This window comes from Priestia sp. FSL H7-0729, assembly GCF_038005685.1.
GTDB lineage: Bacteria > Bacillota > Bacilli > Paenibacillales > Paenibacillaceae > Paenibacillus.
The window spans coordinates 1,384,116-1,441,461 of the sequence record NZ_JBBOTQ010000001.1 but is presented as its reverse complement, the minus strand read 5'-3'; the positions used below and the strand labels follow the sequence as shown (position 1 = coordinate 1,441,461).

Below are 57,346 nucleotides of genomic sequence, written 5' to 3'. Positions count from 1 at the left end.
TAGTTCTTTCTTTTGGTGGCTTACCAATTGGGATGGGAATGAAGAGAATCTTAATGATATTCAAAAGAATGCTATTATTGAAACGGTAAAACGTATTGAAAGTGATAAACCTCTTGATGGATGTGATATTCAATTATAGGATAAGAGGCTAGTGTTAAAAAGGTGATGAGAGTCGGTCTAACAATAAATTAACGAATTGGACATACTTCTAAGGCCGAAGACGAGACCAATGCCATCGAATTTGAACTGAAATTCGAACGTTAGTTATCTGATGAAAAGGCTAAAGATTAAGTTATGAGAGAAGTTTAATAGAAGGAGCAGCCTGAGAATAAAGGGTGCTTCTTTTTTTGCTTTTACACTTCGCAAATGGAACATTGTGGGTTATATTGGATATGATTTGGTTCTATAGTAGAAAAATGGAGGCACTCAACCTTGGATGAAAATATACGCTTTCCGATAGGGCACTTTGTGCCAAGTCTTAACTTCTCTAATGATAGGGTTTTATCATTTCAACCTTGGAGTTAACATATGGGAAATGGAAGGATTTTGGGTATTGCCTACAACGTGATACCAGTCAGAGATCTTGATGTGTCAGCCGCCTGGTTTGCAAAACATTTTGGATTTAACATTCGCCACCAACGCGAAGGATATTTGAGTTTATTTAGGGGGAATCGACCAATTTTGGACGTGATCCAAAGCGATCATGAAACACGAGCGACATTTGAAGTACATCAGAAAAAGAGATGGGTCATTACATTTTTCACCGATGACATTAGTTCTTTACATAACTATTTAACATCAGAGAATGTGAAAGTAGGGGTATGGGAAGTTTTTTGTGTTAGAAGATCTGGACGGCAATATATTTGATGTGTGGGAACACCATGATTGTGAATTGAATTTTTAATGAGGAGCTTTGGTCAGCTGCTATCAATCACTGAGGGGTTAGGGGGATACGAATGTTGATTGAAGACGAGAAAATATATCCTGACTGTTCATTTGAAATAAGAATAGTAGACGTTGGCGGCTTAACAAAGCCACAGCTTATTCAGAAACTGGACCAACACTCTATTTTATTGAATAAATATGGAGAACAGTTGTTACATGATGAAAGATTTATAGTTTCCAGTATGAAGCAAAGCTTGCAAACGATTGAGTTGACCGTCAGACAACTTGGATTTTCGGATGGTGCTACAACTCTCCAGTTATTTCGAAGAGCAAATGAACTTGGGTTGGATTGTTGTCCGGTTGAGTTAGGACCTTATCTAAGACTGCAATATTTGGAACAGCCCGAGATAGTTTCTACCCATATTTCAGAGGAGAGGAAAGCTCCGTCCGGCTCCATTACTATAGCATCTGAAGTCCTTACGGAGGATATTGATTTTCCAAAAGGTTTTTATCTCAGACGAATAAACGACAAGTTATGGTTACGAGGATATCTTGCGGACCATTTACATATTTGGAGTCCTCATGATCACTTTATCTTCTGTCGCGCTTAGCTACTATTGTATGAAGATCGAAAGGTATTTTGGTATTTGAGAAAGGGAAGGAGTTCAACATTAATGGATATCAAAAACAAAAGCGGAGATGTGCTTGGAAAAATTCAAATTGAATCCTTGCGTAATGATCATGCGATTGACCGGATCGTCATTGATTTAAAGCCTGGTGAGGGGAAGGCGATTTATACCGCAGATGCTACAGAGAACCAATTCACGCAACAGACCAATTATGCAGCCATCCAATGGGAAGACGGGTTGGAACAATTGCAGAAACTTTACTCTCCATGGCAGCCTAAATTTCCGATTGATTCTGATATAGCTGCCATTCATGTATTTTATGGATTTGATAATCTAACTCCGCAAGAAATCGAAGAAATGGTTGAAGAAAGTAACAGGTCAGGCAGCAATGTAGTGATACGAGATTTGAAGCCAAATAAGAGAGTTGTGGGCATCAGCATCACGTATCAAGAATACGGTAGTTATAAACTTAATATTTTTGGAACAACAAAGAGCCGAATCACGTTGCCTGATCATGATGGTACTACGGTTAAGCAAGCAGCTATACGTGGCGTCCAAGCATTTTTTATTGTCAATAACGAAACTTCCCAATTGATATGGATTGAAGAGGATGTGCATGGGAAGGCACTACAATACGAGATCATTGGCAGAAACATGTCAGAAGATCTCGTGATGAAGATTGTGAATTCAATGAACGGATAAATTTTATATTAAAGCTGCTCTAAAAGGAGTTTTTATGAATCGGACGATAATGGTTAGCGATATTCATGGTTGTATTGATGAGTTTGAGCAGTTATTACATGGTGTCAATTACAATCCCACAAATGATCAATTGATTCTGCTTGGAGACTACGTAGATCGGGGCTCCAATAGCAAAGAGGTTGTTAATAAGGTGATTAAATTAGTGCATGAACATCATGCAATTGCATTAAGAGGAAATCACGATCAACGATTTGCTGATTTTATAAATGAGGGAAGTTCTGTAATTAAAGCGAAGTTTATCGAACACGGCGGTATTCAAACACTTCAGAGTTATTATCATATTGACGACGAATTGTCTGATGAAATGTTGGACATAGCCAGAGAGACAATAAAAATGGATTATGGTCATCATATTGATTTTTTGAGTAAATTACCTTTTTACCATGAAGATGAGGCTCATATTTACGTTCATGCGGGATTAAACCCAGATTACTTGGAATGGAGGAAACAACCAGATCATGATTTTATGTATATCAAAGATAAATTTATTGATCATACGTTCACAAATCTACACCAAAAGGTCGTCTTTGGACATACAAGGACGATAGACATTCATGGAACTTCGGATGTTTGGTTTGGTGAAGATAAAATAGGCATTGATGGTGGATGTGCCTATGGAATGCAATTAAATGCTTTAATTCTCGAAAATGGTTCTTATATAACTGCTGATTCAAAGTTTAATCTGAGTGAGGTGCAGCGATGAGTTACAAAGCTATTCTCATAGACCAAATGAACGCCTGTTATCATGACAAGAGCTGGTTTATACCGCTTCATGATATGTTGACAGACCTCAATGCTACCGAAGCCGCTTATGTAAAAAATGAGGGAGAGCATTCCATTTGGGCGATCGTCAATCATCTTATTTTCTGGAATGAGAGGTGGCTTGAGAGATATATTGCCGAACAGGTCGACGGGCAGCATTCAGTGAATAATGAGGATACATTTGACATAGATCCGTCTAACCTGAACGATGCGGAGTGGCGCAAGACATTACATAGACTGAAAACCGTCTTTAGTGATTGGAACAGGGCGCTCGAAGATAGCGAAGAACATAAACTGACCCGTGAAAGCCCTTCCTATTTTAACGCGCCATGGTGGGGAGTTGTATCGAATCTATGTATTCATAATGCCTATCATATTGGCCAGATCATGCTGCTCAAAAAATCAATGAAACACACGTAATACACGCTGTATTACATTTATAAAATTATACTTAAGCAAAGGAAGATGACTATCATGGAAAAAGGCAAAATTTATTTTTGAACGGTGTAACCAGCTCTGGTAAAACTTCAATTGTAGAGGCGATGCAATCATACGATGATCCGTTTTTCTATGTGGTCGCTAATGATCTTTTTGAAAATACGATCGGTGATAAACATCTTCAGACGGATTACTGGAAGTATCTGAGTGAAGCAATTTTAATGATGTATCATACGGCAAAAGTATTCTCAGACCATGGCAAGCATGTACTGATCGATGGCATACTTGTGGAAAGACCGGAGCTCGCGCCGCATTATGAACAAGTCAAGCAGATTTTTGAAGGGTATCCACTAGATATCGTTGAATTATATTGCCCTCTCGACATCTGTCGTCAGCGTAACATTGAGCGTGGTGATCGCAGAGAAGAGCAATCGGATGAGCAGAATCAAATTATGGCCAAACACATCCACTATAGCTATTCGATTGATACAAGTATGAACACACAGGAAGAATGTGCAGAGAAGATAATTGCAGAGCTGTTCAAGCCCCATCATGAACCATTGAAAATATGTAAAGATGATATTACGAAGCTGTAGTGGAATCGATACGGGTGAAATGAGGAATCACATTGGAATTACAAACAAGAAAAAGTATAGTTAATGATTTAAAGGCAATGGGGATAAGGGAGGGCATGACGATAATCGTTCATTCCTCCTTCAAAGCAATAGGTAAGGTTATAGGCGGCCCGGTAAGTGTTATTTTAGCTCTGGAAGAAGCCGTTGGAACCAATGGAACCATTGTCATGCCCACTCAAACAGAACATCTTTGTGAACCTTCAGAGCATGACGCGAACCTGTCTTCAGAGGAAATTGAGTTCATCAAAGACAATATGCCTACTTATTATCCTGACTTAACACCTACCTCGTATATGGGCATCATTCCTGAGGTGTTTCGGAGGCAAGATGGTGTGTTTCGAAGCTCACATCCGCACATGTCTTTTGCTGCCTGGGGGAAAGAGGCAAAACGGATAACGGAAGATCACAACTTGAATTATGCATTAAATGAGAAATCTCCGTTAGGAAAAATCTATGATTTGAGTGGATACATTCTGTTACTTGGTGCACCTACAAATAGTAACACCTCCTTGCACCTGGCCGAATATAAACAGCAGAATACATTTGTTAAGTCAAAAGTCTGGGGAGTAAAAATGCTGGTGGATGGACTTGAACAATGGACTACATACGATGATATTAACAATGAATCGGATGATTTTGAATTAATTTTTAATGAGTTTAAGATCCAGACTAACGCTGTTACCGAAGGAATGGTAGGGAACGCTGTGAGTTATATGATACCCCAAAGAGAGATGGTTGATTATGCTTTGGGATGGATGAATCGGAACCGAAGAGAACTTATAGGGCAGTGAATCATCTCAAAAAGAAAGAAGGGGGAAATGTAATCATGACCAAAGAGATTGAAGATTTGCTTCAAACTTTTGAAGAATGGGCGTTGTTTGTCAAGACGATGACTCGTCTCGAAGAGAAGACCTGGAATTCCAGTATGGAAGAAGGGAAGTGGACGATAAAATCAATCGTAAGTCATATCATGTTGTGGGATCGATATTTTTACAAAGAAGCGATTGAGAAGGTTGCTCTGAAGCAGGAAGTTACGTTGAAACATATCAATTTTGAAGAGTTCAACCGCAAAGCTATTGAGTATGGTAACTGCACGGAGACGTCCGAAATCGTAAATAAAGCTATCACGTACCGCCATAAAATTATGAATGATATTCGAGGGTTAGCGGAAGAGCAACTTCATCAGACGTATTTGGACGCAGAGGGTAACGTATTTTATATTCCCCAATACCTTAAAGATTTTATATGGCATGACCAGCATCATATGAAACCATTGAAGAAATACCTTGCCAACCTCGAAGCATAAAGGATTTAGCATCTAGAAGGCGGCACGGAATGCAGCATGTGGCTTGCTTTGAATATAATACGTATCCCAAACCAAGGAGGGATTGTAGTGAGTACTCATACGATTGAATTAACTCAAGAAAGTCTGATTGGGTCATTTACCAATAAGGTAAATCCCATGTTGAGCGTGAAATCTGGTGACTCCATTCGTTTTCAGACGCTGGATGCGGGTTGGGGAACGGGTGTGAGTTATGCGGAACGGAAGAAACCTTTTGATCGAAAAGGTGAAAAAGATGGAGGCCATGCATTAATCGGTCCGATCTATATCGAAAAGGCGAAGAAAGGACAGACGTTGGAGATTGTTTTTAATGAAATCATACCCGGGAGTTATGGATTTACTTCCGCCGGCGGATATCCGAACTGGCAGAATCAGAAGTTACATCTAACAGAGGTTGAAGAACTGTCGCTGAACTGGACACTTGATCGCCACACGATGAGTGGAACCTGTGAAATAAACGGGAAACCCTTCACGGTATCTCTCTCGCCGTTCATGGGAGTAGTGGGAATGCCGCCTGAAGCTGGAGGAATTCATACGACTTGGCCGCCACGTTATTGTGGAGGGAACATCGACTGTAAGGAACTGGTGCAGGGAAGCAAATTATATTTACCTATCTCCGTAGACGGAGGTTACCTCTCAATTGGTGATGGTCATGCACGTCAGGGAGATGGTGAAGTCAGTTGTCAGGCGATTGAATGTCCAATGGAGGTGGTGGATATCACGATCAACGTAATTGATGATATGATTCTGACCAATCCTCGTGCACATACGCCATCCGGCTGGCTTACCTTCGGTTTTCATGAAGATCTGAATGAAGCTACTGTTCAAGCATTAGACGGGATGCTCCAACTGATGGGGGAGTTATACGGCTTGCAGCGTGTGGAAGCGATTGCAATTGGAAGCGCGGTAATCGACCTGCGTATCACCCAAATCGTGAATGGCGTGAAGGGTGTACACGCTGTACTTCCGCATGATGCTTTTAAGTAACTTGAGGCCTGTTATACGTCGCATTAGATGAACTTGGGGAGGCGATAGAATGAATGGCAGACCTCAGATCGTTTTAGATATCGCAGGTGTTTTGTTAAGTAATATGTCGTTGACGTGCTGGAAAAATATGATTCAGGAAACCAATCTATCGGCAGAATCTTTGAAAATGCATTTTGTCGAAATCAAGCGACAGCTCTGGACAGGAATGATGAGGGAAGAAGAGTTCTGGCAATCGTTGAAGGAGACGTATCCCGAATTATCAATAAGCCGAGCGAAGGACATCTTAACCAATTCAATTGTTCCCTTACCAGCCGCTCAATACCTTGAGCGATGGAGCGAGTCCGCAGATATCCATCTACTCAGCAACCATTGCAAGGAATGGATTGAGCCGAATCTGAGTCTTTTAAGCTCATTTACCAAAAGTGTAACCATTTCTAATCAAGTAGGTTTATGCAAACCGGAGATTGCAATATACCAACGGGTTGAAACCTTCCTGGCAGCAGGAGAAGAGGTTCTATTTATAGATGATCAATAGAAAAATTTACATTCTGCTAAGCTACTTGGTTGGAAGACTTTACTGGCTGACGAAGAAGGAGATTGGGTTAATGAAGTTGAGTCATTGCTAATTTAGACGGTACATAACCGCTAAACTCCAAATTGCTTGAGATGATGGTCTAAATGCTTGTATATGCCTTTACCCCATTGCTCGGCTGTTAATTTCCCGAAGAAGGGATGGGGGTGGCGGGAGAATTTTTCTGAAGCACCTTGTTGAAAGATATTAATCTGCTGCTCAAGCTTTTCTTTTTCTTCCATAAACTGTCGTTGGTCATCAATAATGATTGTCGGGATCGTAGACATATTATGGGGCAAGGGCTTGTCATTATAAAACATTGGTTTTGCGAACCGTCCGACAAGTCTCCCAAGTAATCCTCTAGGTGGAAATGCATTCCCTAAGGGGATATCATGAAATGCTGAACAGTGAGCCAGCATTTGAGAGACCTGCATCGTGCCCCATTCAGGGATGGATTTTTCACTAAGCTGATCCATGCGCTCTTTAATTTCGGCAGCATTCATCGTATCTAATATACTTTTCATAAGAACACCCCAGTCCTCTAGGATATAAAATTTGAACTTAAACTATCATCATTCTCTTATTGAAAGGTTTATCCTCTTACTATCAAGAATAATAAGATATGGTAAGTTTAGTCAATATATTTTGGAAAACTGAGAATCGGAGGATGCGAACTTGGAAAATAAGGAAACGTTTAATCTTGTAACAAATGAATATGAACAATATAGACCTGTCTATCCGAGTGGAATGTTTGATGATATTTTTACATATCTGAATCTTAATAAAGAGGATTTCATTCTTGAGATTGGCTGCGGAACGGGACAGGCCACAAGCGGATTGGTGAGCAAGGATTATACAAACATCACGTGTATTGAATTAGGCAGTAACTTGGCACAGTTCACCGCAGACAAATTCAAGTCATATCCATCGATTCAAGTAATCAACACTTCCTTTGAGGAATGGAATAACGAAGGAAAGCGATTTCAATTGATTGTGTCAGGAACGGCCTTTCACTTCATTGATCCAGAAGTAGGTTACAACCGGGCTTGGGAATTGCTAGAGAATACAGGCGGCATTGGACTTTTCTGGACGATTCATGTACCGGTCTATGACCCGCTGCACAATGAAATTCGTTCCCACTACACAGCATTAGCCCCTCATTTGGATGATTCTCAATATCCTTCGCCAGATGAAGTTATCCGGGAGCGTAAAGCAATAACAGAACAATCCGGCTTGTTCACGGATATTGAGGTGAGAGAGTATAACTGGATACAGACTTGTTCCAGCGAAGAATATGTCGCGTTGTTAAATACAAATTCAAAGCATCAACAGCTGGCTGAGAATATTCGGCTTTCACTTCTGGAACGAATCAAACACTCCATTGATGCTGCAGGTGGAACGATAGAAAAACAACATAAGGTTGCTCTTTATTTAGGGAAGAAAAAGGTCTAAGGATATATGTTTTATCATTCCATGGCAGACAGGAGGAATAAAATATGAGTGACTTGCGTTCAACATATAATATTCAAACGGCGGTGTTAAGTTTTCAAGAGGAGTTGGAGCGGTTAAGGGTTCAGGCGGTCATGGGGTGGAGCAAAGAGTTCCGCAATCTGGAATGGTATGGTTTGAAAAACGGAATGCGTGTATTGGAGGTCGGAAGCGGACCAGGGTACATTACAGAGCAGCTATTGAACAGTCTGCCTGACAGCGAGCTTACCTCGCTTGAGATTGATCGTTCACTGCAAGCACAAGCCAAAGAACGGCTGAAAGCTGTTCCTTCCAACCGATTAAAATTTGTAGAATCTTCCATCTACCAGATCGAACTGCCGGATGATTCTTTTGATTTTGTCGTGGCAAGACTTATCTTTCTTCACCTGAACAATCCAGATGAAGCTGCAAAAGAGATATATCGTGTGCTTAAGCCCGGCGGTCGTCTTGCCATTATTGATGTGGATGACGGCGTTTTTGGAGCTGTGAATCCTGACGTTCCTGCATTGCATACGGTATTAATGAAAATTTCGGACTATGTGGCACAACACGGCGGTAATCGTTTAATTGGCAGAAGTCTGCCACGTCTCCTTTCTGAGAGCGGATACATCGATGTTGACATTGATTCTGTCCTTCAACATAGTGATCTGCTAGGCATAGAAGGGTTTAAGCAGCAGTTTAATCTTAATCGCTTTGTACATTTTGCTGAAAAAGGTGTGATCAGTTCAGAGGAGTTTGCTCAGCTGCAACAAGCCTCTGATGCGATAAATCATTCGCCGGAAGCCTATGCCATGATGAATTTCATTACAGCTTGCGGTACGAAGCCCTTGTAAGAACTGTGTACGTTTGAATTAAGCTTTACTTACTCGGTGCTCGGACACTGTCTATGACAGACTAAGCTTCCTAAGAGACGGAGAATGGGAATGAATATGAATGGGGGGAAGAAAACCTTGCCCCCGAGCAGTTACACTGGATCGTTTCAGATTCGACACAAGCGTTATGTTTGTCCTTGGGAAACTATTTTGATCATTGGATCGATTGGTACCATTATGCTTGTGATCATGCACCCAAGCTGGATACCAACCGAGGTGTTCGATTCGAGAGCCATCGGGCTTTGGGCGGTTCGCTTTGGGTTCTGGAGAAGTACAGTGAAATGGACAGTGTGCTTGAAAATATGAACGAGCTCATACAAGAAGATGAGACATGGTCCAATACTCTTTTTGCCCGAATTACATATAACAAACAGCGTCTGACTAAGCTTTATCATGCTGGGGATGTTGTCGGAGTTCAAGCTCTTGTGAACGAAACAATGGATTCGATTGATGACATCAATGTTGGAGCACTGCCCATTTCAAGAAAAGACGAAGTGGTCGGTAGCTGGGAGGATATTAATGTCTCCAGAAATTCACAGAGAGATATCAACATTGCGTTGAACAATCTGGCCTGTATTTTAACGGATATTGAAATGTATGAGGAAAGTATGAAATTGTTCATGCAGATACAGGAACGTGATCACCGCATGAATGAATATGGTTTTTCCAAATGGATATATTCGATCTGGAAGACAAGAGGGACTGATGCAGTTAAGAAGGCTTTAGCAGATAATGCAGCTTCTGAAATAGCTGATCTTGTCAAACATACTCCTGAACTATCAGAGATCAAAGGTTTAGCATGAGGTGATTGAAGTGGTAAGAGGTTTGCATAACAATGTGAAAGGAGTGATGTGATATGAGAAAAAAAACGAATCTGAGTAGAAGAAATGGATTAGACGGAGGTGTTCTATTCTAGCACAGAGGAATCAAGGAAGCTTTCCGAGGGATTCCTCTGTGTAATTTTCACGAGGAGGAATTTCAAACTATGATTCATTTAAAACATGTCTCGTTGGATAATTGGTATGCATGTACTCAACTGAATGTAACGGAAGAACAGAAAAAAAGTTTTCCAGCGCCGGTTGTATATTGGATTGCTGAATCCAAGGTGGTGACCGACTTTCGACCCATGGCCATCTATTATGATTCGGATCTGGTTGGTTTTGCTGTGTACTCAGAGAAGCCGGATCATGAGGATAACTACTGGCTTCTTGCTCTAATGATAGATACCAAATATCAGGGCAGAGGTTATGGAAGAGAAGCGCTTAGGAAGCTAATTGATCTAATGCAAGAATCACTGAAATGCAAACGCATCATGATTGGACACAGGCCGGAAAATCGTACCGCCGGGAATCTGTATGAATCACTTGGTTTTCAGAGAGTAAGTGAGGGATTGATCGATGGCGAAGTCGTTCGGCTTCTAAGATGCAAGTAGTACCAGAATGCACGCGCTTTGGATTGTAAAGGAGGTAGCTTGTCTTTGAAGCATGTACACATTATTTTCTCATTACTCTTTATCATGTTAGGCATTGTGATTATTACAATCTCTAAAGTGATTGAAGAGGTGATTCCCAAGTTAGGGTATGCAGCATTCCAGTCAGCAGCAGCGGGTAGTTATACTCCGAGTGATTATCAAGTGAATTTTGAACTGAATTATTGGATAGGCTCGATGTGTATATTGGGTGGTGTTATCTGTTTGTTAGCTAGAATGAATTGGGTTCAGAACTCCATTCGTGAAATGAATATAAGAAACAGAGCTTTTGATGAGACTCATCATTATGATGACACAAGAGAACTGAAATAAGTTATGATATGACATAAAAAAAGAAAGGGCAGATCAACATGATTACATTCCAATACTTTGAACCGGAAGATTTTGATCAACTGATTGAATGGAGTGGGGATGAAGGATTTCTGCTCCAGTGGGCTGGCCCGCAGTTCCATTATCCACTTTCCAAGGAACAGCTATCTGATTATTTGCAAGATGCGAATGATAAGAACACTTCGAATAAGTTCATTTATAAAGTGCTGGATGAAACGACTCAGGAGATTGTGGGCCATATTGCTCTTGGCGGTATCGATCGATATAATCGTTCAGGGCGTATCGGTAAGGTACTTGTTGGCAAGCCATATCAGGGTAAAGGCTACGGGAAGCAAATGATCGATGAGGCGCTTCGAATTGGATTTGAAGAGGAGAAGTTACATCGGATCAGTCTGGGTGTATTTGATTTTAATGTCTCAGCCATCCGATGTTATGAAAAAGCGGGCTTTGTACGAGAAGGACTTATTCGTGATGCGAGAAGACATGAAGATACCTTCTGGAATCTTATCGAGATGAGCATATTAGAAAACGAATGGAAGAAATAGCTTCTCAAAAGGACTCATCAGCGTGTACGAATGGAAAGGTGCTGTCCTCCTGTCATTTTCATGACAAGAGGACAGCACCTTAATTACTATCTTCCTGATTGATTACAATGATCCCCGTATCAATAAATTCCTTCACAGGCACACCGTCGCTAGCGAGTAACAAGGTCTCCATCATTTTGGCGCCCCAGACTCCTTCATTCTGTGAAATAACGGCAGACAATTGACCGTTGAGCAACCCGTTTTCACTGGTCGGGCTGTCACCGAACGCGATCAAATGCCGGTTAAGGCCTTTCGCTTTCCAGATCAGGGTAGAGGCAGAGACGGATACAAAATCAAGCCCAATAATCGCATTGAAGTGAGGGTGAGCTTGAATCATGTTCTCCATATCGGACATGGCTTGATCTTCATTCCCTTGATGATAACGAACCTCCAAGATTTCGATGTCTGTTTCACTGCGGATGTAGTCAATGAATCCATTAAGCCGCTGCTCCAAACCTTGCATCTCCTCCAAGCCATTCTCCACAAGAATCATACCTTGATTATGCAGAAGACCTGTAGTCGTCATCGCGAACTGCTGGCCAGTGCGATAGTTATCAGCGCCCACATAAGCGATTCGATGACTGGATGGAACATCTGACTCAAATGTAATGACGGGAATACCCGCAGCTTGGGCTGCATTAATAACGGGGGTAAGTGCAGCAGCATCTACAGGCGATACAGCGATCCCGTCCACATGTTGTTTGATCATATTTTCCATGATACGTATCTGTTGTTCGGTATTGGCTTCATCAGGTGCGTTTACGATTAACGTGATATTGTGTTTCCCTGCATATTCTCTTGCATCCTTCGTGATCATCTCATAGGCTGGATACGTCATTGGATAGATAATACCGAAAGTTTTACTCGCGGCAGATTTCTCAACAGGTGAAGTTGCAGGAAGTGTTGCAGCCATTTGCTGTGGACGAAAGTGTGCCGAACCAGATGAAAGGATCATCGGGAACAGCAGTATTAGTGTGAGTAAAAGTGCATATCTGGCTTTATTCATATATGGGCTCTTCTCTTAAATCTGAGGGTCTGGTCTGCGATTCCTCGGTTCCTTGCGTTCGGTATTCTCTTGGGGTAAAACCTGTTGTTTTCTTAAATATATTAGAAAAATAGTGGGAGTCGTTGTAACCAACTTTGTAAGCAATCTCAAAGGTTTTGTTGCTGGTCGTTTTCAGCAGCTCCTTGGCTTTACCGATTCGAATCTGGGTTAGATACTCCGTTATCGTGTGACCGGTTTCCTGACTGAAAATCTTGCTTAGATGACTTGGACTGATTCGGACGTGTGCAGAAATCATCTTCAATGAAACCTGTTCGTTATTATATTCACGGGATACATAGGCTTTCACCTGATCAATGACATCACTGTATTTTCCGGAGCACGCTGCTCTTCTCTCCCATAACAGGTTAAGCAGGGAGCACAGATATTGGGTGCAATCCGCCCAGCAGGTAATCTTCCGAATTGTCTGTTGCAGGGAAGTAATGTTCTCATCCGAATGGTCACTCATGCGGAACAGCTGATTTGCGAGTCGAAAGGATTCCAGCGTAAGATCATTCAACAGGTAGAAGCCATACGATGAGGACTTCCAGTCGAAAGACTGTAATGGAGCGGCTAACTCCTGCACAAAAGAGTCACGCAGATTGGGGCTGCCTAGTTTGAGAAACTCAAGAAATGAATTCCTGTCGAGAAAAAGAGTCGTGTGCTCATCCAGGTTGATTTCACGTAGAGAAGCTCTGTTCTGAACAGTGAGCCGGGCAATATATTTATCCTCCTCCGCTTCCAGATACGAGATATGAATGCCTTGCAGACGCTCCTGTTGACTGCCAATGCCCAGAATCAGATTACATTTGAACGTATGCTCAAGTTCCGTACGAACTCTCCCGCGAAGCTGCTCCAGATATACGGATATGCTGTCATCGGAATTATATTTAAGCAAAAGCACGAGTTCCGTCCGGCTTCGAATATAAGGAAGAAGTTCTACGTGGGGATCACGAGTTTCCTCCAGTATAGGAAGAAGCTTCTTCATCAGGGATTCCGGTTCCGGGGAATGATCTGTTAATCGAACGTCGATTATGACAATGGTATAATATCTGGCTGAGAGAGGAAGTGAAAGTTGTTTGGCTGATTCAATCGCATCGGTTGTACCGATGAGTCCTCCGCACAGATCGGCCAGCAGTTTTTCTTTGGTGATCGTCCGGTTTGTCATGCGTTGTTGTTCTTCATCCATTTGTTTGCTGACCTTATGAAGCATCTGGATTAACTCTGCTGCGCTAATGGGCTTTAGACAGTACTCGGTCACACCGAGTCGGATGGCCTCCTGGGCATAGCTGAATTCATCATGACCACTCATGATAATGATTTTGATATCAGGTTGCTGAGTGCGAACGATGGAGGTCAGTTCCAATCCGTTCATAAATGGCATTTTGATATCTGTAATCAAAATATCCGGAGCCCATTCTTGAATTAAAGGTAACGCAAGCTCGCCGTCGGGTGCATCCCCACAGTAGTGAAAACCTTCCTTTTCCCAATCGATGCAGCTCCGTATATTCTCCCGAATTCCAATTTCGTCATCCACGATCATCACCTTTTTCAATGGTTAACCTCCTTGCTTTTGGGGATACGAATCATAAATGTACTTCCTTCCATATACGTACTTTCCATTTCAACACCATAAGATGGTCCAAAATAGAGTCGAATCCGGTGATGTACATTGAGCAGACCGAATCCGCCCTCCTGCTCGTCATCTTGAGGTGAACGGGAACCGGCCGGCTTCTCCAGCTCATCACGTAATTGTGCCAATCGATCCGCAGACATGCCAATTCCGTTGTCCTGTACGGTGAGAATGATGCTATTGTCCTCTACATATCCGTGTATGGATATCAGCCCTTGACCACGTTTGTTCTTGATCCCATGATAGAGCGCGTTTTCAATCAGGGGCTGCAGCGTCATTTTCAAAATGGGATAATCCTGAAGCTCATGATCAACGCTGATCTCGTATGTGAGAATATCGTGGTACCTCATCTGTTGAATGACCAAGTAACTGCGCGCATGCTCAAGCTCGGTTTGAATGGATACCCAGTCGAATCCTTTGTTCAGACTCAAACGAAAGAACTTCGAGAGGGCCTGAACAAGCTTGATTACATTTTCTTTTTTCTCTGCTTCAGCCATCCATAGAATAGATTCCAACGTGTTATAGAGGAAGTGAGGGTTGATCTGAGCTTGTAGCGTACGTAGTTCAGCTATTTTCACCTGTTCATTCTCTCGAATGCTCTTTTCGATTAGCATTTTGAGCTTATCCAGCATCACATTGAAGCTTTTGCCCAGATCAGCAATTTCGTCCGAGCCGTGTGGCGTGACTTTGGCCTCCAAGTAACCGTTTGCAGCTTTACGCATCTTGTTCATCAGAATCCGGATGGGAAGAATCAGTCGATTATTCAGGAAAAAATATAACGATATTGCAAACAAGGCGCTTAACAAAACCGTGATGATGATCAATTGGCGAATGCTATTGGCCTCTGCAATGATTTCCTGATAAGGAGCTACCCCGATCATTTTCCATCCGGTCTGTTTGGAGGTGCTGTATACAACAAACTGGGGCTTGGATCCTGCAGACAGGATAAAGCTGTCGTGCTGTAGATGTAAAGGGACGGAGCGGATCTGATCCATCATGGTTATGGATGCCGGGGTGGCATCCGGCCTGAAGAGTGTATTTCCGTGTTGATCACTAATATAGAAAAAACCAGAATCCTTAATGGGGGTATTCGTCAAAAAATCATCAATGAACGAATCATTCAAATCAATTACGATAAACCCGATGACCTCATGTGTAATTCGCTCTTTGACCGTGGTTATAATTGAAAGCGCATTCTGTTTAGGGTAAGCAAAACCATCCAGCCTGTTGTATTCGGCATAGGTTGCAGAATGAGGGATGCGCAGAATGGCATCCGGATACTGTATCAGATATTTGAAGTACGGGTTACGCAGCGGATTCCGTTCGAGTTTGAATACGCCTTTTCGTTCACTTATGCCTTTTCCATAGAAATTCACGAATGAGATATTAAGTACCTTGTCATACTTGTAGGTTTCCCGGTAAAGATTGTATGTCTGTAAGATGGATTTGGCTTCCGGATAGGACTCCGATTGAGAATAAAGGTATTGAAGCACTTGCGGGTTCTTGCCCAGTTCGAGCAGCCTTTCCGTATCCTCAAACAAGATGTCGATGTTCCTGGCAAGCTGGTCGGCGACCAGTTGTGTCGAGGCCTTGTTATGATTCGATACGACCGTATAGGATTTGTGGTAAGAAATCAATCCAACCACGATCAGTGGTACTGAACTGAGGATGATAAACATGCTGAGTAATTTAAGCCTGAGGCTTGAAGTAATCCACTGAATGAGTTTCAACGTATTCCACTCCATCTGAAGGGATCAAAAATGTATCATTAGTATAACATGATTTTCTAATATATAAGAGAATCGCTAAATACTACACGATTAAACAAAGAAATTACACTTTTTAGAACTCCGTTTTTGAAATTGCCAAATGATTACATAAAAAAAGCATGAGACTCCATATAAGCTTGGAATGAAAGCGTTCTATAATGTGGTCACACCTCAAGGTGAAATGAAAAAGGGAGGATCACAACATGCGAACCAAAAAAAAGTGGGGACTTGCCATAACATTGGCTATGGTGATGCTGGTCAGCACAGCATGTAACAGTACTAATGGAGGAGCAGGCTCAGATAATGCTACTTCAACGAGCGGAGAGGGCAGTACACCTGCCAGCACCAAAACAATTACGCTCGGTTTTTCGCAGGTTGGTGCAGAGAGTGGCTGGCGTTCGGCAAATACCAAGTCGATTCAGGATTCAGCCAAAGAAGCGGGTTATGATTTGAAATTCTCCGATGCACAGCAAAAGCAGGAAAATCAGATTAAAGCTTTGCGATCCTTCATTCAGCAGAAGGTGACAGTGATTGCCTTTTCCCCTGTAGTGGAATCCGGTTGGGATACCGTATTGAAGGAAGCGAAGGATGCAGGCATTCCCGTGATTTTGACGGACCGTGCTGTGGATTCGCCGGATAAAACCCTTTACAAAACCTTTATCGGGTCCGACTTTGTAGAAGAAGGGCGCAAAGCAGGTCAGTGGCTTACTGACCAATACAAGGACACACAAGATGAGATCAATATCGTGGAGCTTCAGGGCACAACAGGCTCCGCACCGGCAAATGACCGTCAAGAGGGCTTTATGGAATTGATTGCTTCCAATTCAAAGCTTAAAGTGATTGCTTCACAATCGGGTGACTTTACACGTGCCAAAGGCAAAGAAGTCATGCAAGCTTTCCTCAAAGCACATAAAAAAATCGATGTGCTCTACGCACATAATGACGATATGGCACTTGGTGCAATTCAGGCCATTGAAGCGGCAGGACTGAAACCAGGCGTAGATATCACCATTATCTCTGTTGATGCCGTGAAGGATGGGATGCAAGCTGCTGCTGATGGCAAAATCAACTTTATCGTCGAATGTAATCCGTTGTTGGGACCTCAATTAATGGAAGCGGTTCAAGCGGTAGTGGACGGAAAAGAGATCGAACCCCGAATCGTAACGGACGAGACAACGTTCACATCGGAACAAGCCAAAGAAGCATTACCAACACGCGAATATTAAAAGCAGATTCGTATAACACCGAAAAGTCATTTTTCGACCAGGTTGTCGCTAAATGACTTTTTTCCATAACAAAGGAGAGGGTTATATGGCCGAGCAAGCCCCCATTTTGCAAATGATAGGCATCACCAAACAATTTCCCGGGGTTAAAGCGCTGTCCAGCGTCAGCTTTCGCTTGTTTCCAGGCGAGATTCATGCCTTGATGGGTGAGAACGGAGCGGGAAAGTCGACGTTGATTAAAGTTCTGACTGGCGTTTATTCCATTGACGAAGGAACGGTAACGATGGATAACCGTGATCTTTCGATCTCCGGTCCGCTCGAAGCACAGAAGGCGGGAATCAGTACCGTTTACCAGGAGGTTAATCTCTGCCCGAACTTAACGGTTGCTGAGAATATTTATATCGGGCGGGAGCCGATGCGATTTGGCAAAATCAATTGGAAGCAAATGAACAAAGATGCAGAGAACCTGCTACGAGAAAGATTACATCTGTCCATCGACGTTAAGGCTCCTTTACAGAACTACTCGGTTGCGATTCAACAACTGATTGCGATTGCAAGAGCACTCAGCATCTCGGCAAAAGTGCTCATACTGGATGAACCCACATCCAGTCTGGACAAAAACGAGGTTCAGCAACTGTTTCGGATAATGCACAAATTAAAGAGTGAAGGTCTCGCCATTCTTTTTGTTACTCATTTTCTTGATCAGGTATACGAAATGTCGGATCGTCTAACGGTGCTCCGTAACGGGGAATTGGAAGGAGAGTACATAGCCGCAGAACTTCCACGCATGGAACTGGTGCTCAAGATGATCGGCAAGGAGCTTGAAGTGTTGGAGGAGCTTCCGAAGGAAACGGATGCTATCGAGGCCAAGTCGGGAGAACTGTTAATTACCGCGAAGGGAATTGGACGGAAAGGTGCGATTGAGCCATTCGATCTGGATATTTGCAAGGGAGAAGTCGTGGGCTTGGCTGGGCTATTGGGGTCTGGTCGTACCGAGATCGCTCGCCTTTTCTTTGGTGCAGATCGTTCGGACGAAGGCAAGCTTCTCGTTATGGATACAGGAAGTACGGTCAAGTCGCCGCGACATGCGATTGATCAAAATATTGCTTTTTGCTCCGAGAATCGTAAAACCGAAGGCATAATCGATGATCTGACCATCCGGGAGAACATTATTCTGGCTTTACAGGCGACACGCGGCTGGTCCAAACCAATCTCACGCAAGAAGCAGGATGAAATCGCCGAAAAGTATATCAACCTGTTAAATATCCATCCGAAAAACCCGGAGCATTTAATTAAAAATCTGAGCGGCGGCAATCAGCAAAAGGTGTTGCTTGCACGGTGGCTGCTGATGAACCCCGATTTGTTAATTCTCGATGAACCTACGCGTGGCATTGATATTGGTGCAAAGACCGAAATTCAGAAGCTGGTACTTTCTTTGTCAAAGCAGGGTATGGCTGTGATGTTCATTTCGTCCGAGCTGGAAGAAGTGATTCGTGTCAGCCAGCGGATTGCCGTACTTCGGGACCGCAAAAAAGTGAAAGAACTCAGCGGGGATCAGATCCACCAACAGCAAATTATGAAAGCAATGGCAGGAGGTTGAAGGGATGGCGGGCAAGATGCGTAAACATCATTTGTTTTGGCCGTTATGTACGCTCGGTTTACTTTTACTCTTTAATTTGCTGTACTCTCCGGATTTCTTCTCCCTCGTCATGCGTGAAGGAAATCTGTACGGCAGCTTGATTGATATTCTCAATTTTGGAGCACCTTTAATTCTGGTATCCATCGGCATGACGCTGGTCATTGCGACCGGAGGTATCGATTTGTCCGTGGGCTCCATTGTAGCGATTTCCGGTGCCGTGGCGTGTATGAGCATCAGCAGAGGAGTAGATCAGAGTTCCTTCGGGCTTGTGTTGGGTGCACTTGGATTATCTATAGGTCTCTCTCTGATCTTGGGCATATGGAACGGGGCTCTAGTTTCTGTTGCCCGAATCCAGCCCATTATTGCGACGCTTATTCTGATGGTAGCCGGACGTGGGATTGCGCAACTGATTACGAGTGGACAGATTATTACGGTATCCAATGCGAACTACGCCTATATCGGGGCCGGTTCGTTAGCAACATTACCTTTTTCCATCTTCATCGTATTGACTGTCTTGCTTGTTGCCTCTCTGTTAACGAGAAAAACGGCACTGGGACTGTTTATCGAATCGGTCGGAAGTAACGCGAGTGCGAGCCGACTGGCAGGTATTCGGTCAAGAACGGTAATTCTCACGGTGTATGTCTTCTGTGGTCTGTGTGCTGGCATTGCCGGGCTTATTCTCAGCTCGAATGTGTCCAGTGCGGATGGAAATAATGCCGGTCTTTGGTATGAACTCGATGCCATTCTTGCTGTCGTCATTGGGGGGACTTCGCTGAGTGGTGGTCGTTTCTATCTAATGGGTACCGTTGTTGGAGCGCTTATTATCCAAACCTTAACAACAACGATCTATATGATTGGTGTACCACCAGAAGTTACACTTGTTGTCAAAGCCTTTGTTGTACTGGCCGTATGTTTGATTCAATCCGATTCCTTCCGCAATTCCATGCTGATCCGTTGGAAAAAACGGAAGTTTCCAGCCGAACAGGGGGTTAACCGCCATGTTTCTTAATCGTAAGTATCTCCCGGTCCTTGTCACTTTCGGCTTGCTGGCTGTAATGTTTGCCATAGGCTCTTTCCGGTATACAGGGTTCTTTTCCACCCAAGTCTTGTTTAATCTTCTCATTGACAACGCATTTCTGATTATCACGGCGATTGGCATGACTTTTGTGATTGTATCGGGAGGGATCGACCTGTCGGTTGGTTCTGTCATTGCGCTGACAACCATTATTAGTGCAAGTCTGATCGAGAAACAGGGCTGGTCACCTGCCATCGTTATACCAATGGTGCTGGTCATGGGTGCGTTGTTTGGCACAGTCATGGGTGCGATCATCCATTATTTTAAAATTCAGCCCTTCATCGTGACCCTGGCAGGTATGTTTTTGGCGCGGGGGCTGTGTTATGTGATCAGTCTCGACACCATTACCATTACGAATCCATTTTACACGCAGGTTGCACAGGCGAAAATTTCCCTGCCAGGGGGCAGTTTTGTCTCCATTAATGTAATTATTGCTCTGGTCATTCTACTGCTAGCAATTTATCTGGCACATTATACCCGGTTCGGGCGCAACGTTTACGCCCTCGGTGGAAGTGAACAATCTGCGCTGCTCATGGGATTGCCGGTTGCACGTACCAAAATTCTGGTGTACACGTTCAGCGGATTGTGCTCTGCGCTTGCGGGTGTCGTCTTCACCTTCTACATGTTATCCGGTTATGGATTACACGCCATGGGTCTTGAACTCGATACCATCGCGGCTGTTGTGATCGGAGGCACTCTGCTGACAGGTGGTGTGGGATATGTGGCGGGAACCTTTATTGGCGTATTGATCCAGGGGGCTATCCAAACTATAATTAGCTTCGAAGGCACGCTCAGCTCATGGTGGACCAAGATTGTAATTGGTCTGATGCTGTTTGTCTTTATTTTGTTCCAACGACTTCTTAGCGGGCGGCGAGTATCCTCGAAATCCCTGCATTAAGTGGATCGGATGAAATGATACTGAACACAAATACCGAACAATGATATAACAATATGTTCTCTGCACCGGTAGTTGTAGAGACTAACATGGGGATGGGGGGAGCATGAGTGAGAAGATACGTGAACGGGTTGTGCTTGTTCATACTGCTGCTACTGCTTGTCGGTTGCACAACACAAGAGTCTGAATCTGTGCCTCCTCCTATCTCGTCTAACAACTTGGAAACTCTCCCATCCGTTGAGAAATGGATGGAATTAACAGTGGCAAGAGATATCTCTACGAAACCGATTGTCTTGGGTTTCTCACAACTCGGCAGAGAGAGTGCCTGGCGTCTGGCAAACTCCACATCTATTCGAAATGCTGCGGCAGAATCGGGAATCTCCCTTGTGATAAAAAATGCAGAACAGTCTCAGACGAAACAGTTCGAGGCCGTTCGGTCGTTCATCAGGCAAAAGGTGGACGTCATTGCCATTGCACCGGTCGTGGAATCAGGCTGGGATGGCATTCTTCAGGAAGCCAAGGATGCAGGCATACCCGTGATCATCGTAGACCGGTCAGTCGCTGTCAAAGACACTTCACTTTTTGTGACAACGATTGGATCAGACTTCTATGAGGAAGGTGTGAAGGCGGGGAAGTACATTCTGGATCGGATGCGAAATCATCCGGGTTCGATACGAATTGCCGAACTGCAAGGCACGAGTGGTTCTACGCCTTCCATCCAGCGTGGAGAGGGATTTAGAAGCATTTTGGACACCAGAGCAGATATCATCTTCTCACAAAGTGCTCCTGCCGATTTTACGGAGGCCAATGGGAAACAAGTGATGAAGGAGTTCCTTCAGGTTCCGGAAGAAGAAAGGCCACAGGTTCTTTTTGCCCATAATGATGAAATGGCTTTTGGCGCCATTCAAGCGATAGAAGAAGCTGGGCTGAAGCCGGGAGAGGACATCATCATTGTCTCGGTGGACGGCTCTCGCAAAGCACTTGAAATTCTGGCCAGTGGGAAAATCAATGCTGTGGTGGAATGTAACCCACTGCTTGGTCCACAGCTTATGCAGGCTACCAAAGAAATTATTGCAGGACGAACACTCCCGAAGCGCATGGTGCCCCCGGAGGACATTTTTACACAAGAGAGCGCTAGACGGGAGATGTATAATCGGCGATTTTAGAGCACGTAAAAAAATAGAACATTTTGGATAAAATAGAATTTACTTTAAATAACCTTATCGTTTATACTAAACTCACCTTGAACTAAAGTCTTATCTATGAGAAAGGAGGCCGTGGTTTACCTTTAATTGAAAGCGCTTTTTTTCGAGGGTTGAACGTTGATAAAGAGAGGGAGTGTAGTAAGGTATTATGCTGTGATTAAATATGAGGAGGGAATATTATGTTCAAAGGAAAGCTGGCAAAAGCGGTAATATCACTCGCACTCTTCAGTACATTGTTCTCCATTCCTGCAGTGCCTGATGCTCGTGCTGCGGATGCAGCCTGTCCAAATGGTTATGTAGGCTTGACGTTTGATGATGGCCCATTTGGAAATACAACAAATATGCTTAACGCATTGAAACAGGCCGGTTTGCGGGCAACGATGTTCAATGTTGGACAAAATGCGCAAAATAATCAATCTCTGGTTACTGCACAGGTGGCAGCTGGCATGTGGATCGGCAATCATTCCTATACACATCCGAATATGACTACGTTAAACAGCTCTCAGATGTCGTCAGAGATTACACGGACACAGCAGACGATTCAGTCCATTACTGGAAGTTCACCTAAATTGTTCAGACCTCCTTACGGTGCGACAAATGCGACCTTGAAATCCGTTGTGAGCCAAAGCGGGCTCACTGAAGTGCTGTGGAACGTAGATTCCCAAGACTGGAATGGCGCCAGTGCAACCCAAATTGTAGCGGCTGTGAACACCATGAAAAGTGGTGATGTCATTCTAATGCATGATCAGTACCAGACGACACTTCAGGCCATCCCGCAGATTGCACAAAATCTGAAGAATCGTGGCCTTTGCTCCGGCATGATCTCACCGGCGACAGGTCGGGCAGTCGCGCCTGATGGAGGCACCACCAATCCTCCAGGTACTTCAACAAAAGTGGAAGCTGAGAATATGACCAAAGGTGGTCAGTACACAGGGAATATAAGCTCTCCTTTCAATGGAGTAGTGCTTTATGCTAACAATGATTTGGTTAAATACACGCAGTATTTTGCAACGGGCACTCACAATTTTTCACTTCGTGGGGCTTCAAACAATGCCAATATGGCTAGAGTGGATTTGAAGATTGGCGGACTGACCAAGGGGACTTTTTACTTCGGAGGAAACAACCCTGCGGTGTATACGCTTAATAATGTTAGTCACGGCACTGGAAACCAGGAGATTCAGCTGGTTGTAACCGCAGATGACGGGACATGGGACGTGTACATTGATTACTTGGAAATCAATTAATTAACGCAGGTTAATTGAAAAATAATGTGCAGATATGAAATCCCATTTGAAGTCCAATGGGATTTTATCGTGTTTTTGGACATTTTGTAATACAAAAGTGGAAGGGAAACATTTATAATGAATGAAAATGTGGACAGGGAAAATTTGGTTGTATTGAAACCATTTGTTTATTAGGAGTGGATTGATCCAATGGCTTGTTACCGATCATCTGGAGACCAGTGAAATCATAAAACTCATTTTGAAGAAGGTCCTAAAATAAAAGCGGAAGTTATATAGGGATATCTGTATAACGAACAGCAGGGGATGGATGGTAATTGACGACAGTGACTTTTGAAGAGGTAGCAGAACAGCACCTTCCTGAGATTAGAGTGATCTATAACTATTATGTAAGGAATACAACGATTTCGTTTCATACGGAGGAGTTAAATCTTGAGCAGATTGAATCCTCTGTGATCAACAAGGATACGCGTTATAAAACTTACGTAATTCTTGAAAACAATCAAATGGTGGGTTATGTTCTGATCACCCAATATAAGAGTAAGCAGGCTTATGACATCTGTGGAGAAGTCACTATATATTTGAAGCCCGATATTTTGGGGAAAGGCTTAGGCAAACAAGCACTTCGTTTCATAGAGGAGGTTGCAAAAGAACAAGGATTCCATACCTTAATTGCGACGATTTGCATGGAAAATACCAGAAGTAAGTCATTATTCGAGAGAAATGGCTATGAACAATGTGCTCTATTTAAAGAGATCGGATATAAATTTGATCGAAAACTGGATATTGGAAGTTTCCAAAAGATATTGTAAGGGGAATACGAAATGAGTCAAAACCTATATATTGTATCTGGCCCCCCAGGAGTAGGGAAATCTACAACTTCCAAGCTGCTGGTTCAGACTTTAGATAAAAGTGCATACATCTCTGGAGATGCGGTTAGTCACTTTCCGGTTAAAGGGAGAGGTAAACCCTGGCTTGATAAGGCTACAAACGACTTAACGTGGAAAAATATATCTAGTCTGGTGAAAAACTTATTGGATTATAACTACGATGTAGTTTTGGACTATGTGTCCTTTCCGGAAGACATTGCTGGATTAATGACAGAATTGGCAGACTATCATGTTCGTGTAATCTATGTTGTATTGATGGTGGATCGTCCAACCATTATTCATAGGGACCTTCTAAGAGCAGAAGAATATCAAATGAAAGAAAGAAGTTTGCTTCTGCTGGATGTGTTTGAAAATCATCTGGATTTAAGAACAGATAACAAGCTGTATACTCATCATTTTACAGAAGATCAACTACCTGAAATCGTCAGTGAAATTATAAACAATGAGAAATATCGACTGAAATAAATGCACGGTACTATATTACGAATTGTAATAATGATAAGAGGGTGAACAGATGAACAGAGGAATACGCTTTGAAATACCAAATGCCTATGGTCGCTTTCTTGGGGAGATTTTAAAACCTATAGAAGTATCTAATTTCGATTGGTTTATTGGTGAAGAGGAGTCCTATTTCGTTGTTAATGATACGTTAGGGGATGATCTTTTTCCGGATATAATTATTGGTATGAATGGAGAAGAGTTACAAAAGATTATTGATAACAACGAGTATTATTTAATATTTGCAAATTTAAAAGCATTTCCAAAAGGTGCAAAAATAATGGATGTAATCACCTATGGAGATTATATGTTGAGTGACTGTCAGCTGGTTCTTCTTGTAATTGATAGTATCTACGTCACAGTTTATTGTAAAGACCCGGAAAAAATCGAGGAATTATATAATCACATAAATAGACAGGGATTCGAATCTCTTGAATATTTAACGGATGATAATGATATAAGGACAAAACTATCGGTCTGGTGACAAAGGTGCTTGAGATGAACTGCTAAGATTTGATAGGCCTTCCCCTACTGTCGAAAGTAACACTATGTAATTAATCTAACGAACCTGAGAGACGCTATATGGGGATAAATAGCTTTTTATAGCGTTTTTGTCAGATGACTTTGGGGTATAAGATGTTTCATGTTCCTTACAATTTTAAAAGAGGACATGAAGGCAGAATAAGCTTTCCTGTGTTCCTTAGAAAATCTCCTAAGTTTGAAAACACACTATAGTTCTTTTCTTCAATGATATTTGAATGTTTATGAATACGATTACATCTTGTGAAGGAGGGATTTCACGTGTCTGATTACTATTGGGATAACCAGCTTGAATATCTTAGCAGGCCAAAGAGATTTTCTCAAAAACTTCTTATCAAACGACTTTTATAGTAGATGACATTGAAACAGTAGAAGTGAAAAGGCAATACGATATAGCAATAAGTCATGCCTTCTTATTACATATGACAGAGCCGATCACCATTCTTCGGAAGATGATCGAAAGTGTAGTAGATGAGGGTAGAATCATATGTTTTGAACCCCATTGGATCGCTAATATGTCAAACTATGAATTACATGGACTTGAACAATCCAAAATTATTCAGCTGGGTATTCTTCAAAAATTATTCGAAGAGGATAGCAAACGGAATGGTAAAGACGGAAATATCGGTATGAAGCTTCCAATCCTGCTTAGCCAACTTGGGTTGAGAAATGTAGAATGCCGGGTGAGTGACAAGGTGAACTTCTTAGATCAACACATGGCGGATTCGGATAAGGAAACGCTTTTTCAAGCTTTAAAAGAAGAAGGATTGGGACAAGAGCCAAATGCTAGACCTGAAGTTGTTACTCCATTGGTTGGAAGAGGCCTGAATTCAGAAGAAGCGAATAGACAATATGAAGCAGAGAGGGTGTATGCTAGGGAGTTTAATGAGAACTCATGGTTAACCTATGCTCCGAACATGAAAATTACATGGGGAATTGTGATGAGATAAGTGTGTAGTTTCTAATACTCATAGGGAGGTACAGAGGATGATATATAGGAGAAAAACCTATTTTATTGCGACTTCTTTTGTAGAAGAGTTTAATGCTCTATTTAATGATATTTTGCTGCCATCCCAATTGAAGTACGGATCAAGACTTATTGGAAGATGGCATACACCAATCGATGATGAAACCAGTGAAATTTTTGCGATGTGGGAATACGATACCCTTGAACAATACGAAGAAATTGAGAAAAATATAAAATCAGATTCAGAACACGTAAAGCGAGTTCAAGCGCGTTTTGATCAAATCGGAAGACATCGGTATAAAGAAGTATTTCGAGAAGAGAGTAGGCAAGTGTTTTTCACTTCAACAGTAGATCGCGAACAAACAATTTTGAAGTGAAATATAAGAAAAGGAGATGAGAGTATGATAGAGACAGAGCGACTTATATTTCGAAAATATACCAAAAATGATTTCGATTTGCTTTTCGAGATGACACGTGAGCCAAGTATGATGAAATTTATAAGACATGGAGGACCCTGGACGAAGGAAGAAACCATGCAAAGCCTGGAAAAGTTCATCAACTGGAATGAAGACGATAAGGGGCTGTTCCTTGCATTCAATAAAGAGGATAACAAGTGCATTGGGACCTCTGGACTGATTCCTCAAATCATTGAAGGCATTGATGAGTTTGAAGTTGGTTACTGGGTTATGGAGCAATACTGGGGTATGGGTTACGGATATGAACAAGCACAAGCATGGAAAAAATATGCCATGGATCACTTGAAACAGAGACGATTAATATCGTTAATTCAACATGGTAATGTGGGTTCTATGAAAGTGGCGCAAAAGAATGGCATGAAACATGAGAAGGACGTAGACATCATAGGGAAAAAGGTAGCGGTGTACTCCATTGAGGTGAATGGATGATGACTCCATTTCCTGAATTAGAAACCAAAAGATTGCTGTTGAGAGAGATTAAACAGAGTGATTCCCAAGATATATTTCATATTTTTTCTTCAGATGAAGTTACAAAGTTCTACGATGTAGAGAGTTTTACAAATATGAAACAAGCAGAAGAACTCATACAAAGATGGAATGAACGATTCGAAAATTGTCAGGTTATTCGTTGGGGAATTGCTTTGAAGTCAAACAACAGAATTATTGGAACATCCGGATTTCATGGTTGGATGAAACAACATCATAAAGCTGCGATGGGATATGAATTAGCACCTGAGTTCTGGCGGCAGGGTTATATGACTGAGGTCACTCAGAGAATCGTTGAATATGGATTCAAGAAGCTTGAATTAAATAGAATTGAAGCGTTTGTAGAGCCAGAGAACGCAGGATCAAGAACGTTGCTTGAGAAAATTGGCTTCAGTGAAGAAGGCATATTGAAAGAAAACTATTATTGGAAAAATCGATTTGTTGATAATGTCATCTATGCATTGTTGAAGAAAGATTATGTATGAGAATTCGAATTATAGGATCTTGCGGCAGTGGGAAATCAACTTTGGCAAAAGAATTATCGGATATATTCGGTATTCCTTCCTATGAACTAGACAATCTCATCTGGGACAGGAGCGCCGAAAATCTGAGATACCCTGAAAGTGTGAGGGATGAATCCGTCCAATCTATTGTCAGTTCAGAGGCTTGGATCATAGAAGGAGTACAGTACAAAGATTGGACTTTAAAATCCATACAAGAAGCTGATTTAATCTTTGTATTAAACCCAAATGTGTTCATTAGAGACTATCGAATTATAAAGAGGTTTGTATTGTCCAGATTGGGCTTGCGACCGTGGAATTACAAGCAGTCATTCAAGGATTTATGCAAGATGATTGTGAAGTGGAACCATCAATATAATATAGGTGCAGCGATAGATGTGATTAACGAAAATAACAAGATAGCAATGATCATGAAGAATAAAAAACAAGTTATACAGTTAATTGAAGCTCATTTGGAAGTGATTTTAAGTGAAAGTGAAAAGAACTCTAGAGTTAACCAAAGCGTGTCGAAAGAGGAGATACAGTGTTGAATATAAAAATACAACCAGTCACCCGAGAGAATTGGGAAGAGGCGCTGAAGATCTCTTTGCATGAACACCAAATCTCGTTAGTTCCGTCCGTTATTGAGGGAATCGCTTACGCCTATATAAAACCGTGGGATGAAGCATTTGATCCTTACGTACTTGAAATCGATGGGAAGATATTTGGATTCTTTTATTTGAGTTATACTCCGGATAGTACTGATAATTATTGGATCGGTGGTTTTCAAATTGATAAATCCTATCAAGGTAAAGGAATGGGAAAGCGCGCTATAAGAGCCATTCTAGATTACATCACGAAACAGCATCCGTTGTGCAATGTTATTTCATTAACGGTTGAACAGGATAACGAAATAGCACAAAACTTGTATAGGAGCATGTCCTTCATTATTGAGAATAGAACCAATTCAGATGATGAAGTGATCTACAGGTTGGCAATAAGGTGATAAATTCTAATCGTGTAAAGATTATATGTGATGATTTTCTAAATGAGGTGACTTAAACATTGAATAATATCAATCATGAGAATGAATTACACATCGTATTTGATGATGATCATGAAGAAGACTACAAAACCGTTTGTAATAACTTATATAACTATAACGTCTCTGAAACAAATGGTTTATTAAACAAGCCTGGACAAACTATAAATCTTTTTTTACGGGACAAGACAGGTAAGGCAGTTGGTGGGATCTTCTGTGCTACATATTGTGAAACATTATATATTGATAATTTTTGGATAGATATGGAACACAGAAAGAAAGGATATGGAAAATCATTAATCATGCAAGCAGAAAGCATGGCGGAGAGTACGGGAGCGACAAGGGAGTGTTAGATATCACTGAATTTAATGATCTTGAAAGAGAGATAAAACGAAATAAAGCGGAGAGTTGCGTTATATACCGAGAAAAATCAATTCAATATGAATATTATCGAAATCGGAAAACGAAAGAAAAACAACATAAAGTGAATTCAATTACAAAAAGTGTGCTCTCCGCATTGATGGGAATCGCTATAGAACAGGGTTACATTGAGCATGAGGATATTCCAATTGTCAATTATTTTAACGATCTGGATGATAGCAAAATGGGGATTACGATTAAACATTTGTTAACGATGTCTTCGGGCCTGCATTATCCGGGGAATGACTCGATGATTCCATCTAGGAATTGGACAAAATTTGTTCTTGAACAACCTGTTGAATTCGAACCTGGAATTCAAATGAAATATAGTTGCGGAAGTTCTCACATACTCAGCGCCATATTACAGAAGGCGACGGGTATGAACACAGCTGAATTTGCTAAAAAGCACTTATTTGTACCTCTAGGTATTGACGAGTTTCATTGGTATCAGGATACACAAGGGGTTTCCATTGGTGGATTTGGTTTGCGAATGAAGATCGAAGATATGTTGAAGTTTGGGGTGTTATACGCTCAGAATGGGGAGTGGAATTCGAAACAACTCATCTCTGCTGACTGGATTGCTAGAAGTGAAAGTCCTTCTCTTACTTCCAACCCCTTATATAGCTACCATTGGCGCATAATGAAAAGCATCAAGGAAGAAGAAACTGAAAATAAAACGTTTTATGCTATGGGTATGGGCGGTGGACGAGGGCAATATATCTTTGTTAACCAAAAGCGAGGATTGGTTGTGGTAGTCACAACAATTATATCCGATGATAATTTGTTACCACTTCAGTGGTTTAACCATTATATTTTGAAAGAGTAGTCATGTAATTGGAGGGATACCATGAGTCAATGGTTTGATCTAGATGAACTTGATCCAGAGTTAATCAAATTTGCAGTGATAATCGCTAAATATAACCATAAATTCATCATTATCAAAAATAGGAAAAGAGGAGGTTGGGAGATCCCAGGAGGCAACAAAGAAATGGGGGAAACCATTTTACATACGGCAAGTCGAGAACTCTATGAAGAGACAGGTGCAGTGCATTTTGAATTAACACCTTATGGAGTATATGAATGGAATGGGAGCTTTGGTATGGTCTCTTATGCTGAGGTTATACTGCTCGGTAGCTTACCCGAGTCGGAGATTGATGAAATAAAACTTGTGGACGTATTGCCTGAAGGGATGAACTTCGGAGATATGTTTTATCATTTCTTGGATAGATGGGATGGACTTGAGAAGTATGAGTTTAAGAAATACACCATCGAAATAAATCATGTAAATGAGTTACCTGTAATTAAAATAAGCTGATTGTCGTTGGAGGAAATCTGTTTTGAAACTGAAGGAGAGATGGCAACGCCCATGATAACGTATAGAACGTTGACCCTGGATGATGTGAATCAACTGCAGGCAATAGATCGTTCGGAACATATAGATCTCATCTATGAAATGAGAGAGAACAGATTGGTCGAGCTAAAACAAAATCATGAGTGCTCAGACTGGGATGAAAAGCTTTTGGAGGAGATTCAAAATCGATACATCTACGAATTAGAACAAGGTGGCATGGCATATGGCGCGTTTGCTGATGATCAATTCATTGGATTTGGAGTGCTGGCACATCAACTCAGAGGAAGAGAACAAAATCAATTACAAGTTGACTTGATGTATGTCTCACGCGGGTACAGAAGACAAGGCGTTGGAAAACGTATTCTAAATCAATTAGGTGAGGAGGCTAAGAAACGCGGCGCACAGTATCTGTATATCTCCTCCACAGAGACGAGATCGGCAGTATCCTTTTACAAAAGCCAGGGCAGCCAGATTACTAGTGAGATTGATCAAGAACTTTATGATAAAGAGCCGAAAGATATACACATGATAAAGGAGCTGGGCACATGACAACGGTTGGCATACTTGGCACCATTCATAATCCAGAACTCAGGGAGCGATATCATTGTTCGCTTTCCCTTTACAAGAATGTGATAACTGAGTTTAAGCCAGATCTTGTTTGTGGTGAAGTGCATCCACAGAGTTGGTTGAGATATCAGAAGGACACACATGATAGAGGATACTGGGGAGAACCGGCCAGTGAATATTGGGATTTGGTATTCCCTTTGTGCGAGGAGCGTAACATTCCATTTGTCCCTATTGATTGGTTTGAATTGGATGTGTGGAATGCTTTTGATCCATTTAACGATTATTCGGGCGAGGAACGCCAGGAACTTGAACAGCGGGATAATCATTGGTTTGCGGAACAGATGGAGACGTATCGATTTGGCGAGATTCCTTTTAATTCAAAAGAGTTCGATCGGGTAACCAGACAAAAATATGAATGGTTGTATCAGGTGAATGCGAAGGCACAGAACTTTCGCTGGGTGGTCCGTAATCAGATTATGGTTCAAAGAGTCAAAAATACAATTGAAGCTCATCCAGGAAAACGAATTCTTTGTATCATAGGAGCCGATCATAATTTCATCTTCCAAGAAGAGCTGATGAAAGAAACCATTAAATTGCTGTATCCGTTACGATAAAGAAACCGTTGGTAGAATTACATACGAAATGTATGAAACTTATCAATGAAGGAGCTTTACATGCGCAAAAAAATCCGTATAACACTCAAGTACAGCTTATTAAGTATTATTTTGATGCTTATCGTAGCTTTAATATTTCCCACATGGACATCCCAAATTAAAGGGGAAAACAGCATCAGCATGTTAGAGCAGATCGAAATCAACGGCGCAGGTCACGAGGTCATGATTAGGGGTGTTAATCGGAGTAACCCCATTCTTATTTTTGTACATGGTGGGCCAGGATGCTCGGAGATTCCTTACGTTAGAAAGTATCAGCAGGAGCTTGAGCAACATTTCACTGTAGTGCATTATGATCAACGTGGGAGCGGAAAGTCTTATCACTTTTTTGAGGATTACTCGAAACTGACGACAGATGTATTAGTAGATGATTTGTTAGCGTTAAGTGATTATGTATCTAAGGAGTTAAATCAAGAGAAGGTTATATTAATCGGTCATTCATTTGGTACATACATCGGGATGAAAGCTGCGGCTAAGGCGCCAACTCAGTTTCACGCCTATATTGGCATTGGGCAGATGGCAGATACGCTTCAGAGCGAACGGGAGAGTTTGGAGTACACGTTAGAACAAGCGAAACAAGCCGGAAATGCAAAGGATGTACAAAAACTGGAGCTAGTTCGTGACTCGATCGAGCAAGGAGAGGAACTCACACCTAGAATTCTTGTGCAAAAGTACGGCGGCTCAGCCAGACTCATCCATGAGAATAGAGATTATATTTCAGGATTCCTATTTAGTCCCGAGTACAATGGGCTGGATATCATTCGCTTTTATTCAGGGATTTTCAGTTCGCAAGACATCTTACTAAGGGAAGCATTTGATCAAAATGTACCCGATATTGTGGATCATCTGGAGATTCCTAGTTATTTTGTGATGGGCAAATATGATTATATGACCACTGCGAATGCAGCACGTGCTTATTTTGATGTGTTTGATGCACCGATCAAAGACTTCATTGTATTCAACGAATCAGCGCATTACCCACAGTTTGAAGAGAAAGATAAATTCGTAAAATGGTTAAATGAGCTATTTTAAGATGCATAGAGAGGAGCAAGATCATATTGTTAAGTGAATTCATTGAGCTTGAAGAAGAGAGTGATGAGAGTTATCGGTGTTATACTCTGTCACATACTGTGCAAATCTTTAAACATTGCATACAGGATGAGGATTTAAATGACTTCCGAATATATGTGTCCACAACTACACCGTTAGATTCAATTGTCATTAAAATAAAAGACTACATCAAGTGGTTTTCAACTTGTGAGACTGTCTTTCGAGAATATTATGAAAATGAACTTCATGAAAAGGTACATAAGAATTGGTTTAATGAGATTGAAGTCTATCGCGTGGATATCACATTTAACAGTATAGCCGACTACGGCGCAACAATATCTTGCGGAGATAATATCCTGCACGATCACATCATGATGATTGATTTTGATCAAGAACATATTCAAGCAATTAAGTTAAACGGATAGATGGATTATTTTGTAGTAAATCGTCAAAAAAGAGCAATAAAGATATCGCTTTATTTTCCATAAATGTGTTATTATGTTGGTGAAAGACGAAAATTTCATTTGTTTGATCGATAGGAGAGGAGGCACGAATTCTCGATTCATTCAATCTGTAAATAATAGATTAACTGCACTGCTTGTTAAAAAATAATTGAATAAGCGGAGGTATGGTTATGTTTAAAAAATGGAAGAAATTTGGCGTCAGCAGCTTGGCCCTTATGTTAGTTGCTGCGGTGGCCTTCACCGGATGGAGCCCCAAAGCATCAGCAGCAGACGCTTCGCAAGTGGTGGCTGAGATGGGTGCAGGTTGGAATCTGGGTAATCAGCTGGAAGCAGCGGTAAATGGCACACCGAGTGAGACAGCTTGGGGCAATCCTACGGTGACTCCGGCACTGATTCAAAAAGTGAAAGCTGCGGGCTTCAAGTCGATTCGTATTCCCATTTCCTATTTGAATAACATTGGAAGCGCTCCCAATTATACAATCAATGCGGCATGGCTGAATCGAATTCAGCAAGTTGTAGATTATGCCTACAATGAAGGTCTGTATGTCATTATCAATATTCATGGTGATGGTTACAATTCTGTACAGGGCGGATGGTTGCTCGTGAATAGTGGCAATCAGACGGCCATTAAAGAAAAGTATAAAAAGGTGTGGCAGCAGGTTGCTACCAAGTTCAGCAACTATAATGATCGTCTTATCTTTGAATCCATGAATGAAGTATTCGACGGCAACTATGGCAACCCGAACTCGGCATATTATGCCAATCTGAACGCCTACAATCAAATCTTCGTGGATACGGTTCGTCAGACTGGAGGTAACAACAATGCCAGATGGTTGTTGATTCCGGGCTGGAACACCAATATTGACTTCACAGTTGGTAATTATGGTTTTGCCCTTCCGACAGATAATTTCAGATCCTCCGCAATTCCTAGCTCACAGAAGAGAATCATGATCTCGGCACACTATTACTCCCCATGGGATTTTGCAGGTGAAGAAAATGGAAATATAACGCAGTGGGGTGCAACGGCAACGAATCCTGCCAAGAAGTCTACTTGGGGGCAAGAGGACTATCTGGAATCGCAGTTTAAGTCCATGTACGATAAATTTGTGACTCAGGGCTATCCTGTGGTGATTGGTGAATTCGGCTCGATTGATAAAACATCGTACGATTCCAGCAACAATGTTTATCGTGCTGCATACGCCAAAGCAGTTACAGCAAAAGCCAAGAAATACAAAATGGTTCCTGTTTATTGGGACAATGGGCATAACGGTCAACATGGGTTCGCCTTGTTTAACCGTCAGAATAATACCGTGACGCAACAAAACATCATTAATGCGATTATGCAAGGTATGCAATAATAGACGAACTAGCTTAATCTGTGCAAACGGCGTGTTCCTACAAAAGGGACATGCCGTTTTTTTGTGCTACCGGTAGGTGATCTAAACAACATTTGCCAATGCATTTTACATAAGACATATACAGAATTCATTAAATACCACAATAGCTTTTATATACTTAATTTGCTTGATATAGCGAACTATAAGGACTAGGTGGTAGACAGAATGTTAAAAAAACGTGATTTGCAGGAATGCCATTCACTGTACAGCTTTATGATGGACCCCGCAGTTTTTCCTTACGTTCGTTATGCATGCCAATCGTATGAGGAATATCTATTCCTGACTAAACAGTTGATGGCTGAAGAAGAACAAAAGACGGCGATTTCCCGAACGATTTTGAATGAAACAGGGCAGCCTATTGGTACGATTGATCTGTATCATATCGAGCATCAAACCGGTTTTTTAGCCACCTGGATAGGATCACCGTTTTTTGGAAATGGGTATAGCCAAAGAGCCAAATCAGCCTTCTTTGTTGAATTGTTTCTGGAACATGGGATTGAAACGGTATTTATGAAGATACGCAAGCAGAATATAAGATCCAGAAAAGCGGTACAAAAACTGCCTTATGTTAAGTTAGCCAATGATGTGTATCCAGAAGTCTATCAACGGATTAATAGGAATGAACAGATGTATGATCTGTATTATGTTGAACGGTCAGCCTTTATCGAAAATAGTATGAATCTGCACCAAGTGGTGGCTACGTAACTTATTCAGAGAGCGTCAACAGCGACGTCAGAGATGACGGCGCTATTTTGTTATGATGAGAATGAAAATGGAACATATTTGGACATAAATGCAGGAATATGGAATAGAGAATCGAAAGTCACATAAGCGGATAAAGCGTATGCAATAGGGTGTGCGTTTAATGAAGGAGGCGTATTATGAATAATATCAATAAAATTCTGGGTGTAATTCTCATGGTTGGCAGTGTGTTTATCTCGACAATAGAGAGAATCTCAATACGAGTATCTGTTGCTATAGTAGAAGCAGGATATGCTTCGGGAGGAACCAATGTACCCCAGTTCGCTCAGACGAACGAGCATTCAACAGGTTTACTTGTATACTTCATGTTCTTCGTTGGATTCATACTATTGGTTGCGGGATTTCCGGGGAGTTACAAGAAAAATCGTAATCATAGGCATAGCAAGGAAGTTTAGCCAGAGGAGGAATGAAAGTGTCCGAACAGGAGGAAGTATTAACGGGAGGTAATGTGAATCAGGTTGTCAGAATCGGAGCGACGGTTCGCCGGAGTACCAGACCTGATCCTTATGTGCAGGAGCTGTTGTTGCATCTCGAAAAAGTTGGATACGATCATGCTCCTCGATATCTGGGAGTAGATGAAGAGGGAAGAGCAATACTTACTTACCTCGAGGGAATCGTTCCAGGCAATGACTATCCCGAGATTGAAGCGTACATGTGGTCGGATGAATCGCTAAAGGGAATCGCAAGACTTTTGAGAACCTATCATGATGCGACTGCTACATACTTAACTGATGCTCAATCCAGCAACGCTTATTCTAATACAGAGAAACATGAGGTCATGTGTCATAACGATTTTGCACTATACAACATGGTATTTAAGGATGGCGTGCCACAGGGAATTATTGACTTCGATATGGTAGGCCCGGGTCCACGCCTGTGGGATATTGCCTATACATTATATACTTGCGTTCCGCTGGCAAATTTTTCTCCTCCAACTCAGATGAGTGGTAAGGAGGTTATCCCTTATTGCAGTGAAGCGCACGCAGCCGTTCGGAAGAAACGCATTGAATTATTTATGAACACATACGGAGTTGCTCTACCGCTGGATTTGAAGCAATGGATTGTATCCCGCATTCGTTTTATGTGCAAGACGCTAGCTGATCGTGCGGCTGATGGAGATGTCGCTTTTATGAAAATGGTCGAAGAGGGTCATCTCGCACACTACGAGAAAGAAGTTATTTTTCTGGAAAAACATTTTGATGACTGGACTTAAATCAAGGAGTGAATTTCTTAATGTACAAACCAAAAACAACCGCAACAGACCAAAGTATCGTTGAATTTATTGAACAGATCGAATCTCCTCAAAAAAGGAAGGATGCCTATCAATTATTGGATATCTTCACGGAGACGACAGGCTATGAAGCAAAAATGTGGGGACCAAGTATTATTGGATTCGGTACATACCACTACAAATATGAATCGGGACACGAAGGCGATGCACCACTGGTAGGTTTCTCGCCACGAAAGGCGAAGATCAGTTTATATTTTGCTACGGGGGATAGTGAACGTGAGGATCTCCTTAAGGACTTTGGCAAACATACAACAGGCAAAGCGTGTGTGTACATCAACAAGGTAGCAGACATTGATGTGGATGTATTGAAGGCACTAATCGTGCAGTCTGTTGAGTTCTTAAAACAAACCTATCCGGATCACTAACTCTACAGGCTACGGCTACCAACAAGCTGAATCACCGGAGAGAATAAAACTCTTCAATCTATCGCATGAACATGATGACGCAAAGACAGGCTATCTTGATGATCAAGACAACCTGTCTTTTTGCTTGAGTCTTCCTACTGTTTACCTTCCCCGTACGCCCGAATCTCGATCAACTCCGCGTACTTGCTGCCATTGGTCGCATGAATGCTTACCTTAAGCGATTGCACGTACATAGGTACATCCAGGCGATGAATGATTTTTCTTTTGCGGTTTTCCGTAACGTTGATAATCTCGATCCACTCGCCAGACTGAGCCCATACCTCGACTCTATAATCCCGAACGAGTTCAGGCATCACACGGAATGTCGTCTGATGGTGATGCAAATTAACCAGATCCTCGTTCACGTCATCATTGAACGTCAAATGCAGTTCGGCCAAAGTTTGTGGCTCTTCCCATGTCAGTTGTATCCATTCCGGCTTGCCAGACTGCATCGGCTGGGACATCCACTGCTGTGGCCCACCGTATGGTCGATGATAACCGTTGATCGTGTTGTCCGCTGAAAAGGCGGTAGTCTCAGCGAGGGTACGACAGCAGAAGGGCTGACGCGCCAATCCCTGCATGGACCACAAGACAACAGGTTGATCCGTGGCATGATCCTCCAGATTTTTGGACACATGGTTTTCTTCTGTTCTGAAGAAGATCAGTACCCCGTTGTGTGCTTCCGTGGAATGATAGAGGGTGATGGCTTCATTGGCCCGGATGATTATAAAAGCATTTTGCGGTTCTTCCGGTCTCCATTCGAGCGGAAGCTTCACCCACTGCCTAGTCCCTGTTGGAACGTGAACAGTCGCCGTAACTTGTAACGAATGCGGGACGTAGTTCTCCTTACGCCCCGTATCCCATAGCTCTACCGTCAACATGGTATCGCCGGATGCATCCAGCAGCAGCTCCAGGCCGCTGAGCAATGGATGCACAGGCAGCAGCAGGGCAACATCCGTACCCAGCGGGTACGTCTCGCCAGGCTGCTCAAGAGCGATGCCCATCAGCGTGCTGGAGGCTGTGACCTTGGCACGCCGGGCCAGATCCAGCTCATCGTGGCTACGCACCCCGATGATGGATGCGTCCTGCCGCAGCAACGTCTGCTGCAGCACCGCCAGATGCCTTGCGTGCAGCTCGCGCGGCGACACCCCCATGGCCGCGCAGAGCGCTGCGCCCGTACCTGCGGCTTCGCCGATGACGGCACATGTCGCCATGACGCGCGTTGTGCCGAAGGCGACATGTGATGCGCTGATGTCGCGTCCGGCCATGAGCATATTCCGCACATTTGCGGAATACAGGGAGCGGAACGGCACGTGATATACGCCGTCGGCATGCATATGCTTCGAGCCGCTCGCTTCGGCGTACATGCCCTGCGGGGGATGCAGGTCGATGGACCAGCCGCCAAAAGCAACGGCATCCGGGAACTCCCGTTGGCTGATGATATCGTTCTGGGTGAGTACATAGTCACCTGTGAAGCGGCGGTACTCCCTTTTGCCAGGCAGAGAACCGATCCATTCCAGCGTCATATGGTCGGCTTCGAATTTGCCGGAATTCTTGATATAGTCCCAGATCCCGTAGATCACGGACCACAGTTCATCACGGATCAGCTCATTGTCATGAACGGTGTCATGCTCACCGCCCCATTCGATCCACCAGTAATGACAACCGGAATCCCCGCTGCGAATGACCCGGCGAATCGGAATGCTCGTCTGTGTGATATCCTTGGCAAAAGAGGGCGGGATATAACGGACAGGCGCACCCGTATCCTTGGTATAAAAGAGGAGCGTACTGCCCAGCGTGATCTGATCGGCCACCTCAGGCGCCCATTCTTCACCATATTCGCTGCGGGCTTCCCGGCCGAGTGCAAACTTGGCACCTGCCAGAAAGCCAACCAGTCCATCGCCCGTGCAGTCCAGATAGATCTGACTTTCGAATCGGATTTTGCGCTCAGAGCCCATCATCCACCCGGTAACAGAGGTGATCATACGTTCCTCTCCATCCCCAGTGGCCTCAACTTCATGGACATCCGTGTTCAGGTACAGGCTGATGTTGGATTCAGCTCGAACGGCTTCCAGAATGATCAAATCCCAGAGATAAGGATTGCCCTCCGGATTACGATATTGATTCTCTACAAACAGTTCCCCCATGATGCCAGTCTCGCGCGCATAGCGGTTAATTCCGTGGGCGGTAGCGCCGCAGACCCATACGCGGACTTCACTGCTGGAATTACCGCCGAGTACAGGACGATTCTGCACCAGAGCGACCTGTTGGCCCAGCCGGGCTGCAGATATAGCAGCGCATACGCCGGCAAGCCCGCCCCCGATGACGGTAATATCCGGTGTAACGAGTTCATGCTTCATACGGACACCTCTCTCATTGAATATGGATAAGCCTTAGCTAAGATTTCTTGTTTCATATCTATAATTTCATATTAGTTCTATATATTTACTTTTCAAATACACTATATTATCATCGAGCATATACTTTATTTCATAACAAAGGCAGGTGTGTCATGGAGCTTCTTAATCACATCTACTGGAAGAAGAAAGCTGAATTTGCTCTGGCAGAAGATATCTACGACGCTTGGGTCGTCTTTGCCGTGGAAGAGGGCGTATTTCGTTACGAGATTGACGGGCAGACCGGAGAGGCGGGTTTTGCTGATCTGGTGTTGTGCCCACCCCGCGTTCCTTTTCGCAGAGAGACAGTAACCCCGCTGACATTTCACTATATGTTGTTCCGTTGTAACTCCGTAGATACTGAGAACCTCCTGCCTCCAATCGGAAAATCCCTCATTAATGATACGAAGCGTCTGGCTTCTACCTATGCCTATCTGCGTCTGGCGAGCGAGGACAACGATGAGGCTACAACAGAGTGGAAAACCCATCTGATGATGGATTTGTGGCGACTGCACCAATGGGAGCGAAGACAGAGCAGGCTAATGGAAACGAAGTTCACAGAGGATGCTCTAATGGCTGAAGCGGCAGTGTTGTTGGAGGAATGGGCAGGTGAAGCAGTTAGTCTTCGAACGTTGGCGGAACACCTGGCGTTAAGTCCGGTCCAGCTTACCCGGAGGTTCCGGGAGGCCTTTCAAGAGACACCATCTGATTATCTGAAAGCGATTCGTCTCAAAAAGGCAAAAGATTTGCTGGCAGATAGCCGGCTGACCCTTACACAGATCGCCGAGAGATGTGGATATGAGAACGGATTTTATCTAAGCCGTGTATTTTCGTCCACCATAGGAATAAGCCCATCGGAATATCGGAGACGACATCAAGTGTAAGGTAAGGGTCCCATCCATCCATCCATCCATTCATTCAATCGAACTATCGAACCATCAAGTTTTTGTAACACCAATAGAACATATCTGTGCATTTCACATGTAAGCAGACAGCGAATATCACAAAACCATGCAAATCATTCGCCATCGGCTCTAAATGGCAGGCAGATGCTATAATGGGGGTCATTAATTGCAGGGGAGCGAGCCAAAGGAATGAAGAAGCCACATTGGAAGAATTGGTTGCCACAGCGGCTCAGGTACCGCCTGTTCGGTGCGTTTGTCGTTTTGATTCTCTTGCCGTTCAGCGCATTGAATGTTTACAATTATCAGCAGATTGAATCGCTGGTCGAGCAGAAAATCAGTGAGCAGAGTCATGAACAACTCGTCCAGATGTACCGCTCTCTGGAGGACCAGATGAGCATTGCCTTCAAAACACTCATTTTTCTGGAACAGGATTCCGCGGTAAGAAGTGTGCTAACCTCCCCGGACAGTCGCACGCCGCTGGAGAATAAGTCACTGGTGGAGGAAAAGTTCAAAATGATCAATAACAGCTTTTTTCTATATAATCCTTCGGTATACTTTACCTTGCTGGATTTTCATGATAGCGTTTACACTTCGTATTTGCCGAAAAATGCACTGAACTATGGCCCCTATCTGGAACAATTTCGTGAGCGGTTGGGTGAAATAACCTTTCCACAAGGCGGTGCAAAGTCACAGCCGCTTCAACCGGAAGAACTCTTCTATCGCTGGGATGCGAGGGATACCAACCCTGTGCTCAGAGAGTTATCCTCCAGCCCGTATCTGTTGTCACTGTATGCTTACATGAAAGATAGCGGCGGCAAGCGATACGGATTGGCACGAATTAGCATCGATTATTCCTACTGGTTCCAGACCATGCTGAAGGATTCACAGAGCAACCAGGAGTATTACCTTATTACAGGTAGTGGAGAGACCATAGCTAGTTCTTCCAAAACAGCAGTGCTTTCCCCGGACGTTACGCGTGAAATAGCTCTTCATCCAGCCCAGGCTTATCTGACCGATCCAGCATCGGATACGCTGATTAATTACGTGTACATTGAATCACTGGATTGGTATATGGTGAATCGCATTCCACTTTCCATTCTGTTTACAGAAATATCCGAGCTTAAGCAGCGTTACTTTTTGACCTTTTTTGGTTTCACAGCTGCATTTGTAGTGATGGCTTTTATGATCTCGGCAACGTTCACGCGCCCTTTGTCGCACTTGCAGAATAAGATGAGGGAGGTTGTCCGCAAAAACCTCAAGATTCGTATTCCCGAAGGCCGCAGCCGAGGGGAAGTACTGGAACTGACACGTACGTTTAATACGATGCTGGATGATGCCAATCAGATGATCAACAGACTCAAGGCGGAGGAACGCCAGAAGGAAGCGGTACATTTTCACATGCTCCTGGCCCAGATGAATCCGCACTTTCTTCTGAATACGCTGAATACAATGAAATGGAGTGCGATCCGCAGCGGGAATGAAGAGATCTCCGAGATGTGTGTTTCCTTGGGCAAGTTATTGGAAGTCAGCCTGAATTCACAGGTCGAATTGGTATACCTGAAGGATGAGATCGAGTTGGTTCAAGCCTACCTTCATATCCAGCGGATTCGGTACCGCGATAGTTTTGAGGTGACTTGTGAGTTTGACGATAAACTGGAATATGCATTGGTGCCCAAGCTGAGCTTGCAGCCACTGGTGGAGAATGCCATTCATCACGGTGTCGGGCCACTGGAGCAACTTGGTCAGATCCGCATCGGAATTTATAGGCAAGACACAGGCATGCTGATGCTGGAGGTGGCAGACAACGGAATTGGAATGGCGGAATCCCGGCGTCAGCAGACAACCCGCACGCGTCCGGGGATTGGTCTGTCCAACCTCAGGGAGCGATTACGGTTATTGTTCAAAGGCCAAAGTGAACTTGAAGTGATCGATTCCGAGCCAGGGACATTAGTGAGGTTCAGCATTCCTTTTTTATTGTCGACGCCTTACGTACAGAAGCGATCAGACTAGCTGACTGGAGAGGGAGAATCTGGCATGTGGAAAGTATTGCTTGTAGAGGATGAGGTATTTGTACGGGAGTCGGTGCGAGAGATTATTTCCTGGGAGGAGCTGGGCTTCACGGTCATCGGAGAATCCGGTAACGGGACCGAAGCGCTGGCCATGATCATACAGGATACACCTGATCTGGTGCTGACCGACATTATCATGCCGGGCATGGACGGTCTGGAATTACTCAGGCAGACCCGTCAGGCCGGGTTGAAAACCAAATTTGTGATGCTCACCTGTATGGGGGAGTTCGAATATGTACGACGAGCGATGGAATACGGGGCTTCGAATTATATTCTAAAGCTGTCGATGAGTGTGAATTCACTGCGTGATACACTCCGTAAAGTAAGTGCGGAACTGGGGGCTTCGGAGGAAGCCCGGACAGAGAACACTCAACATGAAGAGCCATCGTCCACACCGGTTCTCACATCAACGCCAGCTTCGCCTGATTCTCTTACCGTCTCATCTGCGCCGTCTTCTGAGATTGATCTTCCTTTCACGCCCGTTCGTGAGCCGATTGTGAAGCATCCGGAGATTAGCAAAATAATTGAATATATTGGACAGCACTACGATCAGGACATTACCGTCAAATCCATGTCACGGTACGTGATGATGGGCGAGAATTATGTGAGTGCTCTGTTCAAAAAGAAAACCGGTCATACCCTGATTCATTACCTGCATGGGGTACGGATGGAGAAGGCGGCTGAATATTTACGTGAGACGGATCTTCCTGTACAGGAGATCGGTTATCGGGTAGGGTTCGGAAGCGATAATTATTTTATCAAAATATTCAAGCGTTGGACCGGTTGCACGCCTAGCCAGTACCGCCACCGCTCTTGATTTACAGGATGAGTAGAAGGAATATGTGTACCGAGTGCTTAGACAAGGTAGGGTAAATCCGTATTTTTGTTCAATCCGAATCATGGATATGTATCTTATGAACCCAGCAAGGTCCCTGCTACGATATAACGGAAGGCATCACTTCAATTCAGGGAGGTCATGTGACCAGATGAGAATCAAAAAAGGATTAACCGGGTTAATCGTAGGTGCGCTGATGCTGGGCTTGCTTGCCGGCTGTGTGGGTAAAAATGAGACGAACGGTGGAGATAACGGAGGTGGAGCGGCAGCGGGAAAAGTGAAGCTCACCATGTGGGGCGCGGTGCCGCCCGAGAATGGTCCGCAGGAAGTCGTGGATACCTGGAATGCGGAGCATCCCGATATTCAGGTGGAGTATGTAAGGTTCGTGAATGACGACGATGGTAACCTGAAGCTGGATACGGCGCTGTCTACTGGTCAGAACGTTGACCTGTATGTCAACTATACCCTCACCAATCTGGATAAACGTATCAAAGGCGGAACAGCACTGGATCTGGGCGAGTTCACCGATTACAACATTGATGAGAAAATGGGTGAAGATGCGGCTTCCTGGAAAGTGGACGGCAAATATTACGGGATGCCGACCAAGAAAAATGCTGCTTTCTTCGCTTTAAATATGAAAGCGCTTGATCAGGCGGGACTGAGCGTACCCACAGCCTGGACTTGGGATGAAGCCCGTGAATATGCACTCAAGCTGAAGAATGTCGGTTTCAAGTACGGATTGGTGCAGCATACCGCTTCCTATGTGGACCCGCTCGATTCCGTTCTGGTGAAGAATGGCTATGTTAAGGCGGACGGCACTTCCAACCTCGACGATCCGCTCGTTACCAAATGGCTGGAGACATTGAACGGAATGATGAAAGAGGATGCAACCACACCACCACTTGGTGAGCAGTTGACTTCCAAAATGCCGGTGGAGAACATGTTCCTTGGCGGCGAGTCTGCCATGATTAATATCGGCGAATGGCTGATCCGTACGTCAAACAATATGACCGAATTTCCTCGTGATTGGAAAATCGCCTTTGCTCCTGTACCGAGATTGGCTGCACAGGAAGCAGATATGGTGAAGAGTGGAGGACTTGGTGACTTTATTGCGATCAATTCCAAGTCTAAAAATAAAGAAGCCGCATGGGAGTTCCTGAAATGGTATGCCGATGGGGGAATGATGCCGATGGCTGCCGGTGGACGTCTGCCTTCCTCGAATGCAGTTGATCAACAGACTGCCATTGATCATCTGCTCGGTGATTATGCAGATTCTTATGACAAAGAGTCACTGGAATTTGTGTTGTACGGTGACGAAACACCTACGTTTGTCCGCAGCATTGCACAGGAAGTGGTCGATCTGCGTGCACAGGAGTATGAAAAGTTCTTCCTTGGTAACCAGACTGCCGAAGTTACGGTACAGAACATGGTCAAACGCCATAATGACTGGTTGAAGCAGAATCAATAGAATGCAAAAGAAATGAGTCCAAAGACCGTCCCATTGGGGCGGTTATTTTCTTTTCTATATAAGCAATACACCATTAGACGAAAAAGAGCATTAGAGGTATGACGTGATATAGTGTTATCCCGCCTAAGGAAAATAGAACATTTCCATGTGGATATACTCCCGGAAGGCACTGTCAATATACATAGTTCTGTGATATCAGGAGCGGGGTTATGTTCCTTAAAAGTTAAAGGACATCTTGTTATGCTTAATTCCAGAACAGATGTTAAGGAGTGGGGGAGCATATGCATAAATCCTGGATGAAACGGCAGAGCAGGCTCGGGTATCTGTTTATTGGGCCCAATATGATTGGCGTACTGTTGTTTTTTATTATACCGGCTGTTTATTCATTCTATCTCATGTTCACGGATTACAAGTTCATGAGCCCCGAGACGAATTTTGTGGGGCTGGACAATATCCGCCGAATGATGAATGATGATTTGTTTGGGGTGGCTCTTCGAAATACATTTGTATTTTTGTTAGCGGTTCCAATATCGATGGGGTTGGCATTTATCGTGGCGGTGGCTCTGAACAAGTCGGTGTACTGGCAAAAAACGCTGCGCGCCCTCTATTTCATGCCCTATATCACCAGCGGCGTTGCCATCGCCTTTGTCTGGATGTTGTTATTCCAGCCATCGTCAGGGCCAATAAACGGTTTCTTGCGTGGCATTGGTATTACGAATCCACCGGGCTGGTTGTCGACAACTGAATGGTCCATGTACGCGATTGATATCATCTGGATCTGGTTCATGCTGGGTTACAACATGATTATTTATTTGGCCGCTTTGCAGGAAATCCCGGAGGAATTGGTCGAGGCAGCACGCATTGATGGAGCCCGCCCCTGGCAGACGATACGCCAAGTGATCTGGCCGCTTGTAAGCCCGACTACCTTTTTACTGCTGATTACAGGGCTGATTATGACGATCAAAAACTTTGGCATTATTCAGGCCATAACTCAGGGTGGGCCGGGAAATAGTACAACGGTGCTGTCGCTTTTTATCTACCAGAATGCCTTCCGCTATTACGAGATGGGATACGCTGCCGCCATTAGCTGGGCGCTCTTTGCCATCATCATGATCTTCACTGTGTTGCAGTGGCTCGGTCAGAAACGTTGGGTTCACTATTAAGGAGGGGAGGGAATCGTTATGGAGAAAATAAATGCTGCGAACGTGAAACCTATAGTTCCGCAATCACCTAAAGTTAAAGTCCGCAGGGAGTCTATCACCCAGATTCGGAAGATCGTACTGACGCTTCTGATGTCCGGATTTGCTTTGCTGATGATTATGCCGTTCATCTGGATGATCAGCACGTCGTTCAAATCTCCTGCGGACGTCTTCACCTATCCCATCCAGTGGATACCCTCCAGCCTGAACTGGGAGCATCATATCAAGGTCTGGAGCGGGGCGGATACCTTTGCCACGTATTATCTGAACTCGTTGAAAATATCGTTAATTAGCACGATCGGAGCTGTGTTTCTCTCGGCGTTTGCAGCTTATGGCTTCGCAAGGATTCAATTCAAAGGACGGGAGACACTGTTCCTCATCTATCTCTCAATGATGATGGTGCCGCCGCAGGTGCTCTTTGTGCCCAAGTTTTTGATGTTTGAATGGGTCGGCATCTATAATACGCATTGGGCCCTGATCCTGCCCGGAATGTTCACGATCTTTGGGGTGTTTATGCTTCGGCAATTCTTCCTGTCGGTTCCATCGGAAATTTCGGAAGCGGCGTTTATCGATGGTGCGGGTCACCTGCGTATATTCTTCAGACTGATTCTGCCCTTGGCGAAGCCAGCGCTGGCTACACTGGCGATTATCGATTTCTCCTGGCACTGGAATGACTATGAGAATGCGCTCGTGTTCCTGATCGACAAAGATCTGTACACCGTGCCGCTTGGTCTGCAGAACTTTATTCTGGAGAACAATGTCGACTACAACGGCATGATGGCCGCTGCCACGGCAGGTATTATTCCGATGATTATCGTTTTTCTGGTCGGCCAGCATTATATCATTCAGGGCGTGGCCGGAAGTGCCGTGAAGGGCTGAAGTTGTGTTCACAGTAACTCCCAATATAACCCTTTTGCTGACGAGGAAATTTTCGCGGCAGAAGGGTTTTCTGTTGAAAGGGAGAATTAATTCATGATCTAAGTTTATCCAATGGAGGCGATTCTCTTGGAAATGAAAGTCATCACTTTGCCTGCTTTTCACGTTATAGGATATTCAATCGAAGCGACGGTAGAAGAGTTTGAATCAGGGCTGGGCAAGAGCCATTATCATAAGTTAGTGGAGAGAAAGAAGGAAATTCATCATCGAAAAAATAACTACGTCATGTTGATGCAGATCTATCCGATGAACGAAAATTTCAATGCAAAGGTCGATAAGTTCACACATCTAATAGGATATGAAGTAACTAGTTTGGAGAACGTCCCGTCCGGGATGATAAGTCATGACGTCCCTGACAGCCAGTATGTGACTTGCACGCATCGAGGGATTGAGTCAGAGATTGGTGATACATACGATTATATATATGGACAGTTGCTTGATGAGACCGGACATGAACCGAAGTGTTATGATTTTGAAATCTGGGATGAGCGCTACCAACCGGAAAGTCCCAATAATGAAATAGATATATATGTAGCTTTGCAATCATAATCTCGGCAATCTTCCGCAATACAATCGTTCAAACTTCGTATATAATGAACAATGACATATGATGCTGTATGACTACATAACTATCGCGAGGTGCACTAGACTTATGCCAACCATCTACGACTTTACCGTAACCAGAACCAGTGGAGAGCGTTTCCCACTCTATCAATATGAAGGAAAACCTGTGCTTATCGTAAACACGGCAAGTAAATGTAAATATACACACCAGTTTGATGACATGCAGAAGCTGTATGACCAGTACAAGGATCAAGGACTTCAGATTATTGGTTTCCCATGCAACCAGTTTGCAGAGCAAGAGCCTGGAAGCAGTTCGGAAGCAGAATCCTTCTGTCAGATTAACTATGGTGTAAAATTTCCGATGTTCTCGAAACTTGATGTGAATGGAGAAGCGGCGCACCCGCTCTACGACTTTTTGAAAAGATCTGGTCCTTTTGCCGGATTTGATGAAACGGATATACAGGCTAAACTATTGAAATTGATGGTGGCCGATAAAGCGCCAGAATGGTTACACGGAGATGCAATCAAATGGAATTTCACGAAATTCCTGATCGATGCAGAAGGTCGTGTGGTTAGACGCTTCGAACCGATCGACTCCATTGACGAGATTCAAGAGAGTATTAAGCAGCTTCTATAATTTCACTTTCATATATCCTACAGGGACATCACACGAATCGTTCCTCTTCCGAACAGGAGGTGCATGAATGTGCCGAGCATGATGCAATTTAGTGCTTCACTGGAGTATAGTTACCGATCCACCAGCACGTTTAACCCAGGCAAGTCAGATGGATTCCATTCACATCCACATTATGAGATTTATTATTTTCATGATGGAGAATGTACCTATATCATAGGAGACCGGGTATACAATCTGGAGCCGGGTGATCTGGTATTAATGCATGGCTTGACCCTTCATCGACCACATCCGAAGCCAGGCAGTGCTTATGAGCGAAGTACACTGCATTTTGATCCATCTGCCATGCGCAGCAGCCTGCATCCGGACCGTATGGTTGAGGTCCTGAGACCATTCGAAGAACTCAGAAACTGTCGGGTCAATCTGAAGGGAGATAACCGCTCTGAATTCGAAGCTCTATTGCATGATCTTCATCGTCTGTCTCAGAGTCAGAGCCATTTCAGACAAGAGCGCATGAATGTCAGACTGTGTGATCTGTTGTATTTTGTAGCAGAGATCTGCCAGGGTGATGTCCAGGAACAACTTCCCTCATCGGAGAGGGAACGCCATATCCAACACATTATTCGTTATGTGGATACCCATTATATGAAGGATATTGGTCTGGATGATTTGGCACTGGAATTACATCTGTCCAAGCCGTATCTGGCAGGCATGTTTAAGGAAATGACAGGTTTGACGGTATTCAAATACCTGTATGACCGCCGTATCAATCAGGCGAAGCTTTTGTTTCAGTTTCAGCCTGAGATCACCGTGACAGAAGCAAGTCGATTGTCCGGTTTCAAGCGCCTTTCGCATTTTAGCCGGATGTTCAAACAAAGTGTGGGATGTTCGCCTGATCTGTACCGTACCCAATTGCATCGCCAATCATAGAAGTCATCTGTAAGCTGACCAGTTTGTCTGGTTGGCTTTTTTTGTTGAATTTCGTTTGAGCAATGCATTCCACTGTGTTTAGAGGACACGCAGAACAGGTAAAGAAAGGTAATGAACCCAGAGGAGGCGAATATGAATGAAACAGCGCACACCGGATCAGAATAACAGCGATCCCCGTCAGGATCAATCCCGTGACAATCCCGAACAATCTAAGACAGAGCACGAAAGTCTGCTTGACCAGTATGAAGAAGAACAGACTGTAGATCCAATTCCGATGGAAGATCTGAATATGGAAGCTCAGGAAGAGAAGAATAAAGATCAGACAAAAAGCAACTCGTCTACCGAAGAGAAATACCGGGCGGATTATCGCAAAAAGGGGAGCGAGTGAAAGTTAACTCCAATGGCTGATATGAGCATACTGCTTTAAGCATACATCTGTCACTTTTTGTCGAATGTATATTTAGTGAAAATAAATTAGTTTGTTGACTAATGTATGTTACTATATTATAGTTACTATGTTGGCAAATGAATTAAAAAATTTGGGAGGCGAATAAGAATGACTACTTTTTTTGATGCGTTGAAAAACAGAAGATCTTATTATGGAATCAGCAAGGAATCTACAATTTCAGATGCTAAAATCCAGGAAATCGTAGAAGAAGCGGTAAAATATACACCAACGTCCTTCAACTCACAGACATCCCGTGCTGTTGTATTGCTTGGTGAACAACATGATAAATTGTGGAATCACACAGAAGAAATTTTGCGTGAAGTAGTAGGCAATGAAGAAGCCTTCAAATCCACAGCAGAGAAAATGACTGGATTCCGCAGCGGATATGGTACGGTTCTCTTCTTTGAAGATAACAATGCGATCGCACAGCTTCAACAGAATTTTGCAGCTTATGCAGATAACTTCCCGATCTGGGCTAACCAATCCAACGGTATGTTGCAACTGGTAATCTGGACTGCTTTGGAACAAGAAGGTCTGGGTGCATCTTTGCAGCACTACAATCCGTTGATTGACGAAAAAGTGAAGCAAGAATGGAACATTCCTGAGAACTGGAGATTGATCGCTCAGATGCCATTTGGTAAACCAACGGCAGCACCGGGTGAGAAAGAATTTCAACCGATTGAAGAGCGCGTAAAAGTACACAAGTAAGCTTCGTTTTTCCCAACATTTAACCACATACGGCCTCGCTTCAATTTGATACGATGATAGTTGATCGTAATCCAATGAAGCGAGGCTTTTTGATGTGAATAATAGATTAAAAGATATAACGAATCAAGTTGTGTGGAAGATAGCATTATGCGGGTTATTAACACTTGGTTCGGTGGCTGGATACAGTTCTGCCGTTCAGGCTGCAACCGTGCAGCATCAGTTTCAGGATACGCGTACGAGTTATGCGAAGGATGCCATTACACATTTGGTAGACAAAGGAATTGCTGCCGGTACGTCAGAGACTACGTTTGAACCAAAGAAATCCGTTACTCGGGCAGAATTTGCGACGTTTGCGGTGAGATTGCTAGGTTTGAAGCCTGTTAAAAATAACATTAATCCTTATCAGGATATAAGCATGAATGCCTGGTATTACGGCAATGTTGCCGCCATGACGAATCTTTTCATTTTGGAGGGAAAGGGTCAGGGAACATTCCAGCCTAATGCGTCCATTACGCGCGAAGAAGCAGCTGCTCTTCTTGTTCGGATGTTAAAACAACAACCCGTAGAGACGTCACTCTTATCTTCAACGTATTTCGACGCAGCGGATATCTCTGACTGGGCACGCCCTTATGTGCAGACGGTATATCAACTTGGATTGATGCGGGGAAGTGGAGGCATGTTCCGACCGCATGACCAAGTAACGCGCGAAGAAGCTGCCGTCATGCTTGATGCGATCTTACAAAAGAAAACATGGTCTGAACAGTTACAACGTGGAGATGAACTCGGTGTTCAGTTGGGCTGGCAATATAATTCCACTACCGCTGAATTCAAGAAGCAGGTGGAAAAATCTGAAGTGAATACGCTCGTCCCACGCTGGTTTTTCCTGAACAGCAGTATGAAAGTAACGGATCACGCGGACCCTGCATTGATCTCCTGGGCATCCGCCACTGACAGACAACTATGGCCATTGCTTGGTAATCGTTCCGATTCGGCACTTACCCATCAGATGTTATCCAGTTCAGCCAACAGAGCGGCAGTGATCTCACAGGTAGCTTCTTATGTCAAAACCTATAAATTGGACGGCATTAATGTGGACTTCGAGAATGTTGATCCTGCGGATCGTGAAGGACTGACGGCATTTGTCACCTCCTTGACGGCTACGTTGCACGCACTGGGTGCAGTGGTGTCTGTGGATGTATCACCAGATCTGGGTACAGATTGGACGGATGCATTTGATTATGCCAAACTGGGCGCTGTATCGGATTATATGGTGCTAATGGGATATGAGGAACACTGGAACGGTGATCCGATAGCAGGATCCGTGGCGTCTCTTCCATGGGTGGAAAAGGCACTGGATACCATGCTCTCCGAGGTGGTACGTGCCAAAACCATTTTGGCCCTTCCGTTATATACACGAGACTGGTCTTCAGTGAATCCGGCAAGTAGTTCTTGGGACATTACATTGTCAGAACAGGGAACACGTGCGCATGCTATAGGATCTGTAAGACGATGGGATGCAAGTCTGGTTCAATACCTTATCGGGTACAACAGTAATGGAATGCCAAGATATATATGGGCAGAGGATAGTCGTTCGTTATCAGCCAAAGTGTTGATGAGTGAGCAACGGCAAATTGCTGGACTGGCATACTGGTATATGGGTGGCGAAACAGCCGATGTATGGAACGCCATTTCGAATGCATCACGATTTGAATCTTATAACTTCTAACCATTATGGATTGGATAGACTCAAACGAGCCGTGATACAGGCGGATGGTTTGGGTCTGTTTGTTTTGGTATAAGATAAGCAATATGAGGAATCGTTTAGGCTTGGCTGAACGGTTTAATGTATATAAGGACAAAATATATATAGTTCAGGAGGAGAAGGAGCATGCGAGAGGTTGATTGCATAATCGTGGGTGGAGGGCTCGCAGGGCTTCAGGCCGCCATTCAGCTTGGACGTTATTCCGCTCATCAGGTGTTGGTCATCGATGCGGGAGAAGGCAGATCAACCCTGTGTCGGACGTACCATAATATCCTGGGTTTCCCCGATGGGGTATCCGGTGAAGAGCTCAGAGCCCGAGGCAGGATGCAGGCAGAGCGGACCGGTGTATCTTTTGAGAAAGATCGTATAGTTAGAGCAGACCGTCATGGAGAGAAGATTCAATTGTTCGGTACTTCCGGGGTTGAATATAGGAGCAAAACCGTGTTATTGGCAACAGGGCTATCGGATAGAGTTCCAGATATTCCGGGATTAACTCCGACGCTGGGCCGTACAGTCTATGTCTGCCCTGATTGCGATGGTTATGAGATTCAGGATCAACGTACGGTACTATTGGGATCTGGCGAACCAGGTGCCAATATGGCGATGATTTTAATTCAGCGTACGAATGATCTGTTATATATCAATCATGAGCAGGCTCCCATATCTGCAGAGCTCCATCGCAGCATGAAAGAGGCGGGCGTTCGTTATCTGGAAGCGGCTGTCCAGGAAGTGCAACAGATTGAGGATGGACATATCACCGGAGTTCTGACCGAAGATGGACAGATTTTTGAGTCGGAACGGGGATTTATCGCATTTGGAGGCAATCGGGTGCACTATGAATTGGCAGAGCAGCTTGGAGCTGTAATTGCAGATAATAAACATGTAGAAGCTGATCCGCGCAGCTTGCAGGCAGCGACGAATGTGTGGATAGCCGGGGATCTGGGATTACATGCAGAGCAAGCAACGGTTGCGATGGGTGAAGGTTCCATTGCCGCGATCTGGATTCATAAGGCGTTACAGCAGATGACAAAGGATTAACTGCGGAGTTCATCCTCAAAATGATTTCAGTTTGAACAACTAGAATATCATTTTTCCATAACCCCAAAAGACCTCCCAAGCCATGAATAGGCTGGAGGTCTTTTGGGGTTAACTTCGTTTAGCAAAAGCATAATCATTTATCCGATGAATTCTTAGGCTTGGTAGAAGACTTCTCGTCCTTCGAGTCATGGGAGAAGTCTTTGCGAATGTTGTCCACGATATCACCAACCACGCCTTCGATCATGTCGGTTGGTCCGGGATTATTTTTGTCTGGATGGATCACGGTATTCACGCCTGGTTCAAGTTCATCCTTTGTCTTCTCAGGTTTGGTTTTATCACGCATGGGAAATCCCTCCTGGTTCGTATTGTATAAGGTGCAAGGTGTTCATTAACATATCCAAACACCGTTACACATATGTAAACGATTAACCGCTGTAGTTCTTTTGAAACGCGTACTTGCTCATACCATAGAAGATATATGCAGAATTGAACGTGCTGATTAAACTTCTGCAATACGTTTATATTATAGATAACCAATTGATTATGAAGTCTAAAGGTTAAAACCAATAAACAACTAATATACAGGAGGTTATTCAGATGAATGAACAAAATCATGTTATCCATAAAGATGGCCAGGTTTCAACGGACAAGGTGGACAATGCAATCGAGAAGATTGCACCGGAAGAGAGAGAACAGATTTTACAGAACTTTGATGCATTCAAAGAATACCTGGGTAAACGAATTGCGATGGGCGAGTCTATCGGATTAAGTGAAGAACAGATGGCTAAAATTGCCCAGAAAGTAGCTGACCATCTGGCTGCAAACGAAGAGCCTCGTAACCGTGAAGAAAAGTTGCTTCAGGAACTCTGGAATGTCGGCAAGGAAGATGAACGTCACATGCTGGCCCATATGCTCGTTCGTTTGGCGCAAGACTCCACACCCAATCATTAAGATTAACATTGATGGGTAAACATAAGGAATACTAGAGCAGGTCTTCAAACCTGCCCAAAGCGGAGCTTAACAAGAACCCCTGAATGACGAGGTCTTCAGGGGTTCTTAACATTTACGGAGATTACAGACAGGAGTAATGACGTTAATTGTAACTATTTTTAATCTGGCTGATACTTTTATATCCCCCTTTACTAGTATGATAGGAAAAGAAAGAACGTTGAATGAAAAGTCCACTTGAGCGTTTGATAAGAAAGATTTCCGGTTAAGGAATACATAACGTTCATATTAAGGAGAGATGTTACCTATGAAGAACGCGGCAAAACAATGGAAACTACGAATGATCGGTGCAGTTGTTGCTTTACTTGGCATGATTGTGCTGACTACATATTTGCTTACCCCAGCGAATGCGCAAGAAAGTGCAGATGCCCAACAGCCATCTGCCAAAGACGCACAGGTTGCGAACTCCGAGATGTTTACAGCCTATGTTGAAGGTATGCACATGGAAGATGGCAAATTGTTTATGACAGTGGACAAGATTGGCTGGTATCAGGGTGAAGAAGCCGATGCAATTTTTGCACAGCGTAATCCGGAAGCAGGTATAGACGGGGCGCCAGATGGTTACTATATTGTCAATGATAGCAAAGAGCAGGAACAAGTTGAGGTTAGTGCCAATGCTGAAGTATTGATGCAGTTGTATGATCGGGATGGTACGATGCAGGGCGCAGACATTCAATGGAATGAACCTGTGTCATTATCCAAATTCGAATCGTTGTATGAGAATACCCGTATTCTTGATCTGTCCCTATTCCCGTATCATCTGACGGTGCAGGACGGAAAAGTTACTAAAATTGTGCAACAATACATTCCATAAAAATAGGATGAAATTCATCATACAAGCATTCCTCCGGTTCATTGGAACGGTGAGGGATGCTTTTTGGTTATGACAAATTCATGAAAGCGATTGTAATTAATGGTAGGTACATGTATCATTATTGGAATGGCGTTTTTACATAGTTCAGGAGGAGCCTCATGCTTAAAGACATGATTGCATTAACTAAACCCGGACTTCTAAGGCTGAATGTGTTTGCGGTAGCAGTAGGATTCTGGGTAGCTTCAAAATGGGACATCAACTGGTTATCTCTGCTTATGGTCGTGATTGGATCAACTTTGGTTATTGCTTCTGCATGTGTGATCAACAATTATTGGGATCGTGAATTGGACCAAAAGATGGAGCGCACCAAAAAAAGGATGGATTACATTAACCATCTGAAGCCAAGGTTCGTACTTGGCTATGGCATTATTCTGGGCGTTGTTGGATTAGCAGTACTGTATCTCCTGGTGAATCCGTTATCAGGTTGGATGGCACTGCTAGGGTGGTTCGCTTACATTGTGATTTACACGATGTGGTTGAAACGCAGTTCAACGTGGAGCACGTCGCTCGGTGGAATTGCAGGAGCGATGCCGCCTGTCATCGGGTATACATCTGTAACCAATGAAATTGATGCTGGAGCCTGGTTACTGTTCGTGCTATTGTTCCTCTGGCAACCACCACATTTCTGGTCATTGGGGATTCGTAGGGTAGAGGAGTATCGTGCTGCCAGTTTCCCTTTGTTACCGGTGGTCAAAGGGGTGAAACGCACCAAGTTTCAGATGATCCCTTATGTTTTTCTGCTGCTTCCAGCTGTATTCCTGTTGTATTATTTCGACTACGTGGGTCTGGTATTTCTGATTGTATCACTGGTCGGTGGACTGATCTGGTTCGTTCATACACTTAGCGGACTGAAGACACAGGATGATGAGAAATGGGCAAAAGTGAACTTCTTGATCTCGGTGAATTACCTTATGCTCGTATTTATTGTGATGGTTGCGAATACGACATGGTCATAATCAGCATCATTGAAAGTTCAGCTTGAGAGAGGTTGCTTTAACAACCTTCACCGCATGTAAAAGCACACGTTGGGATAGCGTTTGGACAACCTCTGGTTGTTAAACCATATTCTGCAGTGTGCTTTTTTGGTATAATAAAACAATTGAAACATATATGTGGGAATATAATGCAAGGTGGGAAGTGACAGCATGTGTAATTTGGAACAGGCCGTACGCTGGAGACAAGAAGGCAAGGTGAACGAAGCGATTGAGCTTCTGCAAGAGATTACAGTTCAGGAACCCGATAATGCGAATGTCTGGTATCAACTGGCGTGGGCACATGATTCGCTTGGATTGGAGCGGGAGGCTGTCCCGCATTATGAGAAGGCACTGAGTCTTGGACTTCCTGGTGAGGACAGAGCAGGAGCAATACTCGGACTAGGCAGTACATACAGAACGCTTGGACAGTACGAGCAGGCAAAGGTTTGGTTGGAAAAAGGAATGGAAGAATTCCCGGCGTACCGCGAATTTGAGGTTTTCTATGCCATGGTGCTATACAATCTGGGTGAACATGCAGAAGCGATGCAAAGACTGCTCGTGCAACTTGCGGATACATCCAGTGATAAGAGAATCAATGACTATAACCGAGCAATCCGTTACTACGCAGATCAGCTGGATCGGGTGTGGGACTGAACGAATACGCAAAAAAAGGGAGATGGATGAATATGAACTCCAATCAAGATCTGAAACAGGTACATGATAGGTTAGATCAAATTGAGCAGAAGCTGGATAACCTGGAAGGTAGCCAGCAGAAGAAACGCTCACCTGGCGTACGCTTCCTGAGTGGCTTTGGCATCACGATTGTGGTGATATTTGTACTGCTACTAACCCTCGGTGTTATCCAAATTGTAAGTAATGGATAGGAAAAATTGATTTAACGAAAAACGTAATAATTTTCCGAATGAATTACTTACATAGTTGTACCGAGCCACTGTTGAACCTCTTCAATGAAACGCCGCGTAGCTGGTGATAGATTGACCAAAGACGGGCACGCCATTCCGATCGTGCGATAAGGATCTCCAGAGAGTGGCACGAGCGCAAGCGAATCAGCATGATTTTGAAGAACCATCTCCGGTAGCAAGCTGATGCCGAGACCATTACGGACCATCGCCATGATGGCTTGATCTTCTGCGACTTCATAGACGACATTGAGCTTGGCTGCATGCTGACGGATCAGTCTTTCAATCTCATTATCCCCGCCCCACTTGGGCAGAATGAAGGGTTGCTCCAGTAGAATATCAAACGAAACAGATTCCTCTGAGGCGAGAGGATGATCCAGAGGCAGGATGCACATCATCCTGTCTT

At 43.6% G+C, this 57,346-nt stretch carries 69 protein-coding genes (2 of these 69 only partly in view); 62 read left to right on the top strand and 7 right to left on the bottom strand.

The genetic code is table 11. The annotated features are described in order from the left end of the window. From MHH93_RS06065 to MHH93_RS06015, 11 genes are all read left to right on the top strand, one after another. Positions 1-139: the 3' end of a phosphotransferase enzyme family protein gene (locus tag MHH93_RS06065; RefSeq protein WP_500053252.1), read on the top strand. It extends 845 nt beyond the left edge of the window; the window shows 139 of its 984 coding nt (coding positions 846-984); its start codon lies off the left edge, out of view; its stop codon occupies positions 137-139. 389 nt (positions 140-528) lie between these two features. After that, the gene (locus MHH93_RS06060) at positions 529-867 is read left to right on the top strand and encodes a VOC family protein (RefSeq protein ID WP_500053251.1); all 339 of its coding nucleotides are present in this window, start codon (positions 529-531) and stop codon (positions 865-867) included. An 89-nt stretch (positions 868-956) separates the two neighbouring features. Beyond that, positions 957-1,496 (top strand): helicase, encoded by a 540-nt coding sequence (locus MHH93_RS06055; RefSeq protein ID WP_500053250.1) that lies wholly within the window; start codon positions 957-959, stop codon positions 1,494-1,496. Positions 1,497-1,559: 63 nt separating this feature from the next. Further along, positions 1,560-2,216 (top strand): DUF4367 domain-containing protein, encoded by a 657-nt coding sequence (locus MHH93_RS06050; protein ID WP_500053249.1) that lies wholly within the window; start codon positions 1,560-1,562, stop codon positions 2,214-2,216. A gap of 34 nt (positions 2,217-2,250) precedes the next feature. Next, complete coding sequence (locus MHH93_RS06045; protein ID WP_500053248.1) at positions 2,251-2,979, top strand: metallophosphoesterase; 729 nt, start codon at positions 2,251-2,253, stop codon at positions 2,977-2,979. Then, positions 2,976-3,458, top strand: a complete 483-nt coding sequence (locus MHH93_RS06040; protein WP_500053247.1) for a DinB family protein — start codon at positions 2,976-2,978, stop codon at positions 3,456-3,458. The genes MHH93_RS06045 and MHH93_RS06040 overlap by 4 nt, the downstream gene beginning before the upstream one ends. Before the next feature lie 77 nt (positions 3,459-3,535). After that, positions 3,536-4,072, top strand: a complete 537-nt coding sequence (locus MHH93_RS06035) for a phosphotransferase-like protein (RefSeq protein WP_500053246.1) — start codon at positions 3,536-3,538, stop codon at positions 4,070-4,072. A 32-nt stretch (positions 4,073-4,104) separates the two neighbouring features. Then, the gene (locus tag MHH93_RS06030; protein ID WP_500053245.1) at positions 4,105-4,902 is read left to right on the top strand and encodes an AAC(3) family N-acetyltransferase; all 798 of its coding nucleotides are present in this window, start codon (positions 4,105-4,107) and stop codon (positions 4,900-4,902) included. 35 nt (positions 4,903-4,937) lie between these two features. Further along, positions 4,938-5,417, top strand: coding sequence for a DinB family protein (locus MHH93_RS06025; RefSeq protein ID WP_500053244.1), 480 nt, complete (start codon positions 4,938-4,940; stop codon positions 5,415-5,417). Between the two features lie 87 nt (positions 5,418-5,504). Continuing rightward, positions 5,505-6,440 carry an acetamidase/formamidase family protein gene (locus tag MHH93_RS06020; protein ID WP_500053243.1) on the top strand — a complete coding sequence of 312 codons (936 nt, stop codon included), beginning with the start codon at positions 5,505-5,507 and terminating at the stop codon, positions 6,438-6,440. A gap of 49 nt (positions 6,441-6,489) precedes the next feature. After that, positions 6,490-6,975, top strand: coding sequence for an HAD family hydrolase (locus MHH93_RS06015; RefSeq protein ID WP_500053242.1), 486 nt, complete (start codon positions 6,490-6,492; stop codon positions 6,973-6,975). Between the two features lie 110 nt (positions 6,976-7,085). Here MHH93_RS06015 and MHH93_RS06010 read toward each other — a convergent pair whose 3' ends face one another. Continuing rightward, positions 7,086-7,535 carry a DUF1569 domain-containing protein gene (locus MHH93_RS06010; RefSeq protein WP_500053241.1) on the bottom strand — a complete coding sequence of 150 codons (450 nt, stop codon included), beginning with the start codon at positions 7,533-7,535 and terminating at the stop codon, positions 7,086-7,088. 151 nt (positions 7,536-7,686) lie between these two features. Here MHH93_RS06010 and MHH93_RS06005 point away from each other — a divergent pair, with 151 nt between their 5' ends. From MHH93_RS06005 to MHH93_RS05980, 6 genes are all read left to right on the top strand, one after another. Next, positions 7,687-8,463 (top strand): class I SAM-dependent methyltransferase, encoded by a 777-nt coding sequence (locus MHH93_RS06005; RefSeq protein ID WP_500053240.1) that lies wholly within the window; start codon positions 7,687-7,689, stop codon positions 8,461-8,463. 44 nt (positions 8,464-8,507) lie between these two features. Continuing rightward, entirely contained in the window at positions 8,508-9,332 is an 825-nt protein-coding gene (locus MHH93_RS06000; protein ID WP_500053239.1) for a methyltransferase domain-containing protein, read from the top strand. A gap of 320 nt (positions 9,333-9,652) precedes the next feature. Further along, a complete protein-coding gene (locus MHH93_RS05995; protein ID WP_500053238.1) occupies positions 9,653-10,174 on the top strand; it encodes a hypothetical protein in 522 nt (173 codons plus the stop codon). 182 nt (positions 10,175-10,356) lie between these two features. Next, positions 10,357-10,803, top strand: coding sequence for a GNAT family N-acetyltransferase (locus MHH93_RS05990; protein ID WP_500053237.1), 447 nt, complete (start codon positions 10,357-10,359; stop codon positions 10,801-10,803). A gap of 45 nt (positions 10,804-10,848) precedes the next feature. After that, positions 10,849-11,172 (top strand): hypothetical protein, encoded by a 324-nt coding sequence (locus MHH93_RS05985; RefSeq protein ID WP_500053236.1) that lies wholly within the window; start codon positions 10,849-10,851, stop codon positions 11,170-11,172. 38 nt (positions 11,173-11,210) lie between these two features. After that, the gene (locus tag MHH93_RS05980; RefSeq protein WP_500053235.1) at positions 11,211-11,735 is read left to right on the top strand and encodes a GNAT family N-acetyltransferase; all 525 of its coding nucleotides are present in this window, start codon (positions 11,211-11,213) and stop codon (positions 11,733-11,735) included. 79 nt (positions 11,736-11,814) lie between these two features. On the opposite strand, the gene MHH93_RS05975 is transcribed toward MHH93_RS05980, so the two are convergent. The 3 genes from MHH93_RS05975 to MHH93_RS05965 are packed head-to-tail and all read right to left on the bottom strand — an operon-like array spanning position 11,815 to position 16,179. After that, positions 11,815-12,780: a sugar ABC transporter substrate-binding protein gene (locus tag MHH93_RS05975; RefSeq protein WP_500053234.1), complete on the bottom strand. Its 966-nt coding sequence runs from the start codon at positions 12,778-12,780 to the stop codon at positions 11,815-11,817. Continuing rightward, a complete protein-coding gene (locus MHH93_RS05970) occupies positions 12,773-14,362 on the bottom strand; it encodes a response regulator (protein ID WP_500053341.1) in 1,590 nt (529 codons plus the stop codon). The genes MHH93_RS05975 and MHH93_RS05970 overlap by 8 nt, the downstream gene beginning before the upstream one ends. A 5-nt stretch (positions 14,363-14,367) precedes the next feature. Further along, a complete protein-coding gene (locus MHH93_RS05965) occupies positions 14,368-16,179 on the bottom strand; it encodes a cache domain-containing sensor histidine kinase (RefSeq protein WP_500053233.1) in 1,812 nt (603 codons plus the stop codon). A 242-nt stretch (positions 16,180-16,421) separates the two neighbouring features. Here MHH93_RS05965 and MHH93_RS05960 point away from each other — a divergent pair, with 242 nt between their 5' ends. The 27 genes from MHH93_RS05960 to MHH93_RS05830 all read left to right on the top strand — a co-directional run bounded on the left by MHH93_RS05960 (position 16,422) and on the right by MHH93_RS05830 (position 37,233). Continuing rightward, entirely contained in the window at positions 16,422-17,444 is a 1,023-nt protein-coding gene (locus tag MHH93_RS05960) for an ABC transporter substrate-binding protein (protein WP_500053232.1), read from the top strand. Positions 17,445-17,529: 85 nt separating this feature from the next. Then, complete coding sequence (locus MHH93_RS05955; protein WP_500053231.1) at positions 17,530-19,041, top strand: sugar ABC transporter ATP-binding protein; 1,512 nt, start codon at positions 17,530-17,532, stop codon at positions 19,039-19,041. A 4-nt stretch (positions 19,042-19,045) separates the two neighbouring features. After that, the gene (locus MHH93_RS05950) at positions 19,046-20,089 is read left to right on the top strand and encodes an ABC transporter permease (protein WP_500053230.1); all 1,044 of its coding nucleotides are present in this window, start codon (positions 19,046-19,048) and stop codon (positions 20,087-20,089) included. Then, entirely contained in the window at positions 20,079-21,053 is a 975-nt protein-coding gene (yjfF, locus tag MHH93_RS05945; RefSeq protein WP_500053228.1) for a galactofuranose ABC transporter, permease protein YjfF, read from the top strand. Before MHH93_RS05950 ends, yjfF begins: the two co-directional genes overlap by 11 nt. A gap of 107 nt (positions 21,054-21,160) precedes the next feature. Next, the gene (locus MHH93_RS05940; RefSeq protein WP_500053227.1) at positions 21,161-22,216 is read left to right on the top strand and encodes an ABC transporter substrate-binding protein; all 1,056 of its coding nucleotides are present in this window, start codon (positions 21,161-21,163) and stop codon (positions 22,214-22,216) included. Between the two features lie 218 nt (positions 22,217-22,434). Further along, on the top strand, positions 22,435-23,499 hold the full coding sequence (locus MHH93_RS05935; protein ID WP_500053226.1) for a polysaccharide deacetylase family protein: 1,065 nt from the start codon (positions 22,435-22,437) through the stop codon (positions 23,497-23,499). 323 nt (positions 23,500-23,822) lie between these two features. Further along, a complete protein-coding gene (locus MHH93_RS05930) occupies positions 23,823-24,308 on the top strand; it encodes a GNAT family N-acetyltransferase (RefSeq protein ID WP_500053340.1) in 486 nt (161 codons plus the stop codon). 12 nt (positions 24,309-24,320) lie between these two features. Further along, complete coding sequence (locus MHH93_RS05925) at positions 24,321-24,851, top strand: P-loop nucleotide/nucleoside kinase family protein (RefSeq protein ID WP_500053225.1); 531 nt, start codon at positions 24,321-24,323, stop codon at positions 24,849-24,851. Between the two features lie 49 nt (positions 24,852-24,900). Then, positions 24,901-25,368, top strand: coding sequence for a DUF2691 family protein (locus MHH93_RS05920; protein WP_500053224.1), 468 nt, complete (start codon positions 24,901-24,903; stop codon positions 25,366-25,368). Between the two features lie 571 nt (positions 25,369-25,939). Continuing rightward, positions 25,940-26,374, top strand: a complete 435-nt coding sequence (locus tag MHH93_RS05915; RefSeq protein WP_500053223.1) for a methyltransferase — start codon at positions 25,940-25,942, stop codon at positions 26,372-26,374. Positions 26,375-26,411: 37 nt separating this feature from the next. After that, a complete protein-coding gene (locus tag MHH93_RS05910; RefSeq protein WP_500053222.1) occupies positions 26,412-26,768 on the top strand; it encodes an NIPSNAP family protein in 357 nt (118 codons plus the stop codon). Positions 26,769-26,792: 24 nt separating this feature from the next. Next, a complete protein-coding gene (locus MHH93_RS05905) occupies positions 26,793-27,296 on the top strand; it encodes a GNAT family N-acetyltransferase (RefSeq protein WP_500053221.1) in 504 nt (167 codons plus the stop codon). Then, complete coding sequence (locus MHH93_RS05900) at positions 27,296-27,838, top strand: GNAT family N-acetyltransferase (RefSeq protein ID WP_500053339.1); 543 nt, start codon at positions 27,296-27,298, stop codon at positions 27,836-27,838. Before MHH93_RS05905 ends, MHH93_RS05900 begins: the two co-directional genes overlap by 1 nt. Next, on the top strand, positions 27,835-28,404 hold the full coding sequence (locus MHH93_RS05895) for a P-loop NTPase family protein (RefSeq protein ID WP_500053220.1): 570 nt from the start codon (positions 27,835-27,837) through the stop codon (positions 28,402-28,404). Before MHH93_RS05900 ends, MHH93_RS05895 begins: the two co-directional genes overlap by 4 nt. After that, the gene (locus MHH93_RS05890) at positions 28,398-28,859 is read left to right on the top strand and encodes a GNAT family N-acetyltransferase (RefSeq protein ID WP_500053219.1); all 462 of its coding nucleotides are present in this window, start codon (positions 28,398-28,400) and stop codon (positions 28,857-28,859) included. Before MHH93_RS05895 ends, MHH93_RS05890 begins: the two co-directional genes overlap by 7 nt. Positions 28,860-28,918: 59 nt before the next feature. Then, positions 28,919-29,248, top strand: coding sequence for a GNAT family N-acetyltransferase (locus MHH93_RS05885; RefSeq protein WP_500053218.1), 330 nt, complete (start codon positions 28,919-28,921; stop codon positions 29,246-29,248). Next, positions 29,242-30,141 carry a serine hydrolase domain-containing protein gene (locus MHH93_RS05880; protein ID WP_500053217.1) on the top strand — a complete coding sequence of 300 codons (900 nt, stop codon included), beginning with the start codon at positions 29,242-29,244 and terminating at the stop codon, positions 30,139-30,141. Before MHH93_RS05885 ends, MHH93_RS05880 begins: the two co-directional genes overlap by 7 nt. A gap of 21 nt (positions 30,142-30,162) precedes the next feature. Further along, positions 30,163-30,630, top strand: coding sequence for an NUDIX domain-containing protein (locus MHH93_RS05875; protein ID WP_500053216.1), 468 nt, complete (start codon positions 30,163-30,165; stop codon positions 30,628-30,630). A gap of 39 nt (positions 30,631-30,669) precedes the next feature. After that, positions 30,670-31,215: a GNAT family N-acetyltransferase gene (locus MHH93_RS05870; RefSeq protein ID WP_500053215.1), complete on the top strand. Its 546-nt coding sequence runs from the start codon at positions 30,670-30,672 to the stop codon at positions 31,213-31,215. Beyond that, positions 31,212-31,847: a hypothetical protein gene (locus MHH93_RS05865; protein WP_500053214.1), complete on the top strand. Its 636-nt coding sequence runs from the start codon at positions 31,212-31,214 to the stop codon at positions 31,845-31,847. The genes MHH93_RS05870 and MHH93_RS05865 overlap by 4 nt, the downstream gene beginning before the upstream one ends. Positions 31,848-31,907: 60 nt before the next feature. Continuing rightward, entirely contained in the window at positions 31,908-32,936 is a 1,029-nt protein-coding gene (locus tag MHH93_RS05860) for an alpha/beta fold hydrolase (RefSeq protein ID WP_500053213.1), read from the top strand. 26 nt (positions 32,937-32,962) lie between these two features. Next, entirely contained in the window at positions 32,963-33,379 is a 417-nt protein-coding gene (locus MHH93_RS05855; protein ID WP_500053212.1) for a hypothetical protein, read from the top strand. A 209-nt stretch (positions 33,380-33,588) separates the two neighbouring features. After that, positions 33,589-34,776 carry a glycoside hydrolase family 5 protein gene (locus MHH93_RS05850; RefSeq protein ID WP_500053211.1) on the top strand — a complete coding sequence of 396 codons (1,188 nt, stop codon included), beginning with the start codon at positions 33,589-33,591 and terminating at the stop codon, positions 34,774-34,776. Positions 34,777-34,980: 204 nt separating this feature from the next. Next, entirely contained in the window at positions 34,981-35,520 is a 540-nt protein-coding gene (locus tag MHH93_RS05845) for a GNAT family N-acetyltransferase (protein WP_500053210.1), read from the top strand. A gap of 176 nt (positions 35,521-35,696) precedes the next feature. After that, the gene (locus tag MHH93_RS05840; protein WP_500053209.1) at positions 35,697-35,972 is read left to right on the top strand and encodes a hypothetical protein; all 276 of its coding nucleotides are present in this window, start codon (positions 35,697-35,699) and stop codon (positions 35,970-35,972) included. A 17-nt stretch (positions 35,973-35,989) separates the two neighbouring features. After that, on the top strand, positions 35,990-36,790 hold the full coding sequence (locus MHH93_RS05835) for an aminoglycoside phosphotransferase family protein (RefSeq protein ID WP_500053208.1): 801 nt from the start codon (positions 35,990-35,992) through the stop codon (positions 36,788-36,790). Between the two features lie 20 nt (positions 36,791-36,810). Then, a complete protein-coding gene (locus MHH93_RS05830) occupies positions 36,811-37,233 on the top strand; it encodes a DUF1801 domain-containing protein (RefSeq protein ID WP_500053207.1) in 423 nt (140 codons plus the stop codon). A gap of 134 nt (positions 37,234-37,367) precedes the next feature. On the opposite strand, the gene MHH93_RS05825 is transcribed toward MHH93_RS05830, so the two are convergent. Continuing rightward, positions 37,368-39,632 carry an FAD-dependent oxidoreductase gene (locus MHH93_RS05825; protein WP_500053206.1) on the bottom strand — a complete coding sequence of 755 codons (2,265 nt, stop codon included), beginning with the start codon at positions 39,630-39,632 and terminating at the stop codon, positions 37,368-37,370. A gap of 152 nt (positions 39,633-39,784) precedes the next feature. Here MHH93_RS05825 and MHH93_RS05820 point away from each other — a divergent pair, with 152 nt between their 5' ends. The 13 genes from MHH93_RS05820 to MHH93_RS05760 all read left to right on the top strand — a co-directional run bounded on the left by MHH93_RS05820 (position 39,785) and on the right by MHH93_RS05760 (position 53,164). Further along, a complete protein-coding gene (locus MHH93_RS05820) occupies positions 39,785-40,552 on the top strand; it encodes a helix-turn-helix domain-containing protein (protein ID WP_500053205.1) in 768 nt (255 codons plus the stop codon). 210 nt (positions 40,553-40,762) lie between these two features. Continuing rightward, a complete protein-coding gene (locus tag MHH93_RS05815; protein ID WP_500053204.1) occupies positions 40,763-42,583 on the top strand; it encodes a sensor histidine kinase in 1,821 nt (606 codons plus the stop codon). 24 nt (positions 42,584-42,607) lie between these two features. Next, the gene (locus MHH93_RS05810; RefSeq protein ID WP_500053203.1) at positions 42,608-43,459 is read left to right on the top strand and encodes a response regulator transcription factor; all 852 of its coding nucleotides are present in this window, start codon (positions 42,608-42,610) and stop codon (positions 43,457-43,459) included. Between the two features lie 169 nt (positions 43,460-43,628). Then, positions 43,629-44,945, top strand: coding sequence for an ABC transporter substrate-binding protein (locus tag MHH93_RS05805; RefSeq protein ID WP_500053202.1), 1,317 nt, complete (start codon positions 43,629-43,631; stop codon positions 44,943-44,945). Positions 44,946-45,226: 281 nt separating this feature from the next. Beyond that, positions 45,227-46,108: a carbohydrate ABC transporter permease gene (locus MHH93_RS05800; protein ID WP_278295597.1), complete on the top strand. Its 882-nt coding sequence runs from the start codon at positions 45,227-45,229 to the stop codon at positions 46,106-46,108. Positions 46,109-46,126: 18 nt separating this feature from the next. Continuing rightward, a complete protein-coding gene (locus MHH93_RS05795) occupies positions 46,127-47,023 on the top strand; it encodes a carbohydrate ABC transporter permease (protein WP_500053201.1) in 897 nt (298 codons plus the stop codon). A 132-nt stretch (positions 47,024-47,155) separates the two neighbouring features. Next, positions 47,156-47,629, top strand: a complete 474-nt coding sequence (locus tag MHH93_RS05790) for a GyrI-like domain-containing protein (RefSeq protein ID WP_500053338.1) — start codon at positions 47,156-47,158, stop codon at positions 47,627-47,629. Positions 47,630-47,732: 103 nt separating this feature from the next. Beyond that, positions 47,733-48,281: a glutathione peroxidase gene (locus tag MHH93_RS05785; RefSeq protein WP_062833964.1), complete on the top strand. Its 549-nt coding sequence runs from the start codon at positions 47,733-47,735 to the stop codon at positions 48,279-48,281. A 78-nt stretch (positions 48,282-48,359) separates the two neighbouring features. Next, positions 48,360-49,208 carry an AraC family transcriptional regulator gene (locus tag MHH93_RS05780; protein WP_500053337.1) on the top strand — a complete coding sequence of 283 codons (849 nt, stop codon included), beginning with the start codon at positions 48,360-48,362 and terminating at the stop codon, positions 49,206-49,208. Positions 49,209-49,344: 136 nt separating this feature from the next. Beyond that, complete coding sequence (locus MHH93_RS05775; protein ID WP_500053200.1) at positions 49,345-49,596, top strand: YczO family protein; 252 nt, start codon at positions 49,345-49,347, stop codon at positions 49,594-49,596. A 168-nt stretch (positions 49,597-49,764) separates the two neighbouring features. Then, positions 49,765-50,364 carry a nitroreductase family protein gene (locus MHH93_RS05770; protein ID WP_036670536.1) on the top strand — a complete coding sequence of 200 codons (600 nt, stop codon included), beginning with the start codon at positions 49,765-49,767 and terminating at the stop codon, positions 50,362-50,364. 94 nt (positions 50,365-50,458) lie between these two features. Further along, positions 50,459-52,090, top strand: a complete 1,632-nt coding sequence (locus MHH93_RS05765; RefSeq protein ID WP_500053199.1) for an S-layer homology domain-containing protein — start codon at positions 50,459-50,461, stop codon at positions 52,088-52,090. A 162-nt stretch (positions 52,091-52,252) separates the two neighbouring features. Continuing rightward, entirely contained in the window at positions 52,253-53,164 is a 912-nt protein-coding gene (locus tag MHH93_RS05760) for an NAD(P)/FAD-dependent oxidoreductase (protein WP_500053198.1), read from the top strand. Positions 53,165-53,297: 133 nt separating this feature from the next. Here MHH93_RS05760 and MHH93_RS05755 read toward each other — a convergent pair whose 3' ends face one another. Beyond that, positions 53,298-53,507 (bottom strand): hypothetical protein, encoded by a 210-nt coding sequence (locus tag MHH93_RS05755; protein WP_500053197.1) that lies wholly within the window; start codon positions 53,505-53,507, stop codon positions 53,298-53,300. A 254-nt stretch (positions 53,508-53,761) separates the two neighbouring features. On the opposite strand from MHH93_RS05755, the gene MHH93_RS05750 reads away from it, so the two are divergent. The 5 genes from MHH93_RS05750 to MHH93_RS05730 all read left to right on the top strand — a co-directional run bounded on the left by MHH93_RS05750 (position 53,762) and on the right by MHH93_RS05730 (position 56,904). After that, positions 53,762-54,115 carry a DUF3243 domain-containing protein gene (locus tag MHH93_RS05750; protein WP_500053196.1) on the top strand — a complete coding sequence of 118 codons (354 nt, stop codon included), beginning with the start codon at positions 53,762-53,764 and terminating at the stop codon, positions 54,113-54,115. 304 nt (positions 54,116-54,419) lie between these two features. Continuing rightward, positions 54,420-54,986, top strand: a complete 567-nt coding sequence (locus tag MHH93_RS05745) for a hypothetical protein (protein WP_500053195.1) — start codon at positions 54,420-54,422, stop codon at positions 54,984-54,986. Positions 54,987-55,144: 158 nt separating this feature from the next. Further along, positions 55,145-56,002: a heme o synthase gene (cyoE, locus tag MHH93_RS05740; protein ID WP_500053194.1), complete on the top strand. Its 858-nt coding sequence runs from the start codon at positions 55,145-55,147 to the stop codon at positions 56,000-56,002. A gap of 189 nt (positions 56,003-56,191) precedes the next feature. After that, positions 56,192-56,674, top strand: a complete 483-nt coding sequence (locus tag MHH93_RS05735; RefSeq protein WP_500053193.1) for a tetratricopeptide repeat protein — start codon at positions 56,192-56,194, stop codon at positions 56,672-56,674. 32 nt (positions 56,675-56,706) lie between these two features. Further along, positions 56,707-56,904, top strand: a complete 198-nt coding sequence (locus MHH93_RS05730) for a hypothetical protein (RefSeq protein ID WP_500053192.1) — start codon at positions 56,707-56,709, stop codon at positions 56,902-56,904. A 47-nt stretch (positions 56,905-56,951) separates the two neighbouring features. Here MHH93_RS05730 and MHH93_RS05725 read toward each other — a convergent pair whose 3' ends face one another. Beyond that, positions 56,952-57,346, bottom strand: partial view of a LysR family transcriptional regulator gene (locus MHH93_RS05725; protein WP_500053191.1) — the final stretch only. 481 nt of this gene lie beyond the right edge of the window; only the last 395 of its 876 coding nucleotides appear in the window; the start codon falls outside the window, past its right edge — the gene reads right to left on this strand; its stop codon occupies positions 56,952-56,954.

Coding starts and splice junctions, on each gene's coding strand:
- MHH93_RS05980 (WP_500053235.1), top strand. CDS start 11,211: ATGATTACATTCCAATACTTTGAACCGGAAGATTTTGATCAACTGATT.
- MHH93_RS05730 (WP_500053192.1), top strand. CDS start 56,707: ATGAACTCCAATCAAGATCTGAAACAGGTACATGATAGGTTAGATCAA.
- MHH93_RS05915 (WP_500053223.1), top strand. CDS start 25,940: ATGTCAAACTATGAATTACATGGACTTGAACAATCCAAAATTATTCAG.
- MHH93_RS06025 (WP_500053244.1), top strand. CDS start 4,938: ATGACCAAAGAGATTGAAGATTTGCTTCAAACTTTTGAAGAATGGGCG.
- MHH93_RS05805 (WP_500053202.1), top strand. CDS start 43,629: ATGAGAATCAAAAAAGGATTAACCGGGTTAATCGTAGGTGCGCTGATG.
- MHH93_RS06045 (WP_500053248.1), top strand. CDS start 2,251: ATGAATCGGACGATAATGGTTAGCGATATTCATGGTTGTATTGATGAG.
- MHH93_RS05955 (WP_500053231.1), top strand. CDS start 17,530: ATGGCCGAGCAAGCCCCCATTTTGCAAATGATAGGCATCACCAAACAA.
- cyoE (WP_500053194.1), top strand. CDS start 55,145: ATGCTTAAAGACATGATTGCATTAACTAAACCCGGACTTCTAAGGCTG.
- MHH93_RS05785 (WP_062833964.1), top strand. CDS start 47,733: ATGCCAACCATCTACGACTTTACCGTAACCAGAACCAGTGGAGAGCGT.
- MHH93_RS05780 (WP_500053337.1), top strand. CDS start 48,360: ATGATGCAATTTAGTGCTTCACTGGAGTATAGTTACCGATCCACCAGC.
- MHH93_RS06040 (WP_500053247.1), top strand. CDS start 2,976: ATGAGTTACAAAGCTATTCTCATAGACCAAATGAACGCCTGTTATCAT.
- MHH93_RS05935 (WP_500053226.1), top strand. CDS start 22,435: ATGTTCAAAGGAAAGCTGGCAAAAGCGGTAATATCACTCGCACTCTTC.
- MHH93_RS05750 (WP_500053196.1), top strand. CDS start 53,762: ATGAATGAACAAAATCATGTTATCCATAAAGATGGCCAGGTTTCAACG.
- MHH93_RS05820 (WP_500053205.1), top strand. CDS start 39,785: ATGGAGCTTCTTAATCACATCTACTGGAAGAAGAAAGCTGAATTTGCT.
- MHH93_RS05840 (WP_500053209.1), top strand. CDS start 35,697: ATGAATAATATCAATAAAATTCTGGGTGTAATTCTCATGGTTGGCAGT.
- MHH93_RS05995 (WP_500053238.1), top strand. CDS start 9,653: ATGGACAGTGTGCTTGAAAATATGAACGAGCTCATACAAGAAGATGAG.
- MHH93_RS05800 (WP_278295597.1), top strand. CDS start 45,227: ATGCATAAATCCTGGATGAAACGGCAGAGCAGGCTCGGGTATCTGTTT.
- MHH93_RS05960 (WP_500053232.1), top strand. CDS start 16,422: ATGCGAACCAAAAAAAAGTGGGGACTTGCCATAACATTGGCTATGGTG.
- MHH93_RS05990 (WP_500053237.1), top strand. CDS start 10,357: ATGATTCATTTAAAACATGTCTCGTTGGATAATTGGTATGCATGTACT.
- MHH93_RS05735 (WP_500053193.1), top strand. CDS start 56,192: ATGTGTAATTTGGAACAGGCCGTACGCTGGAGACAAGAAGGCAAGGTG.
- MHH93_RS05790 (WP_500053338.1), top strand. CDS start 47,156: ATGAAAGTCATCACTTTGCCTGCTTTTCACGTTATAGGATATTCAATC.
- MHH93_RS06000 (WP_500053239.1), top strand. CDS start 8,508: ATGAGTGACTTGCGTTCAACATATAATATTCAAACGGCGGTGTTAAGT.
- MHH93_RS05950 (WP_500053230.1), top strand. CDS start 19,046: ATGGCGGGCAAGATGCGTAAACATCATTTGTTTTGGCCGTTATGTACG.
- MHH93_RS06060 (WP_500053251.1), top strand. CDS start 529: ATGGGAAATGGAAGGATTTTGGGTATTGCCTACAACGTGATACCAGTC.
- yjfF (WP_500053228.1), top strand. CDS start 20,079: ATGTTTCTTAATCGTAAGTATCTCCCGGTCCTTGTCACTTTCGGCTTG.
- MHH93_RS05860 (WP_500053213.1), top strand. CDS start 31,908: ATGCGCAAAAAAATCCGTATAACACTCAAGTACAGCTTATTAAGTATT.
- MHH93_RS05895 (WP_500053220.1), top strand. CDS start 27,835: ATGAGAATTCGAATTATAGGATCTTGCGGCAGTGGGAAATCAACTTTG.
- MHH93_RS06055 (WP_500053250.1), top strand. CDS start 957: ATGTTGATTGAAGACGAGAAAATATATCCTGACTGTTCATTTGAAATA.
- MHH93_RS05745 (WP_500053195.1), top strand. CDS start 54,420: ATGAAGAACGCGGCAAAACAATGGAAACTACGAATGATCGGTGCAGTT.
- MHH93_RS06015 (WP_500053242.1), top strand. CDS start 6,490: ATGAATGGCAGACCTCAGATCGTTTTAGATATCGCAGGTGTTTTGTTA.
- MHH93_RS06010 (WP_500053241.1), bottom strand. CDS start 7,535: ATGAAAAGTATATTAGATACGATGAATGCTGCCGAAATTAAAGAGCGC.
- MHH93_RS05815 (WP_500053204.1), top strand. CDS start 40,763: ATGAAGAAGCCACATTGGAAGAATTGGTTGCCACAGCGGCTCAGGTAC.
- MHH93_RS05905 (WP_500053221.1), top strand. CDS start 26,793: ATGATAGAGACAGAGCGACTTATATTTCGAAAATATACCAAAAATGAT.
- MHH93_RS05775 (WP_500053200.1), top strand. CDS start 49,345: ATGAAACAGCGCACACCGGATCAGAATAACAGCGATCCCCGTCAGGAT.
- MHH93_RS05755 (WP_500053197.1), bottom strand. CDS start 53,507: ATGCGTGATAAAACCAAACCTGAGAAGACAAAGGATGAACTTGAACCA.
- MHH93_RS05850 (WP_500053211.1), top strand. CDS start 33,589: ATGTTTAAAAAATGGAAGAAATTTGGCGTCAGCAGCTTGGCCCTTATG.
- MHH93_RS05875 (WP_500053216.1), top strand. CDS start 30,163: ATGAGTCAATGGTTTGATCTAGATGAACTTGATCCAGAGTTAATCAAA.
- MHH93_RS05900 (WP_500053339.1), top strand. CDS start 27,296: ATGACTCCATTTCCTGAATTAGAAACCAAAAGATTGCTGTTGAGAGAG.
- MHH93_RS05865 (WP_500053214.1), top strand. CDS start 31,212: ATGACAACGGTTGGCATACTTGGCACCATTCATAATCCAGAACTCAGG.
- MHH93_RS05845 (WP_500053210.1), top strand. CDS start 34,981: ATGTTAAAAAAACGTGATTTGCAGGAATGCCATTCACTGTACAGCTTT.
- MHH93_RS05795 (WP_500053201.1), top strand. CDS start 46,127: ATGGAGAAAATAAATGCTGCGAACGTGAAACCTATAGTTCCGCAATCA.
- MHH93_RS05910 (WP_500053222.1), top strand. CDS start 26,412: ATGATATATAGGAGAAAAACCTATTTTATTGCGACTTCTTTTGTAGAA.
- MHH93_RS05870 (WP_500053215.1), top strand. CDS start 30,670: ATGGCAACGCCCATGATAACGTATAGAACGTTGACCCTGGATGATGTG.
- MHH93_RS05925 (WP_500053225.1), top strand. CDS start 24,321: ATGAGTCAAAACCTATATATTGTATCTGGCCCCCCAGGAGTAGGGAAA.
- MHH93_RS05825 (WP_500053206.1), bottom strand. CDS start 39,632: ATGAAGCATGAACTCGTTACACCGGATATTACCGTCATCGGGGGCGGG.
- MHH93_RS05920 (WP_500053224.1), top strand. CDS start 24,901: ATGAACAGAGGAATACGCTTTGAAATACCAAATGCCTATGGTCGCTTT.
- MHH93_RS05830 (WP_500053207.1), top strand. CDS start 36,811: ATGTACAAACCAAAAACAACCGCAACAGACCAAAGTATCGTTGAATTT.
- MHH93_RS06050 (WP_500053249.1), top strand. CDS start 1,560: ATGGATATCAAAAACAAAAGCGGAGATGTGCTTGGAAAAATTCAAATT.
- MHH93_RS05975 (WP_500053234.1), bottom strand. CDS start 12,780: ATGAATAAAGCCAGATATGCACTTTTACTCACACTAATACTGCTGTTC.
- MHH93_RS05810 (WP_500053203.1), top strand. CDS start 42,608: ATGTGGAAAGTATTGCTTGTAGAGGATGAGGTATTTGTACGGGAGTCG.
- MHH93_RS05770 (WP_036670536.1), top strand. CDS start 49,765: ATGACTACTTTTTTTGATGCGTTGAAAAACAGAAGATCTTATTATGGA.
- MHH93_RS05760 (WP_500053198.1), top strand. CDS start 52,253: ATGCGAGAGGTTGATTGCATAATCGTGGGTGGAGGGCTCGCAGGGCTT.